This window comes from Streptomyces sp. NRRL F-6676 (assembly GCF_000725625.1).
Taxonomy (GTDB): domain Bacteria; phylum Actinomycetota; class Actinomycetes; order Streptomycetales; family Streptomycetaceae; genus Streptomyces.
In genome coordinates, this window is record NZ_JOHS01000046.1 from 1 (window position 1) to 57,671 (window position 57,671).

The following is a 57,671-nucleotide window of genomic DNA, read 5'->3' on the forward strand; positions in this document are numbered from 1 at the left end:
AGAGTTTGCCGGGTCCGGGTGGGTTGGCGGTGGGGTCGGCGTGGGGGTCGAAGCGTTCGGTGTGGAGGGTGGCGTGGGGTGCGTGGGGGCGGAGGTGGAACCAGGCGCCCTTGGTGACCGGTTCGGTGACGCGGGGTGCGGGTTCCTGGTTCCTGTTGGTGGGTGCGGGGCGGTGGCGGCCGTCGGGCTGGGTGCTGGGGGCGTCGCCGGCATGCCGGGGCGCACTCGACGTCGTGTTGGTGTGCGGGAGCGGGGGCGCGGTGGTGGCGTTGTAGTGGTCCCGGTCGGTGTAGTGGACCTCGATGACCCGGTCGGCGGTGGGTGGGTCGACACGGACCACGCTGCCGGGGCCGGTGCCATCGGGGTTCGGGGACAGTACCTCCACGCTCAGGTCCAGGGTGTCCGCCAATAGGGGCAGGAACATCTCGCCCATGTCGGTGCCCCACGCCGTGTTCCAGTTCCGCACCGTCGCGATCGCCTGCGCGTGCTCCGCGTCGGTGAAGGGCGCGGGGCTGTCGACGTAGCCGGAGGTGAGCACCAGGCGCAGTTGGTCGTCGGACAGGTCGTTCAGCGCGGGCAGCCGTCCGGTGTCCCGCAGATGGGCGAACATGTGCGGGACGCCCGGGTCCGCCGGGCCGGTCACGCCGTCCTCTCGCAGCGCGGCCCGGTAGCGCGGAGACACGTCGTCGAGCTGGTCCGGCGACCTCACCCCGTCGATGCCGTACTGCTGGAGAGCGGCGAGGAGTTGGGGCCGGTTCATCGTCGCCGTCCGCGTGGTGAACGTCCTGAGCATGCTCTGCCGGGCCTGGCCCACCACGGTGTGCGGCAGCGGACGTCCACCGTTGTGTGCGTCGCGGAGCCGGTTCTCGGCGAGCGTGCGGAGGAGGTCCGACGTGATGGAGAGCTGGCGCCGGCCCGGAGTGCTCGGCGAGTCGATCGTCGCCATCGCCTCCTCGATGAGCGCCGCGCGCACGTCGTCCGGCCGGCTCAGCCAGGCGTGGGTGCTCGGTGAGGCGCTGCTCAGTCCGGGCAGCCGGTCGCGGACGCGTGTGGGGTCGGTACCGATGAAGCTGTAGAGCAGGCACCGGCCGTCGCCGGGGGTCAGCACGGTGTGGCCGCGCGGCTCCCGCACCTGGAAGGGCTCCGGTGCGGGGGGAGTGGCCGCGGTGCCGTCCCCGGCGGTCGTCTCCTTGGCCTTCCCCTTGCCGTTGTCCTTGCCCTTGTCCTCGTCCTTGCCGTTGTCCTTGCCCGCGTTCTTTTCCTGGTCGGACGTGTCGTTGTTCTTGTCGGTGTCGTCCTTCTTGTTGGTGTTGTCGTCCTTGCTCTTGTCGTGGGTGTCGTCGGTGTCGCCGTCGCCCGGCGGGTCGGTCTTCGGAGGCCCGGGGGGTGTCGACTCCGGGACGGTGATCTCGGTGCCCGTCACGGAGTGGTCACCGGTGTCCGACCCTTCCGGTGCGACGGAGCTCAGGTCGCTGTCGGAGCCGTCGTCCTGCCCGGGGGCCGGGAAGTTGCCGGTGGAGGGGTTCGCCTCGCGGGGCACCCCGGAGCCCGGCCAGCGCGGGGCGGTGGCGGCCAGCGTCGTGCGCGAGGTGGGCAGGGCCGGGGGCGCGGAGGACAGCACGAGTGCCGTCGCGGGCGACAGGTAGAGCTGCGCGACGTTCCGCCAGGAGTCGGCGTCGTCACGCCGTGTGGTCGCGGCGGTGACGTCGGAGTCGATCTGGTCGAGCTGCTGCTGTGCCCGGTCCTGGGACTCCTGCGCGTCGTCCCGGACCAGGGCCTGGTGGCCGGCCAGCCCGCGTTTGCCGTTGGCGTCCGACCGCAGGTCGTTCGCCGTGGTCCGTACGCCGGGGAGCTGCGCGCGGGCGTCGTTCAGCGCCGGCTCGTCGCGGGTGAGGACGGCCTCGGTGTCCTGGAGGTCCTTGCGGTCCTGCGTCAACTGGCCGCGTACGTCACCGAGTTCGGTGGTGAGCCGCCGTACCTCGTCGGTGGCCGCCTGGATCTGCCGCTCGAGCCCGGGATCGACGGTGGGGGTGGCGTCGGTGTCCGGCGTGGGATCGGTGTCCGACGTGGGGTCGGTGCCGGACGCGGGGTCGGTGCCGGACGCGGCATCCCCGCTCGGCCCCTTCGCCGCCCGATTCTGGAGGTCGGTGAGGTGGTTCCGGGCCGCGTCGAGTTCGCCGCCCAGGCGGATCTCCCGCTGTTCGCCGTTGTCGATGGACGCGGTCAGGGGCGGGATCTTGGCCCGGGCCTCGGTGACGGACGTGGACAGCTCGCCGATGCGCTCCGTCAGGTCCCGCAGGTTCTGCTCGGCCACGTCGGCGGCCCGCTCGGCGTCGGTGGCGGCCTGGTCCGCCTTGTTCGCCGCGTCCTTGGCCGCGTCGAGCCTGTCGGTCGCCCGCGTCAGCGACTCCACCGCGTCCGTCCGCAGGCCGTGCAGCTCGTTGAGGTCGGCGAGCGCCTGCTCGTGGTCGGCCGTGGCCGCGTCGAACCGGTTGGCCACGAAGTCGAAGTCCGCCCACGCCCGGTCGAGGGCGGGATCGCCCGTCGTGGTGCCGGACGGCGTCGCCCCGTCCGTGCCCGGGCTCGTGTTGGCGACGAGCGTGCCGTCGGGGTTGAACGACCAGACGCGCAGCCCCTCCGGACCCCGTGTGACCAGCTCCACCGGGTGCCCGGTCGAGCGCGCCGTGCGGGAGGCGCCGTACAGGGAGAGGGCCAGCCGGGAGCTGTCCGGGTCGGTGCCGGTCGCCACCCAGAACTGGTAGCCGCTGTCCTTGGGGTCGACGCCCCGGGCGAGGGCGGCCGGCAGCTCCCGCAGCGGGGTCGACGCCCACTGGTCCGGGGAGGTGCCGGGCCGGTTGGCGGCCAGCAGCGCCGGCAGGTCGTACACCTGGGCGACCGGCCGGGGCGGGGTGATGCCGTGGCCGAGCGCGTCGCGCTCCTCGATGCGGAGGGTGGCGGTGCCGGTGACGTGCCGTACGCCCTCGGGGCCCGAGACCTCGATGTGCACATCGGCGCGCACCTCGTAACTGTGGGCGCTGCGCCCCTCCTTGGGCACGCTGGTGCTGCCGTTCTTGAGCCAGTCCCGGCGGGTGCCGGACACGGTGCCGCCGAAGTTGCTCGGATCGGCGGGCCGTTGCAGCACCGGCGGGGTGGCGCCGAGGAGGTTGCGGTCGGGGTCGTCGGCGCTCAGCACGAACGGCAGGGACACCCCGGTGGTGGTGTCGCCGCCGGAGAGCGTGCTGCTGTTGTCCAGGGTGATCCGCAGCCGGTCCAGGGTCACGTCACCGCTGTTGGTGACCACCCTGGGCCGGTACAGCGACACCGTCAGGGTGGGCCGTTCGTCCGGTTCACCCTCCAGCGGGAACGCGCCCGGCATCGACGGCATCATGCCGCCGACCTGACGCGGGTTGTCCAGCGACACGGTGCCGGCCTGGAGCATCTCGCCCAGCCGCACCGACGCGTTCTCCTCGGAGGTGGAGGCCGGCCGGGCGCGCCAGCCGCGGCCCGTGGCGGGGTTGGTCTCCTCCAGGGCCGTGTACAGCTGGTCCCAGGCGTCGAACCCGTACACCGGGGTGCTCCCGGTGGGGTGGAACAGCTCCTGCTCGCGCAGCGGGGGCGGCGCGGTGCTGTGCGTACGCCGGGGATCGGACGCGGACACCGAGGGGGCCACCGGCGGACGGGAGGAGTCGCCGGTGGCGGCGTCGGCCGCCTCGCTGCCGGTGAACCGCAGACTCACCCGGGCCGGGACCCGCGCCTGGTCGCCGAGCGCGCCACTCAGCGTGCGGCTGATCCAGCTGCGGGTCCCCGCGTCCGCGTCGTCCCACGCCAGGAAGCCGCGCTGGACGAGCGCGCCCACCACGTTGGGCGGCCAGTCCGTGACGAGGGAGGTGCGGACGGTGGCGGTGAACTCGTACTCCAGATCGTCGAAGTCGGCGGCGCTGTCGGTACGCAGCCAGAACCGGTCCTCGGCGGTGTGGTTCCGTTTGTCGATCTTGCTGGTCGCGGAGACCAGATGGAACGAGGGACCGACCCGGTCGGTGCGCTCGTCGTCGTGGGGCCGGGTGAAGCGGGCCATCGGGTTGAAGGTGTAACGGTGCTGCCGGCCGACCGTGTCCGACGTGGACACGCCCGACGCCGTCTGCGAACCCCACTGCTCCATACCGGACTTGTCGGTGGGCACCGAGGTGCCGCGGATCTTCTGCCGCTCCTCGCGGGTGGAGGTGGGCCGCGCCGAGAGGGTCACCTCGACCAGGGCCGCCCCGCCGAACCGGTGGTGCCGGAAGGCGAACCTGGTCTGTCCGTTGCCGCGCCCGATCAGCGCCCGCTTGCCGGACACGCCGGTGTGGTCGGCGAGCAGGGCGGCGACGCCGGACAGATAGGAGGCGTGGCCGGGCGTGGTGGCGCCCGGCGCGAACCGGTCCACCAGCTGCCGTACCTCGTCGTGGAACCGGTTGCGCTGCTCGACCGGCCTCGGCCCCGTGCTCAGCTCGGTGACCGAGCTGACCGAGGCCAGACCGAGGGTGCCGTCCTGGATGTACCGGCTGGGCAGCGGCGGCTCCTGCTTCTCCTCGGGCTCCTTCTCGGGGGGCAGCCCCTGGACGCCGCCCATCCACCGCCGGTCGCGCCGCAGCTGGTTCTCGGTCATCAGGAACTGCAACCCGTCCGGCACGTCCACCGCGAGGGTCACGTCCCCGTTGGGGCCGACGCCCACGGAGTTGGCGAACACGTTGCGGTTGCCGGAGCGGACGGTGAGGAGATAGGTGACGTCCGCCGTGACCCGGTGCTGGTGTCCGGCCTGGGTGGGCACCCGGTTGGTGACCGTGGTGGACGTGAGTGTCTCGGACTTGTCCGTCTTGCGGTCGTACTGGTAGCGCCCGGACGGGCTGAACCGGGACGGCCGGCCGCGGTCGGGGCCGACGGGCTGCGCCGTGGACGGCGAGCCGTCCACGCCCGGGCTGGGGCTGGTGAAGAACTGCTCGCCGTCGCCGTCGCCGTCCTGCCCCGAAGCCGGACGCGGCAGGTTGTTCTGGGTGAAGGTGCCTCCCACGCCGAACTGGTGACTCTTGCCGAACCCCTTGAGCTGCTGCGCCGAGTCGGCGGAGGAGATGCCCGTCTCCAGGTACTGGTTCAGGCTGTGCGTCAGCCGGGGCGTGTGGGCGATCGCCCGGATCTCGACGGAGACCTGCCGGTCGGAGCCGAGCCCGGGCAGCGTCAGCCCCTCCAGCACATAGGTGCCGCCGAAGAGCTGGTGGCCGCGGGCGGTCAGCGACGCGGGGGAGAGGGAGGTGGCGCGGGACTCGGCGGCCACGGTGGTGGGGTCGGCGGCGGAGTTGCCCGTCAGCGAGGTGGTGAGGAAGGTGGCGAGCCGGTTGAAGGCCCGGGAGACCGGTCCGGGAACGGAGGGAGTGGCGGCGGGCGCCGGGGTGTTCGTGTCCGTCGAGGTGTCCGGGGTGTCCGGGGTGTGCGAGGTGTCGGACGGGCCCGACGTGTCGGACGTGGGCGGAGCCGTCGGTATGTCGCCCGTGACGATCCGGCCGAAGCCGTTCTGTAGCGCCCCGGAGCCGCGCACCACGTCGACCAGGGCGTCGTCCGGTATGCGCACGACGTCCGGCCGGGGCGCGCCGTTCTCGTCCGTCATCCGCAGCCGGTCCAGGTCGAGCTGCGAGACCGGGCGGACGGTGAACGGCCGCTCGGCGGTGGGCTCGTTGGTGGTGTCGGTGGTGGACGCGCCCTCCGTGGCGGGGACCGCGAGGGGCAGGGTCCGCCCGTGCGGCACGGCCAGCCGGACCGTGCCCCGCACCCCGTGGTACTCCGGATCGGGGCCCATCTCCAGATCGTCGGGGGCGTGCGGTACGGGCTCCGGGGCGCCGAACCTGATCCGCGGTTCGGCGCCGGGGCCCTCGTACAGGTCGAGCGTGAGGAGCGCCGGCACCTCGAACACGTGGGTGTCCTGGTCGCCGGTGCTGATGAAGAACTGGTCGTGGCCGACCGTGGTGGCGGTGGTGTTGCCGAGTGTGGTGTGGCCCGTGAACTGGTAGTCGCCGGTGCCGCTCGCGGTCCAGGTGCGTCCCGGCAGCGGGATGGAGGGGCCGCCGCCGAACCCGCCGCCCAGCCCGTAGGTGTTGCCGAGCTGCCCGTTGCCACCGCCCGCGAACTGCGTCACGCCCTCCACCTGGATGCCGGGCAGCACCCTGGCGTGGGTGACCGGCCGCCCCGGGTCCCGGGCGGCGCCCAGGACCAGCCGCACCCGGCGCCGTCCCGTCACCGAGGGGATCTCCAGGAACAGCGAGTGGCCGCCGTCCACCATGGAGTCGGTCGCCGCCCGCAGCCCCAGCTGGGACCGCAGCTCCCGCAGCCGCCGCAGGTTGTTCAACTGCGCCTGCACCAGCGTCTCGTCGGGCAGCATGCTCCGGGGGGTACGGGACGAGGGCGGCAGCAGACCCTGGTCGCGCAGCCAGGTCTCCGCCTCGTCGAACAGCGTGTCCGCGTGGTTCACGCCGAGCGGCGCGGTCGACTGCCCGATCGACTCCAGCGAGTCCAGCTCCCGCGGCAGCCGGCGGACCTCGTCCTTGGCCTTGTCCGGCGCGTGCCCCTCCGCGTCCGCGCGGCTGAGCACCCGCAGATCGAGACCGTGCGTCCAGGTGCCCGGCGCGTAGGTCGCCGTGCTTCCGTCGGGCCGGATCAGTGTGAGCGTGTAGGTGACGTCCGTCTCGGTCAGCAGATGGCCGCGGTTGGTGCGCACCGCGTGCATCGCGGCCGCGAGCGAGCTGGTGCCGAACGCGTTCTGCGCCGCGATGCTGGCGCTGCCCTTTCCGGCGAGACTGCCGCCGACGCTGCCGGTGGCGTCCGGATGGCCCTGCCGGGTGTCATGGGTGAAGGACGGGCCGATGCTGCCGGTGAAGGCGACCCCGCTGTTGAACGCGGTCTTCTGGTCGTTCTTCACCGTGTTGACGAGGTGGCTCTCCAGGTTGATCTTGCCGTCGATGCTCTTGGCGACCCGGTTCCGCGGCGCGACGACCGCGTCCAGCCGCACCATGCCGACGGCCCGGCCGTGCGCGTCGGTGAGCACCGGTGAGTACAGCCCGCCGTCGAGCTGCATGGGCAGCGTGCCGCGCAGCACCGGCTCGGACAGGAAGTCCGCGAGCTGGGAGGAGGCCGTGGCGTCGAGGTCCGTGCGGAACTCGTGCGCGGCGCCCTCGTACAGGCGGCGCGGGTGCAGGACGGAGTCCACGCCGAAGATCGGCAGGGTGCTGGGGTGCGCGGCCTCGGGCAGTGCCTGGGACGGGTTGTCGTGCGCGTCCACCAGATGCTGCGGGAACCAGATGGTGAGCGGGCCGTGCTGGGCCGCCGGGCCCCAGTCGTGCGCCGGGTCCACGGGCGGCGCGACCGTCGATCCGGGGTCGGGAGCGGTGTCGGCGCCGGTGTTCGGGTCGCTTCCGGTGGTGGTGGGCGGCGCCGTCGGAGGTGCCGTCGGGGGCGCGTCCACCCGCACCTGCCAGTCGCCGGTGAAGTCGTAGGCGCGCGAGGGCTCGTTGCTGCGCTGGGCGCTGGTGGTCTGCACGACGTGGGTGACGGTGGTGGAGCCGTCCGCCTGGTTGTGGGTGAGCGTCGCGCCCAGCGACAGGTCCACCGCGCGGACCGGGCCCGCGTGCTCGATCGGCAGCGAACCCGTCCACGGCACCGGAAGGGTCGAGAACGTGCCGGACTGCTGCGCCGAGACGCTCTCCCGGGTGCCCTGGCCGCGCCGCTCCACATGCTTGTCGGGGTCACTCGTGTCAAGAGTGCCCTGCCGTGCGGAGGGCCGCCTCTTGCTCAGCGCCAGCCGTACGTCGACGTCCCGGTCCCTGCCGTCGACGCGCAGGGTGATCCGGTGACCGCCCAGACTGCGCAGATACGGCAGATGCAGCGCCATCCGCTGGGCCGACAGCACGTCCTGGAGCTGCGTCAGCACCGGGTCGCCCTCGGCCGGGTCCGGCCGGTTCAGCGCGGCGATCACCTGGCGGTGCACCGCGTCCACCACGTCCGGCGAGATCGGGTTCACGTACACCAGGCCGACCTGGCCGTCGTGACGCCGTCCGTAGCCGCCGAGGTAGGAGGGGCGCCGGCCGCCGTCCGGCTCCGGTGCGGTCGTGGTGTCGTCGGGCGATGTCACGGTGATGGTCGGTATCACCGGCGTGACGGTGTCCGCGGGCGGGTCCTGCGCAGGGGGCTGCTCGGTGTCCTCCGGCGGGGGCGGCGCCGCGGAGGTCGTGTCGACGGGGGCCGGAGGCGGGGCCGGCGTGGTGTCGGTGACCGTGTCCGTGGTGGTGTTCGGGAGCGGAGCGGGCGGGTTCCCCGTGCCCGGGGCGGGCAGGCTCGACGAGGTGGTGATCGGCTGAGGGACGTCGGCCGGCGTCGGTTCCGTCGTTCCGGTGCCGCCGCCGCGGACCCGGACCGGGAGTCCGAGGTCGTTGCGGAGGCGGTCGGCGAGACCGACTGCCGGGAGTCGGCGAGCACGGGGTGCAGTTCCAGCGGCAGGACCAGCCCGGCCGCCGAGTCCCAGGCCTGCCGCACGGTGCCGGGATCCAGGTCCGGCCGCGACTGGGCGAAGTCGTCGTAGGAGTTCTGCCACAGCCGCTGGGAGGCATGGGACGCGACGGTGTCCAGGCCCTCCGGCCATGGACCCGGCCGGTTCATCAGCACCTTCACCTGGTCCACGGGGTCCAGCCCGCTGTCGGCCAGGGACACCCGGCCGTCGCCCAGCGCGAACTGCGTGTGCAGATCGGGGCCGACGGTCACTCCCGCCGCGGTGACGTCGTCCCGGGTCACCGTGATGTCGGGGCCCAGCTGCGCCGGCAGGCCGTCGGGGAGGTCGTCGGCGGTCACCTGCGAGGCGATCCACTGCCGCTGTGTCGCGTCCCGCTGCACGACGGGGGCGGGCGCGGGGTGCGGGGAGGCGACGACCGGGGCGTACGGGTCGACGCCGAGGTCCCGCAGTCGGTCCACGGTCCCGGCCAGTTGCTGCCCGGCCTGCTCCGCCCGCTGATTCGCCCGGTCGAGTGCGTCGAGGTCGCGGCTGCTTCCCTCGCCGTTCTCCACCCGCGTCCGGATCCGCTCGGCGTCGTTCGCCGCGTCGGTGAACTCCCGTACGGCGTCGGCGTGCCGGTCCCGCGCGTCGGCGACGTCCGTGACGTCGGGGTCGGACGACAGCTCCGGCCCCTTGCCCTTGCCGGTCACACCCTGCGGGGTGTTGGTGTGCGTCGGCGTGCCGTGACTGGTCGTGGCGACGGGGGCGTTGATGCCGGACGTGTCGTCCGTCGCCGTGGTGCTCGGCGTGTCGTCCCTCGTGCTCGACGTGCTCGACGTGCTCGTCGTGTCGTTCGTGCTGGACGTGTCGTCCGTCGTGCTCGTCGTGCCGGTATGGCTCGTCGTGCTCGGTGTATCGCTCGTCGTGCTGGACGTGTCGTCCGTGCTGGACGTGTCGTCCGTGCTCGACGTGGCGTCCGTGTCCGGTGCCGAGTGGTCTGACTGTCCCGGCGCGGGCGTCCGAGTGCCGGTGCCGGTGCCGGTGCCCGTGCCCGTGCTCGTGCCCGGCGTCGGGGACCCGGTGGATCCGGTGGACCCGGTCGACCCCGTCGGCCCGGTGGACGGCGAGGTGTGTGGCAGTGGTGCGCCGGTGGTCGGCAGGGGTGCGCCGGTGGTCGGCAGTGGTGCGCCGGCGGTGTCCTCGGGGCCGGGCGAGCCCTTGGACTGGTCGGTGTCCGGACCCCCGGTGTGCGCGGCCGTCTCGTCGTCGCCGAACAGACTCTCGGTGTCCGTGTCGCTGTCGTTGTCGCCGAGGGGCCTGTCGAAGACGCTGTCGGTGTCGGTCTCGGCGTCGCTGTCGTCGAACAGGCTGTCGTTGTCGACGTCGTCGTCGAAAAGGCCGCTGTCGTCCTGGGTGCCGCCCGGCCCCTGCGAGGTCGTGGACCCGGGCCGTACCCCGCCCCCGGCCGGGACCGTCCCCCCGTGCGGGGCGCCGTTCCCGGGCTGGGAGGCGCCGTTCCCGACGTGCGGCGCGCCGTTCCCGGTGTGGTCGTCCCCGGTGAGGCCCTGGGACGCCTTGGGGCCGGCACCGTTGACGTGCACCCCGTCCAGATGCCCGCCGTCGAGATTCACGTCGCCGAGCTTGACGTCACCGAGGTCGACGTCGTCGAGGTCGACGCCGGACGGGCCGCGACCGGTGCTCCCGTTCTCGTCGAGGTCCAGGTCGTCGAGGCCGCCGGACTGCGTCTTCGGGGAGCCGGTCCCCGGACGGTCCTGGCTGCCGCCGCCCGTGGACGACGTGCCGCCGGGCGGCGGCGTGAGGGAGGGGCCGGGGCCGAGGTCGGGGGAGTCCTTGCCGTCGCCGGGGTTGTCGGACGAGTGGCCGGAGGAGGAGTCGTTGTCCTCCGAGCCCGGGATGTCCGTGCTGCTCGTCGTGTTGACGTTGGGCGGCTTGTTGATGTTGAACTTGCCGCCGAACGCCGCCGCGCCCTGGCCGAGATGGCGTTCGCTCACCGAGCTGAGGCCGCCGCCGAGGAACGTCATCGGCCCCTCGGTGGGGAAGTGGAAGATCGCCGCCGTCGCCTGCTCGCCGAGCGCCTCCGCGCCGCCCTCGGCGAGGAAGTGGTGGATGTCCTCGCCCAGTTCGTGCTTGAACCGGTCGATCGGGGTCGGCTTCGGCTTCGGCACCGGGGTGAAGTCGGGCGTCGGGACGGTGTTGGGTCCCGGACGCGGCTTCGGCTCCGGCGTCGGGTCGGGCTTCGGCTCGGGCGTCGGGTTCGGCTTGGGTTCCGGGCCGGGCTTCGGATTCGGGTGCGGATGGGGCTCGGGCGTCGGGTTGGGCTTCGGCTTCGGGTTGGGCGTGTGGTTGTTGAGGTTGTTGTCGAACTTGTGGTTGAACTTATTGCCGTCGCCGGTCAGGTCCTTGAACAGGTTGCTGTTCGTCAGGTTCTTGAAGTTGTTCTTCAGACCTTTGAGGATGTCGTTCAGGAACCCGTGGAACAGACCGGTGAACGCGCCGAAGACACCGTCCTGGATGATCTGGTTCCAGTCGAACCCGTCCGGCCTGCGGCCCTTGGGCGCGCCCAGCATCATTCCCAGCCGGACGGCGAAGGTCTGGAACGCCTCCTCGAACATCTCCGAGAGGCTGGGCAGCGCGTGGCTGCGCTTGAACAGCCACTGCATCACCGTGAGGATCGCCACCCGGCTGCGCGCCTTCGCCACGGCGGCCTGGCTGGAGGCGGTGCCGCCGGTGAAGATGGACAGCGCCATGATGATGGCGAGTTCCAGCAACAGCGTGATCAGCTCGGCGATGATCTGCCACTTGGCCTCCATGATGTCCATGGAGGACTGCGTGCGGGACTTCTCCAGGTCGTCGAGCTGCTTGGCGAAGTCCTGGAGGTAGTTGACGCCGCCGTCGTCGAGGAACATGTGCATCGCGCGCACATAGTTCGCCCCGACCTTCGGGGGCAGGGACCGGCCCACGCCCCCGGCGGTCGCCCCGATGACGTCCGACAGGTCCCGCATGCGCCGGGCCAGCCGCCCGTACGGTTTGCCGTTGGCGTAGGCCATGTCCTCGTCGGCCTGGAGCATCTTCTCGCCGATCAGCACGAACAGCAGATTGTTCAGCTGCGGCGAGACCTGGATGCTCATCGGTGGAGGACCGGGCCGTCAGCGCTTGCCGCCGTGCGAGCCGCCGTTGTTGGTGTTGATGCGGGAATCATTGATGGCGTCGAGCACGCCGTTCTGCGTGCCCACCACGCTCTTGGTGTTCGCGATCGTGCCGTCGCCCGCGCTCACCAGCGCGTGCACCAGGGCCTCACCGGCCGCGATCGAGCCCTCGCGCTGCTCCTTCTCCTTGGGGATCATCTGCTTGGCGTAGCTGTCGGACTTGCCCGGCCAGCCGGCGGTGGCCGACACGTCGGCGACGAACTCGCCGAACATCTCGTTGGCCATCTGGCTGATCAGCTCGATCTGCCGGGTTCCGGCCATCAGCGCGCTGGGGTTGGCGAAGTACGCGTTCTCCGTCATCGTCCTCAGTCCTCCGGATCCTCGCTGATCTCGTCGCGGAGCCGGCCGGATCCGCGACGCCGGTCACTCTTCGGGCCCTCCAGCACACCGGGCCCGAAGATCTTGTTCCAGTCCACGTCGAAGCCACTGAGCTCGGGTGCCTCGGAGTTCGGTCTGGTGAACGGTTCGAACGTCGCCATGACCTTGCGTGCCATGCGCGCCCGCGCCTCCTGAACCGCCTCCAGCACACTCGCCGCCAGCTGACCCGCGGGCATCGTACGGTACTTGTCGTTCAGAAAGGTCACCGATGTCAGATCGCCCTGTGCGGTGACGGTCACCTCGACCACGCGGTCGGCTGAGCGCACCGTGGCCTCCGCATGGGCGAGCTGGCCCTCGGCCCGGGCCACCGCGGCCTCGGTCGCCTCCAGTTCGGCCATGGCCTTGGCCAGCCGCTGTTCGATCGACTCACTGTCCACCGCGCACCATCCCCCTGTCGCCTTCTCTCTGCATCCTCGACTGCCCCGCGCGGTGACGGACGACCGTGTGCCGTCCGTCACCGCACGGAAGGGGCCCGTCAGCGGCCGAGGACCGCGGGCGCACCGCCCTCGTCCGTGCCCCAGACGTCCTCGTCCTCGGTGAGCCAGGCATCCCGGGCCCGGTCGCCGCTCTCCGTGGAGCGGCCGTTCTGGCCGGCGGCCCCGGGGCCGCCCACCGGGAACGGGGCGCTGGAGGTGGTGGGCCGGGTGTACACGACGTCCTCGTCCTCGTCGACGCCCGCCGCCCTGCCTCCCCGGCCGTGCCGGGTGCCGGCGCCGGTGGGGTCGGTGAGTACGGCCCGGGTGCGTTCGCTGTTGCCGCCCTGGCCACCGCCGCCGCCCATGCCGCCCATGCCCGGCATGCCGCCGCCCATCCCCATCGGGTTCATGGGCGTGCCGTTGCCCGCGGTGGTCTGCGCGTCCTGCGTGGTGCCGAAGCCGGCGTTGAGGGCCACGCCCTCGGAGACGTTGCCGGAACGCAGCGAGCCGCCGCCGTACGGGGTGCTGTCGTAGTCGTCGTAGTCGAGGTCGGAGCCGGAGTTCAGGCCGCCCGAGGAGTTGAGTGAACCACCGCTCGTCCCACCGCCGTTGAGCGAGGTGGGGCCGCCGTCCAGTGAGAGCGAGTCGCCGTTGCCGCCCAGGCCGCTGGTGTCCAGGGAGGAGTTGTTGTTCAGGCCGTCGGTGTTGAACGAGGAGTTGTTGTTCAGGCCGTCGGTGTTGAACGAGGACGTCGACAGACCGTCGCCGTTGATGTCGGTGGTGGTCGAGTGCCCGCTCGGATCGGTGGTGGTGAGTTCCCCGGTGTCGGGGTTGAGCTGCTGGCTGGAGCCGTCGGGGAACTTGGTGGTGAGGGTGCCGTCGTTGTTGAGGGTGGTGGTGGAGCCGTCCGGGTTGGTGAAGCTCTCGCCCGGGTTGAGGTGGCTGGTGGTGGTGTGCCCGGTGGAGTCGGTGACGGTGACATCACCGGTGTCCGGGTTGATGTCCTGCTTCGACCCGTCCGCGAAGTCGGTGTGGAGCGTGCCGTCGGAGTTCAGGTGCGCGCTGTTCCCGTCCGGCGTGGTGAACGACCCGGAGTCCGGCACGAGATGGGTGGTGGTCGAGTGGCCGGACGGATCGGTGGTGGTGAGTTCCCCGGTGTCGGGGTTGAGCTGTTGGCTGGAGCCGTCGGGGAACTTGGTGGTGAGGGTGCCGTCGTTGTTGAGGGTGGTGGTGGAGCCGTCCGGGTTGGTGGTGGCTGGTGGTGGTGTGGCCGCTGGGGTCGGTGACGGTGAGGTCGCCGGTGTCCGGGTTGAACGTCGAGTGCGACCCGTCCGTGAAGTCGGTGCTGAGGCTGCCGTCCCCGTTGAGCTGCGCGGTGGAGCCGTCCGGTGTGGTGAACGAACTCGCGTCCGGAGTGAGGTTCGTGGTCGTCGTGTGGCCGGACGGGTCGGTGGTGATGAGCTGCCCGGTGTCGGGGTTGAGCTGTTGGCTGGAGCCGTCGGGGAACTTGGTGGTGAGGGTGCCGTCGTTGTTGAGGGTGGTGGTGGAGCCGTCCGGGTTGGTCGACCCGTCCGCGAAGTCGGAGCTGAGGGAGCCGTCCCCATTGAGCTGCGCGCTGCCACCGTCGGGCAGGGTGAAGGAGCCGTCGGTCGGATCCAGGGTGCCCTGGGACGCGATGCTTCCGTCGGGGTTGAGCGTGGTGACCTGACCGGTGGTCGGGTCCAGGGTCTGCTGGGAGCCGTCCGGGAAGGTGGTGGTGAGGGTGCCGTCGTCGTTGAGCTTGGTGGTGGAGCCGTCCGGGTTGGTGAAGCTGTCGCCCGGGTTGAGGTGGCTGGTGGTGGTGTTCCCGTTGGGGTCGGTGACGGTGAGGTCACCGGTGTCCGGGTTGAACGACGACGAGGAGCCGTCCGGGAAGTCGGACTTCAGGGTGCCGTCGTCATTGAGCTGAGTGGTCGACCCGGTGGGCGAGTTCAGCTTCTTGTTGCCGGTCTTGTCGTTGTCGTCACCCAGGAGCGAATTGGGGTTGACCGACTTGAACGCCAACCCGTTCAACGGATTGTTCGGATCGGTGACGCCGTTCGGATCGTTCAACGGATTGTTGGGATCGTTGATGTCGAACGCGCCGTTCAGCCCGTTGTTGAGGTCGTCGCTGAACGTCTTGAGGTTGTTGCCGAGGCCGTTGCCGAGGCCGTTGAGGCCGTCGTTGAGACCGTCGCCGAGGTCGTTGAGGTTGGTGTTCAGGTCCTTGTTGAGGTCGTTGAAATTGTTCCCGAGGTCGTTGAAGTTGTTGCCGAGGTCGTTGAGATTCTCGTTGAGATCCTTGTTGAGGTCGTTGAAGTTGTTGCCGAGGTCGTTGAAGTTGTCGTTCAGGTCCTTGTTGAGATCAGTGAAGTTGTCCCCCAGCTTATTGACGTTGTTGCCGAGGTCGTCCAGATACTTGTTGAGCTTGTCGTTGTTCTCCTTGTTCTCGTCCTCGGCGATCTGGTTCTGTTCCTTCGTGTAGACCTCCTGGAGCGTCTCCGTGTTCTTGTTCTTGATCTCCGTCTTGATGGTGTCCAGCGCATTCGCCCAGGCATTCTTCAAATGGCTGAGTGCTGTCATGGACGCCGCCACCACCGTCTTGTCCGCGTGATCCGCCCAGGCGTCCACGGCCGCGTCGGAGATCTTCTCCCAGGTGGTCTTCTGAGTGAGGTCGCCGTACTCGGAGACCTGCTTGAACGCCGCCTCCGTCGAGTACGACGTGGTCGTGGTGGTGCCGCCCCCGTAGTTGCCGTACGTGGTCGTCTTCGACTGCACGTGATTGATGTTGTTCTCGATGACGAACTTACTGACTTTGTCCAACACCTGGACAAGGTGATAGTGGGGGTCGTGCTTGCCGTCCTTGGCCCACTCATCCCATCCCTTCTGCACATCGAGGACCGCCTGCCGCGCGGCGAACATCGCGCCGAGCAGCGCGTCGCTCACGTTCGTCTTCGGGTGGTAGTCGTTGAAGACGTGACCGGCCGAGTAATCACGCCCGCCCAGCTGGCTGATGTACCCGTCGTAATTCGTCTGAAGTTCCTTCAGCAGGTGGTAGAAGAGACTGGCCGCCTTCCCCTTCCACGCGGCCTGGTCCTCACCGAGTGACTTCATCCACGAGGCGATGGTGTCCGCGTGGGAGGTGAAGAAGTTCATCACCCGGTCGAAGGACTGCCCGACGGTGACGAACGAGTTCAGGTCGACGGCGTTGGCGTCGGAGACACTGGCCCCGGCGTACTCGAAATCCTCCGTCGTGAGGTTCGCGATCAGCCTGTCGAGGGCCAGCTTGCTGCCGGAGATGTACTGCGCCATCGGCCCGGAGTCCCACTGGGTGTGCGAGTACGAACCCTCGAACTTACCGCCGCCGCTGATCTGCTTGTCGCCCCAGAGCGTGGCACGGCCGTTCTCATCGACGCCGACACCGATCATGATGATCCGCGCCTTCTTGAAGCTCACGCTGTTGTGCGCCCCGTCGCCGCCGGCGTCGTAGAAGGCGAGGACGTAGTCGTCACCGCCGTCGTGCCGCTGCTTGTAGAGCGCCGAGTAGTCGGCCTCGGTCACCGACCGCATGCCCTCCCCGGAGATCTCCATGCGGAACAGTTGCAGCCCCGAGAAGTCGTCGCTGCTGGCACTGCTGAGGCTCTTGAACAGGGAGGACCTGGACGGGACGGGGTAGCCGGTGAGGTTGATGACCGCTTGGGCGAAGTAGTCGCCCTCGTCGTACGTGGGGGTACCGGTCGTGCTGTCGGCCATGGACGGAGCTCCGCTGCTGAGAGTGGTGGAGGAAGGGCGGTGAGCGGGGTACGCCGGAGGGGCGGGCGGGGGTGCCCGAATCAGGACTCGGTCTTGTCCCCGGTGCCGGTCATGTCGTCGTCGACGGTCCCGAAGATGTCCAGCAGCTTCTCGCCGTCGATGGAGGTGAGACTGTCGCCCTGGGTCTTGAGCAGCGTGGTGATCGTTTCCTCGAGGGCGCTGTCGATGTCCCCGAAGAGCGTCCCCTGGGAGACGAAGATGTTGTCCACGTCGGTGGCCTTCTTCGTGAGCGAGGTCAGCAGGGCGCCTCCGCCGAGCGCGTCCGAGTTGTCACCGCCGCCCATCATGCCGATCCGCAGGATGGACTTCTTCTTGATCGAGTCGTCGCCGTTGTTGGTGATCGTGTTCTTCAGTGACTTGACGCCCGCCGCGTCCTCGCGGATGTTCTTGAGGTCCGTCCTGAACCCGCCGACATCCTGGTTCTTGAAGTTCTTCAGCGCGGTCGAGTCCAGATGTGTCAGGTCTGTCATGAGTGCCTCCGCTGGCGGTGCTCGCCGGCCGACGGGAGCGGCGACGGCGACGGTACGGGGAGATGCCCGCACCGCGCCGGAGGCGCGGGGGCCGGTCCGGCGCGGTGCGGAGGGATGCCGGATCAGCGGCCGATGGTGACCTCGGACCACATCTGGCTGAGCGAGTTCTCGCTGTACTTGTAGCTGGAGGAGATGTCGCTCAGGAGCTGTGCGTGCGAGGTGAGCAGCGTCTCCATGTTCTGCACCGCGCCGTCCCAGGCCGCCTGCTTCTGGCGGTAGGTGTTGGCGTCGTTGCCGTACCAGGTCTTGGACAGCTCGCTGAGTTCGGCCTCAAGGTTGGACAGCGTCTGCGCGATGGCCTTGGTCTGCATGACCATGTCGTCCGCCGCGTTCGACATGTGGTTGTAGCTGACGTAGATGTAACCGTCGCTCAGGTTGTCTGCCACGGTCTGCCTCTTTCACGAGGTGTTACGGGGTTGTGGGTCTTGGTGTGGGGTGCGCCAAGGGGCACGGCCCTGCCTGGCTCAGCCCGCCAGCTGGTCGAAGGCGGACTGGGAGGCGTTGTACGCCTGGTTGATCTGGTCGTTCGAGGAGCCCTGGGTCTTGTTGTGCTCCACCAGGCTCTGGTTCAGCCGGTCGATGACGTCCTCGAGGTTCTTGAGGATGACGTTGCACTGGCCGTCCCACTGGGCGAGCAGCTGGCCGTACTGGCCACCGTCGCTGCCCTGGTAGCCGCTGCCCAGGGTGGAACGGGTGCCGTCGACGTCCTGGCGGATCTTCATGATGCCGCTGAACGCGCTCTCGAGGGCCTGGATGCCGTTCCGGGTTGAACTTTCGCTTGACTGCTGGCCGTCTCCCGCCATCGTCCCACCTTTCGTAAGTCGGGTTAGTGTTCGGGGCACTGCGAGCCTAGGGTGAGCAAAGTTACGCTGACAACCAACTGAGGAAAATCTGGGGTTGCCGTCGAGGTGCCGTCAAGTTCTGTTGCGCGGCGGTTACTTGGCCGCAACCTTCCCATCCGCGGCGGGTCTCCGGGCGCGCTCGTGCCGGTTGCTGCAAAGCGGTCGGAGAGCGGGCACGGGCACCTCCGGAAGCGGTCACGAACTGCTGCCCGCGGTGCCCGAGTTGCCCGCGGAAGGCCCGGTGCCGGCGCCCTTGCCGGTGCCCGCCTCCGTGCCCTTGCCCGCTTCGGCGCCCTTGCCCGCCCCGGTGCCCTCCGCCGGGGCCTTCGCCCTGGCGTCCCCGGCAGCGACGGGTGACGTACCCGCCTTCCCGGAGCCGGCGCCGGGACCGCCCGTGCCGCACTGCGCCGCCGCTCCGCCCGCCGCGGGCCCTGCTGCCGCCGCCGGGGAGACCGCCTCCTCCGCCGCCGCCTTCGTGTCCAGCTCGGGCCCGGTCGGCAGCATCGACAGCAGCGTGGACGGCACCCGCACGGCCGACGCCTCGTTGTAACCCAGTGCCGTGAGTGCCTGGGAGTCCGGGATGCGGTACTTCACCCCGTCGTCGCTCACCAGGAACGTGGTGTCGCCCACCGACGCGCCGGCCGCCCCCAGCACCCGTACCAGCGTGCCGTGGCCCGGACGCATCACCACCCCGTTCACCGGCACGCACGCCGCCGTCAGCGCCGTGGTGTCCGGTTGCGCCACCGGGGACAGCTCCGACTCCGCGAGGCGCACCGACCGCACCCGCACCCGGCCGTCGACCGAGTCGACCTGCGCGCACGCCGCCACCCCGGAGTCCAGCTCCGCCGCGCGCGGCGGACTGTCCGGCAGCCCGGGCACCGAGGGGTCCTTCGCCGACGTGCCCGGCGCCTGATGGGCCCGCAGATCGGAGACGCCGATCGTGGTGACCGCCGGCGGCTGCCCGTCGTAGGCCCTCTTGCGGGTGGCCGGGTCACCGATCAGCAGTGCCGACTGCGTGGCCGTCACCGGGTGCAGCCCGTCCTTCTGCAACACGTACTCCTGCTTGCCGGAGCCCGCCACCACCCGGAACACCTGGCCCACCCGGGTGGGCCGCCCGTCCAGCTCCGGGCCCTGCGAGCCCTGCCCCGCGACCGCCGGGGTGGCCAGCTTCGGGCCGCTCACCAGGGCGTCCAGGAACGCCGCCGACACCGGCCGGGGCTTCACCGCCCCGTAGCCGAGGGACTCCGCCGCGCCCGAGGCGTCGTCCAGCATCAGCCGGCTGCCCTGCCACACCAGATACGTCCGCCTGTCCGGTCCCCGCACCACCAGCGCCGAATCCTCACTCACCGGCTTCGTCTCCACCGGTGCCCCCGCCACCAGCGCCGTCGTCGTGCCCGAGCCCGCCGAGCACACCTCCCACGCCGAGTCCTCCAGGTCGCCGGTGCCCGGCACGGTGTCCGGGGCGCCGGTGATGCCCACCGGCCTGCCCACCGGGGTGCCCTCCAGCGACGCCGAACCGACCGACGTCGTCGACAGGTCGGAGCCGCCGATCAGCATCGCCGACGCGTAGTTGCGCACCGGCCGCAGCCGGCCCCCGGCGTACAGGTAGCGGGCGCCGGTGTCCTTGTTGACGATGAGGGTGTCGCCGCTGCGCCAGGTGTCGTTGCCGCCCGGCCTGAGCAGCCCGAACACCACCGCGCCGCCGCACACCAGCGCGCCGACCACCACCCCGATCAGTGCCCCGCGGGTGGTGCGCCCCAGCGGACTCTCCGGGGCGTCCGGGTCGGCCAGCAGCATGCCCGCGGTCAGCCGCCCCATCATGAACGTGTGCGCCTGCACCTGGTCGCGCTTGGACCGCACGTTGCCTCCTGGCTCGTTCTGGTACGTACTCGCTTACGGGGACCGGACCGGCCGCCCGGGTCAGCCCGTCATGCCGCGCAGATGACCGAACACGCCGAGCAGCCACAGCGTCAGCGGCAGCAGCGCGATCGCCAGCAGCGAGTGCAGCAGCTCCGCCGCCCGCCCCCAGTACGGCACCAGCCGCCGCCCCGGCACCGTCCACAGCGCCACCAGCAGCGCCGCCGCCACCGCCAGCAGCCCCGCCACCAGCAGCGCCCGCCGCGACCCGGACAGCTCCAGACCCCAGCCGAACGTGAGCAGCAGCAGACCCCACGCACCCGGCAGCACCAGCACCAGCCGCTGCGCGGTGTTCACCAGGCCCCGGCCGTGCAGGAGCAGCAGCAGCGACAGCACCAGCGCGCACAGCAGCGCCGGCAGATTCGGTTTGTGGGCCAGCCCCACCAGGCAGCTCGACGCCAGCACACCCGTCGCCCCGTACAGCGCCGTCATCCACTCACTGGCCAGCTCGGTACGGACCGCCACGTCGTCGCCCCGGTAGGGCTCGATGCCCTCCTGCAACTGGCTCGCGTTGGTCGGCAGCGCCGGCATCCGCATCCCCGCGAACCGGAACGACAGCGCCGGCACCAGACCGCCCACCAGCACCGTCAGCGCCGCCACCACACCGGCCGCCGCCGCCGGACGCACGTCGAACACCGTCATCAGCGTGCCGCCCACCGCCGCCGCCAGCGCCACCAGGGCCGACGCCAGGAACAGCGGCGTACGCACCGCCGCGGCCGCGAGGGCCAGCACCGCGCCGCCCGCCCAGGCCGCCGCCGCCCCCAACAGCCGGGCGCCCAGCACCTGGTGGGCCTGCGGCCCGCTGAGCTCACCGCCCGGCACCAGCCAGCCCGCCATCGCCAGCGCCGGGGAGGCCAGCAGGCCCAGCACCGCGCCGGTCGCCGGATCGTCCACCGCCCGGCTCGCCGAGGCCGAACCCGCGAGGAGCAGCAGCCCCGTGGCACACGCCGCCCCCACGCGCAGCGGCACCGAGACACCCCCCGGCCAGGCCAGCAGGACCAGCCCGGACAGCACCGCCAGCGCCACCAGTCCGCGCAGCAGCCGCCGCGCCGCCTCCTCGCTCCAGCCGTGCAGCCGGTCCCGGGTGACCGCCGCGATCCCGTCCACCAGATCGTCGAGCCGCACCTCCGGCAACGCCTCGGTACGCGGCCGCAGATGGAGCGCCTCACCGTCGGTCAGGTCGAGCGAGGCCAGCGTCGCCTCCTCGTCCAGCGGCCGGCCGCCGAGGCGCTGAAGTATCCAGCCGTCGTGCTCGAGGCCGTTCTCCTCGACGTCCTCGCCCGCGTAGCGCAGCACCGTGGGCAGCAGATCGGCGACCGGCACGTCGGACGGCACGGCGAGGTCGATGGTGCGGGCGGGGGCGCGCACGGTCACATGGCACAGTCCGGCCACGGAGGTGTCGGTCATACCGGGACTCACATCTCTCAACGTCGGATACGGGAAGGCAGCAGGACTAGGAACGGGAAGACCGGGGGAGGGATGACATGGACGTACGGAGTTGACGGGGTGCAGACTACTGACACTTCCGATCACCGTCGTCAACGGGGATGGGGGCACAATGGTGTTCACGTCGTGTTACCCCTGAGGGCACGTACTGGTGCACCGCCGTATCGTACGGTCCGGCCGACCGGCCTTCCCCGCGCGCCGCCCGGCGTGCGCTGCCGAGGTGCCGTTCCCGGGCGCGCCCGGCTGCCTTCCCGTGCCGCCGTCGCGTGCGAACGAACCGTTAAGGAGCTCCAGCGTTGAGCGTGGTCCTGTTCCGTCGACCGGCCCGCCGTCGCGGGCCGGTCATGCCCAGCGGCGAGCTGACCCTGCAGGAACCGCCGACCTTGCAGGAGACCGTCCCGGACACCTCCGCGGTGTGGACGTACATGCCGATGGCCATGATGTCGGTCTCGATGATGCTGATGTTCCTGCGCACCGGAGGCCAGGGCAACGGCGTTTTCATGTACATCGCGCTCGGCATGATGGTGCTGGCCGCCGCCGCCATGATGGTCGGTCAGGTGATGCGCAAGGCCGGCGACCGCAAGCAGCGGCTGCGCGGCGAACGCCGTGACTACCTGCGCTACCTCGCCCAGAGCCGGCGCACCGTGCAGCGCGCGGTGGTCGAGCAGCAGCTCGCCCTCGCCTGGCGCCACCCCGACCCCCAGGTGCTGCGCTCCATGGTGCGCACCACCCGGCTGTGGGAACGCCGCCCCAAGGACGAGGACTTCGGCGAGGTCCGGATAGCCGTCGGCGACCAGCAGTTCGCCATGCGGCTCACCCCGATCTCCACCAAACCCGTCGAGGACCTCGAACCGCTCAGCGCGCACGCGCTGCGCCGCTTCATCCGCGCCTACAGCACCGTCCCCGGCCAGCCCATCGCCCTCTACCTGCGCTCCTGGTCACGCGTGCTGATGCGCGGCGACCGGGACGCCGCCCGCGCCATGCTCCGCGCCGCACTGTGCCAACTGACGCTGTTCCACCCGCCGGAGGAGATGTGGATCGCGGTCTGCGCCGACGACGAGGTGCGCGCCGAGTGGGAATGGCTGAAATGGCTCCCCCACAACCAGCACCCGCAGGAGACCGACGGCGCCGGCCCGCTGCGCATGATCGCCACCGCCTTCACCGACCTGGAGGACCAGCTCGGCAGCGAGTTCGCCGAGCGGCCCGCCTTCGACCCGGACGCCGCACCCGGCCGTGACGAGCCGTTCATCGTGGTCATCGTGGACGGCACGAGCGTCCCGGCCGGCCACCGCTTCGACGGCCCCGGCTACCGCAACGCCGTCGTCCTGGACCTCTCCGGCTCCCTCACCTGGCGGCCGGGACGCACCACGCTGCGCCTCGACGTCGCCCCCGACACCGTCTCCCTGGTCCGCACCGACCGCAGCCGCAAGGAGCAGACCACCGTCCTCGGCCGCCCCGACCAGGTCGGACCCCGCGCCGCCGAATCGCTCGCCCGGCTCATCTCCCCCTACCGGATGAGCCTCACCACCGACGCCGTCGAGCCGCTGCTCGCCGACATGGAGCTCACCACCCTCCTCGGCGTCGCCGACCTGCACCGCCTCGAACCCGAGACCCTGTTCCGCAAGCACACCGGCTCCGCCCGGCTGCGGGTCCCGATCGCCGTCGGCCCCGACGGACGCCCCGTCGAACTCGACATCAAGGAGTCCGCACAGGGCGGCATGGGCCCGCACGGCATGCTGATCGGCGCCACCGGCTCCGGCAAGTCCGAGCTGCTGCGCACCCTCGTCCTCGGCCTCGCCCTGACCAACTCCTCCGAGCACCTCAACTTCATCCTCGTCGACTTCAAGGGCGGCGCCACCTTCCTCGGCCTGGACGAACTCCCGCACACCAGCGCCGTCATCACCAACCTCGCCGACGAGGCCGCCCTCGTCGAGCGCATGCAGGACGCCCTGCACGGCGAACTGATCCGCCGCCAGGAACTGCTGCGGTCGGCCGGCAACTACACCTCCGCCCTGGAGTACGAGCGGGCCCGCGCCGCCGGCGCCGCCCTCGACCCGCTGCCCAGCCTCTTCGTCGTCGTCGACGAGTTCAGCGAACTCCTCGCCTCGCACCGCGAGTTCATGGAGCTGTTCGTGATGATCGGCCGCCTCGGCCGGTCGCTCGGCGTGCACCTGCTGCTCGCCTCGCAGCGACTGGACGAGGGCCGTATGCACCAGCTCGAGTCGCACCTGTCGTACCGGATCGGTCTGCGCACCTTCTCCGCGATGGAGTCCCGGGGCGTCCTCGGCGTCCCCGACGCCTACGAACTGCCCTCCCAGCCCGGCAGCGGCTACCTCAAGAGCGGCGTCGAGGCCCTCACCCGGTTCCGCGCCGCCTACGTCTCCGGCCCCTACCGCAGGCGCGGCGGCGCCGTCGCCCAGGCCCGGGTCGCCACCCAGGTGGTGCCCTGGTCCGCCGGGTACGTCGTGCCCCGCGCCCCCGCACCGGCCGCCGTCCAGCCCGAGCCGGAGGAAGAGGAGGAGAGCAGCACCCTGCTGTCGGTGGCCCTGGACCGGCTGCGCGACTCCGGGCCGCCCGCCCACCGGGTGTGGCTGCCGCCGCTCGGCGACCCCTCCCCGCTCGACGAACTCCTCGGCGGCCTCACCGTCGACCCGGTGCGCGGCCTGACCGCGTCCCGCTGGCTGGGCACCGGCAAGCTGCGGGTCCCCGTCGGCCTCGTCGACAAGCCCTTCGACCAGCGCCGCGAGCCGCTCGTGGTGGACCTCGCCACGGCCGGCGGCCACGTCGCCGTCGCGGGCGGCTCGCAGAGCGGCAAGTCGACCGTGCTGCGCAGCCTCATCATGGCCCTCGCGCTCACCCACACCCCCCGCGAAGTCCAGTTCTACTGCCTCGACTTCGGCGGCGGCACGCTCTCCCAGCTCACCGGGCTGCCGCACGTCGCCGGGGTCGCGGCCCGCCTCGACGCCGAGCGGATCAGCCGCACCGTCGCCGAGGTCACCGCCGTCCTGACCGAGCGCGAGAAGTTCTTCCTCGACCAGGGCATCGACTCGATGGCCACCTACCGGCGCCGCCGCGCCGCCGGGGAGTTCCCCGACGAACCGCACGGCGACATCTTCCTGGTGATCGACGGCTGGTCCGAGGTCCGGCAGAACTTCGACCAGTTCATCCCCACCTTCAACCAGATCGCCACCGGCGGCCTCAACTACGGCATCCACCTCGTCGTCGCCACCGCCCGCTGGCTGGAGCTCACCGCCCCGGTCCGGGACCAGGCCGACACCCGGCTCGAACTGCGGCTCGGCGACAACATGGACTCCGTGGTGGACATCCGCAAGGCCTCCGCCGTGCCCCGCATCCCCGGCCGGGGCCTCACCGTCGACGCCAAGCTGCACTTCCTGTCCGCGCTGCCCCGCGGCGACGGCTCCAGCGACCCGGAGACGCTCAGCGAGGGCGTCGCCGACCTCGTGGAGCGGATCGCCGGCGCCTGGCAGGGGCCGCGCGCCCCGCAGGTGCGGATGCTGCCGCACCTGCTGCCCGCCGCCGACCTGCCCGAGCCGGAGCTCGGCGACGGCCTCAAGGTGCCGCTCGGCCAGGACGAGGAGACCCTCGGCACGGTCTGGCACGACTTCTCCCGCACCCCCCACCTGGTCGCCGTCGGCGACACCGAGAGCGGCAAGACCAACCTGCTGCGGGTGATCGCCGACGCGGTCGTCGCCCGCTACCAGCCCAGCGAGGCGCGCATCCTCGTCGTCGACTACCGCCGCGACCTCGTCGACGCGGTGCCCGAGGAGTACCGGCTCGGCCACGCCGTCGCCATGGACGCGCTCAAGCAGCTCGTCGGCGGCTCGGCCAAGGCGCTGCGCACCCGGCTGCCCGGCCCGGAGATCACCCCGGCCCGGATGCGGCTCGCCGACTGGTGGAGCGGGCCCCGGCTGTTCGTCCTCGTCGACGACTACGACATGGTCGGCGGCGGCACGGTCATGGACCACCCGTTCGCCCCGCTCTTCGAACACCTCGCCCTCGGCCACGAACTGGGGCTGCACATGGTGGTCGTCCGCTCCGCGACCGGCGCGGGGCGCGGGCTGAACGACCAGTTGCTGCGGCGGCTCGACGAGGTCAACACACCGGGCATCCTGATGTCCTGCCCGCCGTCGGAGGGCTACGTGTTCGGCAACGTCAAGCCGCGGGTGCTCCCGCCGGGGCGGGCGCTCCGTATCGTCCGACGCAAGCCGGTGCTTATTCAGACGGCCCTGGCCGCGGGGACGGCGGAGTAGTCTCCGCCGGGTTGGCAGAGGGCCGGTCGCGACCTGGGAGGTCGTGGCCGGCCCTTTTGTGACGCGCGGGAGGGGGGTGAGGTGCGGGGTGCGATGGCGGGTGCGGGTTGTCCGTGGCTGGTCGCGCAGTTCCCCGCGCCCCTGAAAAGCAGGGGGCACCCGGGATCCTTCAGGGGCGCGGGGCTGTGTCGATGTGCGGCTCCGCCGCGAGGCGCGACCGGCCACGGACGACCCACACCCGACGACGAACCCTCAGACGTCCGTCTCCGCGCTCCCCGCGGTCTTCGCGGACGTGGGGCGCCAGCCCAGCCGGCGGCCCCGGGGGAGGATCACGCCGAGCCAGACGACGGCGATGATCACGCCGAGTCCGGCCGCCGCCGGCCACATGGCCCGGCGCAGCGGCCCGGCCGCCTTGTCCTCCGGCATCCGCACCGGCGCAGCCGCCGCGGCCTGCCCCCGCAGCCCGCCGTTCTCGGAGGTGAGGACGGACGTCACCGCCGCGTACGGGTCCAACCGCGGCACGTCCGCCGGATACGCGGACGACCGCAACAACTGGGCCGTCTCCTTCGCCGACAGCTCCGGGTGGACGGAGCGCACCAGCGCCGCCGACCCGGCCACGAAACCGGCGGCCAGCGAGGCACCGGAGCCGATGTAGTGGCCGTCCTTGGCCGGACCGATGCCGACGACGCCGTCGCCGGGCGCGGCGAGGTCCGCGCTGTCGGTGGTGTACGAGCCGGTCGGACGCTTGCCGTCGACGTCGACGTCGAGGACGGAGAGCACCCCGTCGGCCGCCGCCGGGTAGAAGTCGCGCGCGGGCAGATCCGTGGAAGAGGGCGTGGACGGCACGTTCGGCACCGCCGCGGCGACCACCAGGACGTCCTTCTTCGCGGCCAGCGCCACCGCCGAGCGCAGCGCGGCGGAGTCGCTCTCGAGCGCCGCCGACACCGTCACCACCTTGGCGCCGCCCTCGACCGCGGCCTCGATACCGGACGCGACCCGCTCGGCGGTGACCGCGCCCCGGCTGTCGGTGCCGCGCACCGCGAGGATGCGGGCGTGCTGGGCGACGCCCGCGAACCGTACGCCGTCCCGCGTCGCGGCGGCCACCAGACCGGCGACGAACGTGCCGTGCCCGACGCAGTCCGTCCCGGCGTCGCCGACCGCCGTCACCCGCCCCTTGAGCGCGGGCGCGGAGGTGGAGACCCCGGTGTCGACGACGCCGACGGTCACCCCGTCGCCCGTCGTCACCTGCCAGGCCCGGTTCAGCTGGAGACCGGCCTGCTCCCACGGCACCGCCGTGGCCTGCCGGCTGGAACCCGCCGTGCACGGGTCGTCGGCGGACACCGTCGAGGGCAGCACCGGCAGCCGCACCGAACTGCCCCCGTCCGCCGCCGCGGGCGCGGCGGCACTGCCGCCCACGACGGCCGTCAGCAGCAGCGCGGCACCGAGGACGCGGGCCCGCCGGGGGGCGCGCGGGGTCCTGCCCGTCATGTGCGGTCCCGTTCCGTTCGTCATGCGCCCGCCGCCCCGCTGGAGGCGGGCGACGCGGACGCCTGGTCGACCAGGTCCTCGGGGAGGAGCAGCCGCAGGTCGTCCAGGCTGGGCGCGGCCAGCCGGCTGAGCCGGCCCGCCTGCCGGGTCATCATCCGTTCCAGCACCTGGCGGGCGGTGCGCGCGTTGCCGAACGACCGGTCCCTGGGCAGCGTGTCGAAGTGCTGCCGCAGCACCGAGCCGAGCCCGGCCCCGCACTCGTACCCCGCCTGCACCGCGTGCTGGCGGACGATGGTGACCAGCTCGTCGGAGGTGTAGTCGGCGAACTCCACCCGGCGCGAGAACCGGGAGGACAGGCCCGGGTTGGAGGAGAGGAACGCCTCCATCTCGCCGGTGTAGCCGGCCACGATGACGACCACCTGGTCGCGGTGGTCCTCCATCAGCTTCAGCAGCGTGTCCACCGCCTCCTGGCCGAAGTCCGACCCGGAGCCGCCGCGCGGGGTGAGGGTGTACGCCTCGTCGATGAACAGCACGCCGCCCAGGGCCCGTTCGAAGACCTCCCGGGTCAGCTGCGCGGTGTGGCCCACGTACCGGCCGACCAGATCGGCGCGCGAGACCTCGACGAGCTGGCCGCGCGGCAGCACGCCCAGCGAGACGAGGAGTTCGCCGTAGAGCCGGGCCACGGTCGTCTTACCGGTGCCGGGCGGGCCGGTGAACACCAGGTGGTGACTGATCCGGGGCACCGGGAGCCCGGCGGCCTCGCGCTGCCGTGCCGTCGAGACCAGGTTGACCAGGTCGGTGACGTCCCGCTTGACCGCCGACAGCCCGACCAGTGCGTCCAGCCTGCTCAGCGCGTCGTCGCCGGCGTCCACGCCGTCCGGTCCCGCGGCGGCCTCCTGCGCCGCCTCCTCGCTGATGTCCTGCGGCAGCAGCAGCGTGAGGTCCTGCTCGGAGACGTCCGACAGCGAGGCCAGCCGCACCGCCTGCCGGTCCACCATCTCCTCGAACACCTGCCGGGCGGCACGGCCGTTGCCGAAGCCGGCGTCCTTCGGCAGCCGGTCGAAGTGCACCGCGAGCGCCTTGCGGGTCTCGTCGGCGAGCACGTACTGGTGGCGCCCGCACATGCTCTCCATGATCTCCACCAGTTCGGGCACCGAGTAGTTCTCGAACTCCACGGTCCGCGAGAACCGGGAGGCCAGTCCCGGGTTGGAGGAGAGGAAGCTGCGCATCTCGTTGGAGTAGCCGGCCACCACGACCACCACGTCGTCGCGGTGGTCCTCCATCAGCTTCAGCAGCGTGTCCACGGCCTCCCGGCCGAAGTCCGCGCCCGAGCCCCGGGAGTCGGAGGTGAGGGTGTACGCCTCGTCGATGAACAGCACGCCGCCCAGAGCCCGTTCGAAGGTCTCCGTGGTCTTGATGGCGGTACCGCCGATGACCTGCGCCACCAGATCGGCGCGCGAGACCTCCACCAGGTGCCCGGAGCGCAGCGCCCCCAGCTCGGCCAGGATCGTGCCGTACAGCCGGGCCACGGTGGTCTTGCCGGTGCCGGGCGGGCCGGCGAAGATCAGGTGCCGGCTCATCGGCGGCGCCGACATGCCGAGCTGGGCGCGGCGCCTGGCCAGCTGGGTGAGGTTGACCAGCGTGCGGACCTGCTCCTTGACGTTGTCCAGGCCGATCAGGCTCTCCAGCGCGGCCATCGGCCCGTCCGGGCGCCCCGGCCCGTCGGACTCCGGTACGGTGCCCGCCGGGTCGGTGCCCTCCGCCTCGCCGAAGCCCCAGGCGTCACGGGACTCGTTGCCGGTGCTGGTGAGGTTCTCCACCGCCAGCCGGCCGCCTGCCTTGGACTGCATCAGGCCGGCGCCCCGGTTCTCCCGCACGGTGCAGTTGACCACCGAGACCGGCGCCTCGGACTCCACCCGGATGCCGTCGCGGGTGGAGCCGGCCGCCTCGCAGCCGTTGAGCGAGGCCCGGCCGCCGTCCCGGATCAGGAAACCGTGCTCGGCGGCGGCCGCCGCCCGGACCCGGGTCGCCGTCAGCTCGCCGCCGTTGTCCACCAGGACACCGCAGCCGCCCGCCGACACCAGCTCGCCGTCCCGGATCGACACCGTGCCCTCCGGGCCGATCTCCAGACCGGCCCCGGCGGGGTTGCTCACCTGGAACCCGGCCAGATAGACGTCACCGCCCGAGGCGACCTGGGCGCCCGCGCCGCCCGGCGTCTCCACCGTGCAGTCCTCCACCCGGCCGCGCCCGCCGTCGCGCACCGACACACCCGTGCCGCCGGCCCCGGTGATCCGGGCCCGCCGCACCAGGGGGTTGGCGCCGCCCTTGACGACCACGCCGGTGCCCTTGACGTCGACGATCTCCACGCGCTCCAGCTCGGCCGCCGAGTCCTCCTCCAGGAGCACGCCGTCCGCCTCGCCGTCCCGCACGGTCAGCGAGGTCAGCGTCGGCGAGGAGGCACCCGACACCCGCAGCGCCGGCACGTGGGCGCCGGTCAGCCAGCAGTCCTCGTACGTGCCGCGCGACCGGTCCGTCACCAGCAGGCCGTGGCTCTGCGTACGCGCGGTGCGGCAGCGGCGCAGCACCGGGTCGGCGCCGTGCGAGACGACGATGCCGGGACCGCTGGTGCCGTTGACCCGCAGCTCCTCCAGCTCCGTGCGGCCGGAGCTGGTCAGGTGCGCGCCGGTCGTGGTGTCGTGGATCACCGTGCGCAGCACCTTCAGCGCGCTGCGCTCCTCCAGGGCCAGCGACGGCTTGTCCGTGGAGGAGACGTCGCAGTCCTCGACCGAGCCCTGGGCGTCGCCGTTGGCCAGGATGCCGTTGCCGCGGGCGTCCCGGATCGTGCAGCCGCGCACGGTGGCCCGGCCGCGCTCGCCGATCACCACACCGCTGGTGCCGAGGTGCTCCAGCGTGCAGGACTCCAGCGAGCTCTCCGTCTGCGAGGTCACCACGACACCCGCGCCGGACCGGCTCGACACCCGGCACTCGCGCATCGCCAGCGAGCCGGAGTTGCGGGCCAGCACCGTCGTCCAGGACATCCCGGACAGATCGCAGCCCTGCATCGCGACCTGGCCCTGCGAGACGTCCACGACGGGCAGTTTCTCGTCCTGGCCCTGCACCACGAGGTCGGTGAGCATCACCGCGTCCGCCCGCAGGGAGATCACGGTGCCCTGGCGCGGCGCCAGCCGGACGCTGCCGCGCGACTGCTCGGCGACGATGGTCACCCGGGTGGTGACGACGAGGTTCTCCTCGTACGTCCCCGGGCGCACACTCAGCACCGCGCCGCCGCGCGCCCTGGCCAGGGCCTCTCCGATCGTCCGGGCGTCCCCGGTGCCCTCCGGACAGACCGTCACTACCTGGCGCACTCCGCTGACCTCCTCGTGTCGGCACCCGTGGGTTGCGGTGGACACCATCATGCCGTCCCCGCACGCGTGTTCCTACTCCGGTCCGGGTTCCGGAACGACCGGGGCGGGTGGGGTACGCGGTGTGGCGCGTGTTTCCGTGCAACGAATTATGGGCCGTGCGCAACGCGCTTACCAGCGCGGAGACTTTCCGACAGTCTTTGGTAACCCCCGCGACATGACGAGCGGTTGGAACATGTGCGTGAATGGAGTCGTTCACACGGACGCATGACGAACTGCGGGACGGATGGCGCGGATGGCAGAACGGACGAAATCGGCCGCCGGGGAGACGGCGGCGGAGACTTCGACGGACGACACCTCGGCGGCAGCCGGGAGCCCGACGGGCGCCCCGGACACCGGCGCGGGCGGCGGGCCGGCGGCCTCCGGCCCGCCGCGGGACCCGCGCACGGCGTGGCCCGCCACCGCGGCGGACGACACCGCCGACGAGGGCGCGGCCTTCGACACCCTCACCGGCGCCGGCTCACGGCCGGACGCCGCGCGGGGCGACGACGGCGGGGAGGGTGAGGCCGGTGCACCGGAGGCCGGGGACACCGACTCCGACGTCGCCCCCTCCGGTGTCCTGGGCCGCGCCGCCGACGGCGCCACCGTCACCCTGGGCCCGGCCGCGGCCCGCCAGAAGGCGACTGCGGGTGCCGAAGGCGGAAAGGGCGAGCCAGGCGAGGGTGCGCCGGGCGGCGCCGAGGCGGATGCCGAGGCACCGGTCGTCGCGGGACCGGGCGCCTTGGGCCGGCCCGCGTCCCCGGCCGCCGGCGGCACGGGCACCGGCGCTCTCGGCGCCTCGGGCCGGGGCGCGGCGGCGGTTGCCGACGGTGCCACGGCCGCCGGGGGCCGCCGGGAGGCGGGTCCGGGTGCCGGCGCGGGCGAGAAGGACGAGCCGGGCGCGGGTGCGCCGGGCGGCGCCGAGGGCGGCGTGCCGGCCACCGGTTCCGGGGCCGCCGCGGGTCGTCGGGAGGCGGGCTCGGGGCTCTTCGGCGGGCGGAAGAGGAAGCGGGAGGCCGCCGCGGCGGCCTCCGCCACGGCGCAGGGCGCCGCTGCCGCGGCCGTCGCCGCCCCGGCCACCGCGGCGGCCGCCGCCGTCGCGGCGAGCCCCGCCACGCCGGAGGCCCCGGCCGCTGCCGCGGCCGAGGGCGCCGAGGCCCGAGGGACCACCGGGGCACTGGGGCGGGGAACTCCCGACGGCCGGGGCGCCGTCGAGCCCGCCGCCGCCTCCGGACGGCCGGACGGCGGTGACGGCCGGGCCGCCGCCGCTGCCGCCCCCGAGGCCGAGGCGCGCGCCGAGGCGCTGGCCGCGAGCGCCCCCGACAACCCCGGCTCCGGCACCGCCGCCGCCGTGCCCACCGGGCGCCCGGGCCGCCCGCTGCTGGCCGGCGCCGCCGTCCTCGGCGCCGTCCTCGTCGCCGTACCCGTGCTGCTGGTCAGCCGGGACCGGGCGCCGGAGAACCACGACAGCGTCGTCGCCGACCAGGCCGGCACCGTCCTCGGCGAGGACGACGCCGAGGGCCAGGCCGCCCCGTACGCCTCCTCCACCGCCTCGCCCTCGGCCAGTCGGTCCCACTCCGACGCGCCGAAGGTGAAGTCGCACCCGGCGGCCCCGGCGCCCCCGGCGCCCGTGTCGAGCCCGGTCTCCTCGCCGACGAGGACGACGTCCTCGAAGACCACCAAGGTCACGACCAAGAAGAAGCAGAGCAAGCCGAAGAAGGCCGCCAAACCGAGCCTCCCGGCGTACATCAGCGTCTCGGCCACCCGGGTGCTCAAGGCCGGCCAGACCCTCGACGCCAAGCGGGCCCGACTGCACATGCAGAAGGACGGCAACCTCGTGGTGTACGACGAGAACAACAAGGCCCGTTGGGCCACCATGACGTTCGGCTCGAACTACCAGGCGGTGTTCCAGGCGGACGGCAACCTCGTCGTCTACACCTCGGCCAACCGGCCCGTCTGGGCCAGCAACACCTACGGTCACAACGGATCCGTCCTCAAGATCCAGGAGGATGGCAACGTCGTGATCTACGACAACGGCCGGGCGATCTGGGCCAGCAACACCCAGCACTGACCGCCGGACACCGGCCGTCCGTACGGACCCCCACGCCGATCGGGCGGCGGCCACCGGGAACTCACCCGGTGCCCGCCGCGACTACTGGACCGGGGGTGGCGCGAAGCCACCCGCGCACCGGACCGATCCAGGAGAGTCGCGATGCGTTCTCGTACGGCGTGGGGCACGGCGGCCGCGGTGACGGGCGGCCTGCTCGTGACGGGCTGCGGCGACGGAGGCGGTGCCGGCGGGGCCCAGGGCGCCGCCGCCACCGTCTCCGGCCGGTTCCCGGTCACCGTCACCGACTGCCGGGGAGCGAGAACCACCTTCTCCCGGCCGCCCGCGAAGATCGTCACGAGCGGGGCCGCGGGGTGAAGGTGCTCAGCAGGTCGGTGATACCGAAGGAGAAGCTCCTCGCCTCCGGCGCCGACCTGTACATCGACACCTTCGCCGCCATGAGGACGAGCGGCATGGGCGACGCCCCACCGACGAGGAATTCCGGGCCGCCGGCATCCAGCACCTCTACCTCAGGTCCACCGCCTGCGCGGGACAGCGCGAGCACGCGGTGACCGACCTGTCCGTCGTCGAGGCCGACATCACCGCGCTCGGCGAGGTCACCGGCGCCCGCGCCAGGGCCGCGGAACTCGTCGACGGGATGAAACTCCTCGCCCTGCTGCGCGGCCGGGGCCGTACGACGCCGGTGTCCCTGCACGACCTCAACGCCGCGGCCCCCGTCCCCGACCGGCTGCACGTTCTGCACGAGGGCCACGTGGTCGCCTCCGGGCCACCGCGCGAGGTGCTGCGCCCAGAGCTGCCGGCGGAGGTGTTCGGCGTCCGGGCGGCCGTCGTCACGCACCCGCTGACCGGCGATCCGCTGATCGCCTTCGACCACCGGCGGCCGGTGGACGGAACGGACGGGCCGCGCAGCCGGAGCGGCGAGGAGAACGCGGCACCGGGACTCCCGCGCCCGGCCGCGACCGGGTCCGCGGGTCGGTGAACCGGGCCCGGGCACCGGGTGTGAGGATGAGGCGAGATGTCTGCCGGCGGGGTACTGCGCGCACTGCGGGCCGCGATGTTCGCGGCCGTGTGCGTCGTGCTCGCCGCCGCCGGTCACGTCCTGATGTCCGGCGCGCCGGTGCCCTGGTGGGCCCTGGCCGCCGCCACCGCGGCGGTCGGCGCCGTCGGCTGGGCCTTCGGGGCCAGGGAGCGCCGCCGGACCACGGTGGCCGGGCTCACCGTGGCCGTCCAGACGGCTCTGCACATCTGCTTCACGACCGCGCAGTCCGCACTCCAGCCGTCGGGGAGCGCGCCGGACGGCACCGCCTCGGTCCGGCAGTGGGCCGCCCAGCTGCTCTGCGGCGGCGAACCCGGCTCCGCGGCGGCGGCCCGGGCGTACGACGTCGCCGTGCACGCCGGACTCGCCCAGCGGGTACCGGGCACGCATGCCGGACACGTACACGGCATGGATGCCATGCCGTCCATGCCGGGGATGCCGGGAATGCCCGGCATGGGCGCCGCCGGTTCGCACGCCATGGCGCACACGACCGGTACGGCCTCCTGGGGCATGCTCGCCGCCCACCTCCTGGCCGCCCTGCTGTGCGGACTGTGGCTCGCGCAGGGCGAGCACGCGGCCTTCGCGCTGGCCCGCGCCTGCGCCGACCGCGCCTTCGTCCCGCTGCGGCTCGTCCTCGCCGTCCTCCTGCCGCCCGAACCGCCGCCCGTACCGCGGCGGTTCCGTGAACGGGCGCACCGACCGCGGCAGCGGCTCCTCGTCCACGCCTTCACCACCCGGGGTCCACCCGGGGCGATCGCTGTCCTCTGACAGCCGGATTCCCCACGCCGTGCGCACGCGCGGCGCGGGCCGTCGTCCGCGCGTCCGCGTGGACGGGATCTCCCACCCGTGCGGGCCGCCCCCTGGCCCCAGCGGCCCTTCGGCGCGGCCGCACGGGACCCGAGTAAGGACCCAGCAACCATGAGCCCTGCCCTGCCCGCGGTGACCGACGAGACGGTCACCGCCTGGGCGCTCGCCGCCGCCGGCGGCGACAGCGAAGCGGTCGACCGCTTCGTGCGCGCCCTCCAGCACGACGTACGCCGCTACGTGGCCCACCTCGCCCACGACCCCCAGGCGGCCGACGACCTCACCCAGGACACGTTCCTGCGGGCCCTGACCGCGCTGCACCGCTTCGAGGGCCGCTCCTCGGCCCGGGTCTGGCTGCTCTCGATCGCCCGCCGGGCCGTCGCCGACAGCCTGCGCCGCGCCGCCGCCCGGCCCCGCAAGGCCGACACCGCCGACTGGCAGCTCGCCGCCGAACGCGCCCAGCCGCTCGGCCTGCCGGGCTTCGAGGAGGGCGTCGCCCTGATGGACCTCCTGGCCGCGCTGCCCGGCGACCGGCGCGAGGCGTTCGTCCTCACCCAGCTGCTCGGCCTGCCGTACGGGGAGGCCGCCGAGGCCAGCGGCTGTCCGGTCGGCACGGTGCGCTCCCGGGTCTCCCGGGCCCGGGGCGCGCTGACCCGGATGCTGGACGACGAGCCCGGCACCGCCGGTCCGGCGGCGCCCGCACCGGGGGCGCTCGTGATGACGTAGGTCACACCGGCCCCGGGGAACCCGGCCGCCCGCCGCCCCGACTCCTGTACCGGTACGGCTTCCTCCGGACGGCGCCGTACGAGGTGTTGGGAGTCGTTCTCGATGGCACGGACCCGCCGACCCGCCCCCGCGGCGGGTCCTTCCCTCCGCCGGGCGCTGCCCCCGCCGGCCCTGTGCGGATTCCTCCTGTTGCTGGTCGTGGCGTTCGCCGCGGCCTACGCGGTGGGAACCGGCGCGGGGCCGGTCGCGCCCGGCATGCACGGCACCCAGGTGACCCGGGACGGCGGCGGGGGAGACGGCGGCACGGACTCCGGCGGGATGGAGATGGGGGACATGGGAGAGGGAGGCGGTCACTGATGGCGGCGGAACCCGTCATCGGACCGGCCGCCGCGGAGGTCGTGACCGACCTGCTCGTCGGCGGGATGACGTGCGGGGCCTGTGTGCAGCGCGTCGAGAAGAAGCTCGGGCGGCTGGACGGGGTCACCGCGGCGGTCAACCTGGCCACCGGCCGGGCCCGGGTACGGCACCCCTCCGGCGTCGGCCCGCGGGAGCTGATCGCCACCGTCGAGCGCGCCGGGTACACGGCCGCGCTCCCCGCACCGCCGGTCCGGCGGAAGCAGGCGGACGGGGAGATCGGAATGGTCGGGGGGGCCGGGGAGGACGGGGCCGGCGCCGGGGAACCGCGGCGGGAACGCGACCGGCTGGTGGTCACGGTGCTGCTCGCCCTGCCGGTCATGGCCCTCTCGATGGTCCCCGCGCTTCAGTTCCGCGACTGGCAGTGGCTGTGCTTCGTGCTCGCCGCGCCCGTCGTCGTCTGGGGCGCCCGGCCGTTCCACGTCCGGGCGGCCCGCGGGCTGCGGCACGCGGCGGCGACCATGGACACGCTCGTCTCCCTCGGCGTCCTGGCCTCCTTCGCCTGGTCCTGCTACGCCCTCTTCCTGGGTGGCGCGGGCGCCCCCGGCATGCGGATGCCGTTCAGCCTCGTACCGTCCACCACCGGTGGCGTCGTCCCGATGTACCTCGAAGTGGCCGTCGGCGTACCGCTGTTCGTGCTCGTCGGCCGGTTCCTGGAGGCGCGTGCGCGGCGGGGGACCGGTGCGGCCCTGCGCTCGCTGGCCCGGCTCGCCGCCAAGGAGGTGTCCGTACGCGAGGACGGGCGCGAACGCCTAATTCCCATCGAGGAGTTGCGCGTCGGGCAGGTCTTCGTCGTACGGCCCGGGGAGCGGCCGGCCACCGACGGGGTCGTCGTGGAGGGCAGCTCCGCGCTCGACCTCTCCCTGGTCACCGGGGAGAGCGAACCGGTGGAGGTGGGTCCCGGCGCCCCGGTGACCGGCGGTGCCGTGAACGCCGGGGGACTGCTCCTGGTGCGGGCCACGGCCGTCGGCGCCGACACCCAACTGGCGCGGATCACCGCTCTGGTGACCGAGGCCCAGGCGGGCAAGGCACGCGCCCAGCGGCTCGCGGACAGGGTCGCCGGGGTCTTCGTCCCGGTCGTCCTCGTCCTCGCCGTCACGGTGCTCGGGTTCTGGCTCGGTGCGGGGGCGGAGCCGCAGGCCGCGCTCACCGCCTGTGTGGCCGTGCTGGTCGTGGCGTGCCCGTGCGCCCTGGGCCTGGCGACCCCGACCGCGCTGATGGCCGCCACCGGCCGGGGCGCCCAGCTCGGTGTCCTGGTCAACGGGCCCCGGGCACTGGAGAGTCTGCGGCACCTGGACGCCGTGGTGCTCGACAAGACCGGCACGCTCACCTCCGGGCACATGAGCGTCGCCCGGGTCACCACGGTGCCGGGCGGACTCGACGAGGAGACGGCAGTACGGCTGGCGGCGGCGGTCGAGCAGGGCTCGGAACACCCGCTGGGCCGTGCGGTGGTGGCGTACGCACGGCGTACCGCGCCCGGGCGCGGACTCCCCGCCGTCGAGGACTTCGAGGCCCTGCCGGGGCGGGGCGTGCGTGGACGGGTGGAGGGCAGACGTGTCGAGGTCGGCGCGCCGGACGACGAACTGCCCGACTCTCTCGCCGGTGCGCTGACGACCACCGGGGCGGGCGGCGCCCGTACCCCGGTCGTGGTCCGCGTCGACGGCACGGTCGCGGCGCTCCTCCAGATCGGCGACGTGCTGCGGCCGGGCAGCTACCGGGCCGTGGAACGGCTGCGGCAGCTCGGGGTGCGTCCGGTTCTCGCCACCGGCGACCGCGTGGAACCGGCCCGCGCCGTCGCCGGGGAGCTGCGTATCGAGGAGGTGCACGCGCGCTGCTCGCCCGAGGGCAAGGCGGCGCTCGTACGGGAGTTGCGGGAGCAGGGGTACCGGGTCGCGGTCGTCGGCGACGGCGTCAACGACGCGGCCGCCCTGGCCGGGGCCGACCTCGGCATCGCCATGGGCACCGGCGCCGATGTGGCGATCGGCGCCGCCGACGTGACGCTCGTCCGCGGTGACATCGAGGCCCTCGCCGACGCCGTACGGCTGGCCCGCGCCACGCTTGGCACCGTCCGCGCCAATCTGCTCTGGGCGTTCGGCTACAACCTGGTGACCGTGCCGCCGGCCATGGTCGGCCTGCTCAACCCCATGCTCGCCGCGGCGGCCATGTCCGTCAGCTCGCTGCTCGTGGTGGGCAACAGCCTGCGGCTGCGCGCCTGGCAGCCGTCACCGGCCGGCCGGCGGCGTACGGCGTCCGCACCGCGCGCCCGGGCGGCGCTGTGACGCCCGGAGCGGCCCCCGCCGCCCGCACCCGGACCGAGACCGGCACCGGCACCGGCACCGGCACCGCCGCCGCCGACGCCGACGCCGTGAAGGAAGCGCCGATGACCCCGCACCCCTGGCGCCCCACCCGCCGGCGCCTGAAGGACACCGTCCTGGCCGGCCTCGCCCCCGTCTGCGCCGCCGTCCTCGCGCTCGGCGGTCTCGCCGCGTGGACCGCCTCGGGCAGGGCCGGCAGCCCCGCCCGGATCGCCGTCGCCGACGCCCGGCTCTACCTCCCCGCGCCGGACGCCGTGGAGACCGCCGCCTTCTTCCGCCTCACCAACTCGGGCGGCGCACCGGACACATTGCTCGCGGTGACGTCGTCCGCCGTCGGCCGGGAGATCACCCTGAGCCGCCATCGGATGACCGCCGGGAACGCGGCCTACCGGCAGCTCACCGGCTCGCTGCCGGTGCCCGCGGGCGGCACGGTCGACATGTCACCCCTCACCAGCGATGTGACCGTGCCCGCCTCGCCGCGCTGGCGTACCGGTGATCTCGTCCCCTTCGTACTGCGCTTCGCGCACAGCGGGCCGGTCGAGACGCTGGCGGTGGTGGTCCGTCCGGGGGCGGCCGAGTGAGGCGGCCGGGCCCGGTACACCGATGGATGTGGCGTACCTCACTCGGTATTTCCCCTATTTGCCTTGTGCCATGGTTCAGCCCGGCGAGGGGGGTTACGCAAGAGGGACGAGATGTCCCCGATTGGGAAGGGGGTGGCCGTCGTGGCCACTCACTCGCAGATCGAACAGCACCCGGACCTTCTCGCACTGCGAGCCCGCTACGCCGAGGTGTCGACCCGGCCGTCCGCGCAGGCCGCCGAGGGACTGAGCCTGCTGACCGGCCTGTACCTGGCGATCTCGCCGTGGGTGGTGGGATTCGACGGCAACCCGCTGGGCGTCAGCAACCTGGTGACCGGTATCGCCCTGGCGATCCTGGCGCTGGGCTTCGGCAGCGCCTATGAGCGGACCTTCGGCATGGGCTGGGTCGCCGCCGCGATCGGCGCCTGGGCGATCATCAGCCCCTGGGTCGTGCAGAACGCGGCGGCCACGACCGGCACGGTCGTCAGCAACGTCATCACCGGCGCTGTCGCGGTCGTGCTGGGTCTGACGACGACGGCGATGGGAGCGGCCAAGGGCCGCGCCTGACCCGGCCGGTCACCGGGACCGGCCCGTCGTCGCCGCCGTGAGCGGCACGGTGTGGGGGCCCGGGCGCACTACGCGCCCGGGCCCCCACACCTGTGTTCAGGACGCCAGGACGACCCCGAAGTGCCGTTCCAGGCTGCCGCGGATCGCGTCGCTGGACAGCGCGCGCCGCAGTTGGCCGCGTTCCGCCTCCGACGGGGGAGAGGTGACGACGTCGGCGAACTCGGCCGTGCCGGAGCGCAGTTCGGCCGCGAGCCCGGCGACGACCTGGTAGGCGTAGGGCAGCGACGCGCGGACGGCCGCCACGACGTCCGCGTCGCGGACCTCGCCCGCCTCGGCCTCGGCGAGCGGCTGCGGGGGGACGTCGGGTGACATGGGGCTGTCCTGTCTGTTCCGTGGCGGGATGTCGAGGAGTCCGTGGCGGGATGTCGAGGGGCAGAGGGACGGTCAGCGGGAGTCCCGCAGCGCGGCCGGTCCGTGCCGGAAGGAGGGGTCGACCTGCGCCGCCAGGTCCGTACCGGTGGCCCGGTCGCCCCAGGCGGCGGCGTTGCGCAGATGGAACTCGACCGCGTGCCGCTGGAAGGTCTCCCAGTCCTTGGGGCGCGCGTCCACCGCGCGGCGCAGTGCGTCGAGAGCGCCCAGCAGGGCCGGCTCGGGGCCGTCGTGCGGGCGGCCCTGCTCCTGGGCGCGGACGTGGGCGGAGTGCGGGCAGTACGCCAGCAAGTCGTCGCCGACGTGACTCTTGAGGAAGAGCAGGTCGTCCTCGCCGGTCACCTTGTTCCCGACGACCCCGACCGGGATGCCGAACTCGGCGGCGTGCTCGCGGTACTGACGCAGTACCGCGACGCTCTTGCGGGTCGGCTCGACGACCAGGAACGTCATGTCGAACCGGGTGAACAGCCCGGAGGCGAAGGCGTCCGCGCCGGCCGTCATGTCGACGACGACGTACTCGCCGGGACCGTCCACGAGGTGGTTGAGGTACAGCTCGACCGCGCCCAGTTTGGAGTGGTAGCACGCCACCCCGAGGTCCTCCTCGGCGAAGGCACCGGTCACCATCAGCGGCACCCCGGCCACCTCGCGGACGTGCCGGGCGTGGATCTCGTCGTCACCGAGCAGCCGCAGCAGCCGGGAGCCGCGACCCGGGGGAGTGGTCTTCAGCATGGTCTCGCGGGAGGCGATCCGCGGGTTGCTCCCGCGCAGGAAGTCCTTGATCTCGCCGGTCCGCGCACTGAGCGGCGGGGCGCCGAAGGACTCCTCCTCGGGCAGGCCGAGGGCGTGGGCCAGATGCTGGTTGATGTCACCGTCGACGGCGAGGACCGGCACGCCGGAGCGGGCCAGCCGGCCGGCGAAGAGGGCGGACAGCGTGGTCTTGCCGCTGCCGCCCTTGCCGACGAACGCGACGCGCACTACGAGCCCCCTCTACTGAAACTGAAAACGGCTTTCATGAGGCCATCGTGGTGAGGCCGCGCTCCGGCTGTCAAATCGGGGTCGCCCGACTGGCGGAAGACCCCAACTGGACGACGACGGCGGCCCGTTGCGTCACCGCGCGGGACGGCCCGCCCGTTCGCGGGCCGCGGCCGCCGCGGCCTTCGCGCTGCCGCGGTACAGCGGGCCGTGACCGGGGGCGACGACCTCCGCGTCCAGCGCCTCCAGGACCGCCAGCGAGTCCAGCGCGCGGGCCCGGTCGGTGTGGAACATGCCCGGCAGCAACTGCGGCCCGCGCACCCGGGAGGTGGGGTGCGCGGTGACGAGCGCGTCGCCGCTGACGAGTATGCCGCTGTCCGGCAGCAGATAGGCGCAGTGCCCGTGGGTGTGCCCGGGGGAGTGCACCGGCACCGGGGCGCCGGGCAGGTCCAGCGGGCCGGCCGCCACCGGGAACGCGCGGGGACCGGTGACGGGGATGTGCGCGGTCCCGCCCGCGCGCAGCGCGCGCACGGCCCACGGCACCACACCGGGCCGCCACGCCCGGGTGAACACCTGGCCCACGCTCACCTGGTGCAGGAAGTCGCGGCGGGCGTGCGGCACTTCCTCCTCGTGCAGCAGCACCGGCGTGCCGTGCGTGGCGCGCAGATGCTCGGCGGAGCCCAGGTGGTCGTTGTGCGCATGGGTGACGAGGACCGCGGCCACCGCCTCCGGGGCCACCCCGACGGCGGCCAGCGAGGCGTACAGCCGCGCGCGGTCCCCGGGGTACCCGGTGTCGATGAGGACGGCGGTGTCCCCGTCCTTGACGATCACCCAGTTGGTGTCGCTGCCCGCGACCGCGTGGACGTGGTCGTCGATCCGGACGATGTCCTCGTCCCGCAGGGCGGATGCCATGGCTGTTCCTCTCGCCGCGGTGATGCCGTGCCGGGCCGCGGTGGCCCGGCAGGACCGTACTGCCGAGCGGCCCGCGCGGGAGCCCCGGGGCGACGGACCGCCACATGTGACACGGTGGGTACCGGAGAAGTGGATCAGAGAACAGGGAGGCACCCCATGTCCAAGCCGCCGCTTCCGGACGCCGCCGTGGCCATGCTGCGCAAGGCCAACCCGGCCGTCGTCACCACGCTGCGCTCCGACGGCCAGCCGGTCTCCACCGCGACCTGGTACCTGTGGGACGAGGGCCGGGTACTGGTCAACATGGACGAGGGCCGCAAGCGCCTCACCCACCTGCGCAACGACCCCCGGGTCACGCTCACCGTGCTCGACGAGTCCGACTGGTACAGCCACGTCACCCTGATCGGCCGCGTCACCGAGATGCGGGACGACGAGGGCCTGACCGACATCGACCGCCTCTCCCGGCACTACCTCGGCCAGCCGTACGCCGACCGCGACCGCGCCCGCGTCAGCGCGTACATCGAGATCGACCGCTGGCACGGCTGGGGCGGCTTCCGCGACGCGGACCAGACGGCGACGTGAGTCCCAGGCGTCCCTGACGGGGCGCCAGGGGGTTGGCCGGGGAGTGTCTTGCCGGGCCGGCGGGGGGCACGTCACGATGACGTGAGCCACCCGGTGCCCTACGCCCGAGGAGACGCCTGTGGACAGCTACGAGCGGCAGCCCGCGGCCACGAGCGTGGTCGAGGACTTCCAAGACACCCCGCTGGACGAGGTGCCCGAGGCCGCCCTGGATGCGGCCCTGGCCAGGACGGCCCCCGGTGAGGAGGAGCCCGTGGCCGCGTTCCAGTCGTCGCTGCTCTGACCCGGCCGTGACCGCGGCGACGGGTTCCTTCCGCCAGTTCGTGCTCAAGGTGCACAGCCGCTGCGACCTGCGCTGCGACCACTGCTACGTCTACCGCCACGCGGACCGCAGCTGGCGCGGGCGGCCGGTGACCATGTCGGAGGAGACGCTCCGGCTGGCCGCCGCCCGGATCGCCGAGCACGCGGCGGAGCACGGCCTGCGCCGGGTCCACGTCGTCCTGCACGGCGGCGAACCGCTGCTCGCCGGACGGGAGCGGCTGCGCGGCTTCGCCCGGACGCTGCGCTCCGCCCTGGACGGCGTCGCCGCCCTCGACCTGCGGATGCAGACCAACGGCCTGCTCCTGGACGACGCGTTCTGCGCGATGCTCGCCGAGGAGTCCATCGTCACCAGCGTCTCCCTCGACGGCGACGAGGCCGCCCACGACCGGCACCGCGTCCGCGCCGACGGCTCCGGCAGCCACGGGGACGTGGTGCGTGCCGTGCGCCGCCTCAACGCCCCCGCCCACCGCAGGGCCTTCGGCGGACTGCTCTGCACGGTCGACATCGAGAACGACCCGGTGGCCGTCTACCGCGCCCTGGCCGCCCTTGACCCGCCCGCGATCGACTTCCTGCTGCCGCACGCCACCTGGGACCGTCCGCCACCCCGCCCGCGCGGCGCCACCGGCCCCGCCGACTCCACCGGGGCCACCGAGTATGCGGACTGGCTGATCGCCGTCCACGAGCGGTGGGCCGCCGACGGCAGACCCGTGCCCATCCGGATGTTCGAGTCGATCAGCCGGCTCGCCGACGGCGGCACCAGCCTCACCGAGGCGCTCGGGACGGACGACTCCGACCTGCTGGTGCTGGAGACCGACGGCGCCGTCGAACAGGCGGACTGGCTGAAGACCGCCTACCCGGGCGCCCCGGAGACCGGACTGCACCTGGCCACCCACCGTCTGACGGAGGCCGCCGCCCACCCGGGCATCAAGGCCCGCCGCACCGGCGTCGACGGCCTGAGCGCCGCTTGCAGGTCCTGCCGCGTGGTGTCGGTCTGCGGCGGCGGCCTGTACGGGCACCGCTTCCGCACCGCCAACGGCTTCGACAACCCCAGTGTGTACTGCGCCGGCCTCCTCAAGCTCATCGACCATGTGCGCGCCGCCGAACGGAGGCCCACCGGCATGGACCCCGCCCCGGCCGCGAAGGCCGACGCCGGCACCCCAGGGAAGCGGCACCACCTGCCCTGGCCCCGCTTCGACGCCCTGGCCGAGGGCCGGGGCACCGCCGCCGACGTACGCGAACTGGCCGCCGCGCAGCGCAGTCTGCGCACCCAGGCGCTGGCCGCGGGACTGCGGACCGCCCGGCGGCGGCCCGACGCCTCGGCGGCCGGCTGGGAGGCCGTCAACGCGCTGCCCGCCGAGGTCCGCCGGCCGCTGCTCGCCGACCCCCATCTGCGGGGCTGGGCAATGGCCCACGCCGGTGTGCGGCGGCCGGCCGGCGGCCGCCCCGCCGAGGCCGCGCTCGCCGCCACCGCACGCGCCGGAGGACGGCTCGCCCTCCCCGTGCCGCCGCGCCACGGGCCGGACGGCACCGGCATCCACCTCCCCGGCCTCGGCCGGCTGCTGCTGCCCGACGACCCCGCGCCGGACACGCCGAGGACGGTGACCGTCGAGACGGCGGACGGCCGGATCGCCGTCGCCGGACACGTCCTCGGGCGGGACCCGCTGCCGGGCGGCATGCGCTGGCAGCCGCTGCGCCGCCTCACCGCCGACGGCCTCCAGGTCGTCCTCGACGATCTCGAGCCCGCCCGCGACTGCTACGGCGAGGCCGGCACCGCCCACCCGCGCCTGACGCACCGTCAGTTCGAGCGGTGGCAGGAACGGTTCGCCGATGCCTGGCGGCTGATCCGCGACGCGTATCCGGCGTACGCCCCGGGGATCGCCGCCGGCCTCACCACGCTGACCCCGCTGGTCCCCCGGCCGGAGGAGGACGTCAGCGCCACCTCGTGGGGGACCTTCGGCGCGATCGGCCTCGCGCTGCCCCGGACCGCCGACGACCTGGCGCTGCTGCTGATCCACGAGTTCCAGCACGCCGTCCTGTGGGCGCTGTACGACATGTACGACCTCCTCGACCCGGCCGACACCAGCCGCGTCCCCGTCCCCTGGCGCACCGGACCGCGGCCCCTGCCCCTGGCCCTGCAAGGCGCCTACGCCCACCTGGCCGTGGCCGACGTGTGGCGCCTGCGGGCCCGGCGTGCGCGGGCCGGGGCCGGCCCTGACACGGCCGCGGCCCGGCACGCGCGGGCCACGGCGGCCACCTGGCGGAACGGGGTGCTGGAGGTCACCGGCAGGCTGCTGGACACCGGCGCCCTCCTCCCCGAAGGACTGCGCCTGGTCCGCCGGCTGCGTGCGGCGGCGACCGCACTCGCACCGTGATCCCGCTCCCCGCGGCACCCCCGGCCCCGGGCGCACGTGCGCCGCCCGCGCGCCCCCTCGCACAAGCGGAATGCGTCAACCCCTGGCCCCCGGCGGGGATTTCGCGCTCCAATGGTGGATTCAGGGACCGGCCGCACGGTCCGCGTCCGTGCGTGCGGCGACCACCGGGGGACGAGGGGCACGCCATGACTGATCCGGCTCCCGAGCCGGCCGGGACGGCCGGCGCGCCGGACCCGTACGTCTTCTTCCTCAGCTACGCCCGGGTGCCCTCCACGGAGGACGGGGCGAAGGCGGAGAACCCGGACGAGGACCTGGTCGCCTTCCATCGCCAACTGTGCGGCCACATCATGCAGTTGACCGACCACGACGGGGAGCGTCCGCCGGGCTTCCTGGACCGCAGGATGGGCGTGGGCGCCGACTGGGAACGGCGGCTGAAGGAGACGCTCACCGACTGCCAGGTCTTCGTCCCCGTCTACACCAAGCGCTACTTCACCCGTGAGTGGTGCGGCCGGGAGTGGGACGCCTTCGTCCGCCGCCAGGAGGAGCACTCCCGCAGCCGCCCGTACACCGGCAACGCCATCGTCCCCGTCCTCTGGGTCGACCCCCGCCCCCTGACCCTGCCCCGCGTCGCCCGGCGCGTGCAGTACGCGCACCCCGACCTCGGCCAGGAGTACCTCAAGTCGGGGCTGTACGGGCTGCGCGCGAAGGGCTACCACGCCAAGTACCACACGGCGGTGTGGGGCATCGCGCAGACGATCGTCAAGGTGGCCGAGCAGACCCGGCTGGCGCCCTGCGACATCGAACTGTTCAAGGAACTCAGGAACGTCTTCGAGGAGGAACAGTAGGATGCCGCTCTTCTTCCTCAGCTACTCGCACGTCCCCGTGCACCGCGCGGGCCGCGCCCCCGACTTCGACCGGCTCGTCTTCCGCTTCTTCGACGAGCTGTGCGCACGGCTCGCCGCCGCCGGCGGACCGCAGGGGGAGACCGCCGGTTTCGTCGAGCGGCCCGGGGCACCGGCCGGCCAGGCGCTGCGGGCCCTCGCCGAGTGCCGTGTCTTCGTCCCCCTCTACGCCAAGCGGTACTTCACCGACCCCAAGTGCGGCCGGCACTGGACCGCGGTCACCACCCGCCCGGCCGCGAGCCCCCCGGCCGTCGTACCAGTGCTGTGGACGCCGTACCCGCCTGCCGCGCTGCCCCGCGCCGCCCAGTACGACCTGCCCGCGATGCCCGAGGGCGGCGGCGAGGCGGCGGAGGCGTACGCCGCCACAGGACTGCACCAGATGCTCCAGCTCGGCGAGGAACTGGGCGACGCGCGGGCCGCCGAACAGGCCGGCCGGATCACCGCCTGGCTGGCCCGGCGCATCCTGCACGCCGCCGCCACCGTCCCCGCACCGGACGCGGACGGGACCCTGCCGGACCGGGCGGTACCGTCCCGACTGGCCGACCTCGACAACGCGTTCGCCGCCCCGCTGCCCGCCCCGCCGCCGCTGCGCGTCACCGTCCTCGCGCCCACCGAGGACCGGCTCCCCATCGGCCGCGACGAGTCGCGCTACGGCCCGGCCCCGGAGGACTGGCGGCCCTACGGGCCCACGCTCGGCCCGCTCGCCGACCAGGTGCGGGCGCTGGCCCGCAACCTCGGCTTCGCCCCCGACCTGGTGGCCTTCGACAAACTCCGCGCCGAACTGCGCAGCGCGGCCGTCCCGGACGCACCCTGGGTGCTGATCGTCGACCCGTGGGCCCTGGAGGACCCCCGAATCGCCGCCCAGGCACAGGAGTTCGACACCGCCCGGCAGCCCTGGACGGCCGTGCTCAGCGTGCTGCCCGAGGACGACCCGCAGACCAAGGAGCGGTCCGAGCGGCTCGACCGGCTGCTGCACACATGCTTCCCGCGTTTCCTGCGCGAGGGCCGCACGGGGGAGCAGAATGCGGTCCGGGGGCTGCCCGACGCGGACGTGTTCGCGCTGTGGTTCAGCGAACTCGCCGAGTCCGCCAAGATGCGGTACTTGCGATACATTCACTCGCACTTGTCCACCGGGAGCAGCGGCACCGGGGACCGCACGGAGGGCAGGCCATGACCGGCGACGAGGGCAGGATCATCACGTTCTACTCGTACAAGGGCGGTACGGGACGGACGATGGCACTCGCCAACACCGCCTGGATCCTGGCCTCCGCCGGACACCGCGTGCTCGCCGTCGACTGGGATCTCGACGCCCCCGGGCTCGACCGCTTCTTCCACCCCTTCCTGGACGAGGAGAAACTGCGCATCACGCCCGGCGTGCTCGAACTCGTCTCCCGCTTCAGCGAGTCCCTGGTCCAGGTGCGGCACACCGCCGCCGCGCACGGACCCGGCCACGACCCGGTCGAGGCCGTCGCCGTGCCCGACGCCGCCCGGTACGGCGAGATGCTCCCCCTCGACAGTTGCGTGCTGCCGGTCTCCTGGCACTTCCCCGACGGCGGCTGGCTCGACTACCTCCCGGCCGGCACCAAGAACAAGGGCTATCTGACCGCCTTCTCGCAGTTCGACTGGAAGCCGTTCATGGACGGCCCGCTCGCCACCCGCTTCCTGGAACGCCTCAAGCGCGAGTTCGGCGACCGGTACGACTACGTCCTCATCGACAGCCGCACGGGCCTCAACGACATCTCCGACATCTGCACCGTCAACCTGCCGCACACCCTCGTCACCTGTTTCACGCCGAGCAGCCAGAGCATCGACGGCGCGGTCGCCGTCGCCGAACGCATCGAGGAGATGCACCGCGACCGCCGCATCCGCATCCTGCCCGTCCCCATGCGCGTGGAGAACGCCGAGGCCGACCGGCTGGAGGCGGCCCGCGGCCAGTTCCAGTACCGCTTCGACCGCATCCTGCGCCGCCACCTCGCCCCCGGCACCGAACCCGACGACTACTGGGGCAGGGTGGAGATCCCCTACCGCCCCATCTACTCCTACGAGGAGACCCTCGCCCCCTTCCGCGAGGCACCCGGCGACCCCAAGAGCCTGCTCGCCGCCTACGAGAGACTCGCCGAGGTCCTCTCCGACGGCCAGGTGCGCCGGATGGCCCGGATCGAGGAGACCCTGCGCCGAAGCACCCTGGAGCGCTACACCCGGCACCGGCCGCCCCGCGTCTCCGACGTGTACGTCAGCTTCGTGCCGCAGGACCGCAGTTGGGCGCTGTGGGCGGGGGCGGTCCTGGAGGAGGCCGGCTTCAAGGTCCACCTCGCCCAGGAGGGCACCGCCGAGGGCGGCCGGCACCGGCAGGAGATCGAACGCGTCGTCGAGTCCGCCCCGCACACCCTCGTCGTCCTCTCCGAGGCCTATCTGCGCTCCTCCCGCTTCCGCACCACCTGGGAGGCGGTCTACGCGGCCGGCGGCCTGGCGGAGGACCGGCGTCTGGTCTCCATGAGCGTCGAACGGCTGCCGCTCGGCAGCCCGTTCACCGACCGGCTCGCCGACCTCACCCGCTGCGACACCGGGGAGGCCGCCCGCGACGCCCTGCTGGCCTGTTTCGGCCGCACCTTCGCCCCGGCGCCCCGCGAGCACTACACCGGCGGCGAACGCCGGACGCCCCGCTACCCCGGCGCCGAACCCCCGGTCTGGTCCGTCCCGCTGCGCACCGCCTCCTTCACCGGCCGCACCGCGCTACTGGAGCAGATCCGCGAACGGCTGTGCGACGGCGACGGCAGGGCACTGCTCCTCAAGGGCCTCGGCGGAGTCGGCAAGACGCTGCTCGCCCGCGAGTTCGCGCACCGCTACAAGAGCGACTACGACATCGCCTGGCACATCCAGGCCGAACAGCGCAACCTCGCCGTCGAGCAGTTCGCGGCCATGGCCGGACCGCTGGGCGTGACCGAGCGGAAGAACCCCACCGACACCGCCAAGGCCGTCCGCGAGGCCCTCGACCGCGGGGAACCGTACGGCAGCTGGCTGCTGATCCTGGACAACGCGGTCGAGGCGGGCAACCTGCCCGACTTCATGGTCACCGGCCGCAGCGGACACGTCCTGATCACCAGTCAGCGCTCCGAGGGCTGGGGCCGCTACGCCGACACCCTGGAGGTCGGCGTGTTCGAACGAGAGGAGAGCATCGCCCATCTGCGCGGCCGGCTCCCCGACTGCGGCCGGGCCGACGCCGACCAGATCGCCGAGGTGCTCGGCGACCTCCCGATCGCGGTGGAACAGGCCGCCGCCGGCATCGAGCAGTCCAAGGTCAGCGCCCGCGCCTACATCCGCGAACTCCAGTCCCCGGCCACCGGCGCCGCCCGCACCCGCGGCTCCGGCGACGACAAGGTCGGCGACGTCACCCGGGTCAGCGGCGCCACCTGGGAGTTCGCCCTCGGACAATTGCGCCGCAAGTTCCCGCAGGCCGTCCAACTGCTCCAGATCTGCGCCTACTTCGGCCCCGAGCCGATCTCCATGGACCTGCTGGAGGGCGCCGAGGTCTCCCGCGCGCTCGGCGACTCCCGCACCGTCGCCCGCGCCTACCAGGAACTCAGCCGCTTCTCCCTGGTCACCGTCGACCGCAAGATCTGGGGCGTCCAGGTGCACCGGCTGGTGCAGCGCGCCATGCGGGACAGCATGACCGAACAGGAGCGGCAGGCCGCACGGGACGTCGTCTACCGCACGCTCATCGCGGCCCGGCCCAGCAAGGACGACCCCGAGGACCCCAACACCTGGGAGAGCTACCGCGTCATCTGGTCCCACCTCGGCACCCCCTGGGCGCTGAGCGCCCCCGAGGGCGGCATCCGGGAACTCCTCGTCGACCGGGTGCGCCAGCTGCGCCGCCGGGGCGAACTGGCCCAGGCCATGGAACTCAGCGTCCGCTGCGTGACCACCTGGACGGAGAGCGGCCCGGCCGACGACCGCTGGACGCTGCACATGCGCTTCCAGATCGCCAACATCCTGCGCGCCCAGGGCCGTTACGAGGAGTCGCTGGCCCTGGACGAGGAGGTCCGCGAACGCCAGCTCGCCACCCTGCGCGACCCCGACGACCAGCATGTGCTGATGACCACCAGCAGCATCGCCGCCGACCTGCGCGGCCTCGGCCGGCTCACCGAGGCGCTCGACCACGACCGCCGGACCCACCAGCGCTACCTGGAGATCTACGGCGAGGACCACCCCCGCACCCTCGGCGCCGCCAACAACCTCGCCGTCTCCCTGCGGCTGTCCGGCGAGTACTACCAGGCCCGCGCCCTGGACACCAGGACCCTGGAACTGCGCGAGGAGATCCTCCTGCACGACCACCCGCTGACCATCGAGTCCGCCGTGAACCTCGGACGCGACCTGCGGGACTGCGGCGACTACGCGGCCTCCGCCGCGCTGCTGCGGCGCGCCTACGACCGCTGCTTGCAGAACCCCCGGCTCACCCCGGGCTCACCGACCGTGCTGAACACCGCCAAGGGCCTGGCCGGGGCGCTGCGCCGGACGGGCAGGCCGGCCGAGGCGCAGGAACTCCTGGAACACGTCCTCAAGCACGGGCAGGACGGCGAGAAGGGCGCCTCCCCGGAGCGGCTGCTCGTGGAGATGAGCCTGGCGGGCGACCTGGCCGCGCAGGGCCGCAGGGACGAGGGGCTGCGGCTGATCCGCCGGGTCCTCGGCGACCTCCGGGACAGCCTCGGCGAGGACCACCCCCAGACGGTGGCGTGCTCGGCCAACTACGCGGTCATGCTGCTCGGCGACATCGGCACCGGCCCGGACCCCGCGACCGCCGGCGGCACCGGGACACCCGAGGAGGCGGCGCGGGCCCGGACACTGCTGCAACGGGCCCTCGAGGGGTTCACCGCGCTCAACGGCGAGCACCACCCCTACACCCTGGTCTGCCGGGTCGACCTCGCCGCGGCCGACGCCGCCCTCGGCGACCTGGAGGAGGCCCGCACGGGCTGCCAGGAGGCGTACGACCTGCTGCGCGAGGCCCTGGAGCCCACCCACCCCTCCACGCTCACCTGCGCCGCCGACCTGGGCCTGATCCTGGGCCTGCTCGGCCGGCCGCAGGAGGCGCGGAGCACCCTCCAGGCCGCACTCACCGCCCTGGCCAAGCGGCTGGGCGAGGACCATCCGCGGGTGCGGTCGCTGCGGGAGGAGCGGATCACCTGCCTGGAACTGGAGCCGTCGCCGATCTGACCTGGGGCCTGTCGTCCGGATCGGCCCGCAGACGCTGAAACGGCACCGTCGGTCCCCCGCGACCTGATCCGAACGAGGGGCCCTAGCCCGCCCGGTCCCGCACCCAGGCGAAGACCTGGGGCATGGCCGGCAGCGCCGCGAAGTGCGCGACGGAGGGTTGCAGCACCGCCCGGGCGGACGGGAGATGCCGTTCGAGGTAGCGGAAGTGGGACAGCGGCGCGAAGACGTCGTGCTCGCCGTGCCAGAGCAGCACCGGCAGGGAGGGGTCGATCTCCGCCAGCTTGAACTCCCACGGTGTACGGAAGGCGACCAGGTCGTCCACCCAGCCCAGCGGTGCCCGCGGATCCATCCGCGTGGGCTCCGCGCCGGGGGAGCGGGCGTGCCCCACCGCCGACAGATAGTTGACCAGCAGCATCCGCCGCACCCCGGCGTCGGAGACGACGACCCGGTCCACCGCGGGCAGCTCCTCGTCCAGGGAGCGCAGCAGCGAGGCCGGATCGCTCCGGATGGCCTCGGCGTTGCGCGCGAGCAGGGCGCCCAGCTCCGCCACGTCGGGCGCGCACCGGTCCAGGAGCCGATAGGTGGCGACGTTCGACGGCGACATGTCCTCGAACCAGTCCAGCTCCGCGCCGTCGGCGTCCGGCGGGGCGGTCGAGACCAGTGCGGCGACGCTCGCCACCCGCCCCCCGGGGTTGATCGCGGCCAGCGCGAGGGCGTGCGGCCCCCCGCCCGACCTGCCCACCACCGAGTAGTGCGCCAGCCGGAGCTCCCGCGCGATCGCATCGACGTCCGTGGCGGCGTCGGCGACCGTCCGTCCCGGGTCCCGGCCGGAGTCGCCGTAGCCGGGCCGGTCGTAGGCGATCAGCCGGACGCCGAGCTTGTGCAGGTCGAACGTGCGGGGCCGGGGGCCGAGCCGGCTGCCGGGGGTTCCGTGCAGCAGGAAGACGGGGTGCGCGTCCTCGTCGCCCCATGTCTGGTAGACGAGGGTCCGGGTCCGCCCCGGGCCGTCCGGCTCACGGACCGGCACCTCGACACTTCCGACCACCCGATGTCCTCCCGTCGCCAGCGGCGGTGTACTGGAGCGGGACCCTCCCAGGATTCTGCACGGGCGACCCCCGCGTAAGGGGCGGTTCAGCCGTTCTGACACGGCGAACCGCGCCCACGCTAGTGCACGCCACGGTGCCCCTGTGGGCGGATCGCCCAGTGCGGAGGGGGGTGCGCATGTGTTCGGCGGGTGCGGCCGAGCGGGTGGTTGTGCGCGCCCACACGGCGGAGCCGCACATCGGCACCGCGCCGTTCCCCGAAGGGCGCGGGGAACCGCGCGGCAAGCCACGTCACACGCCGCACCCGCCGGCGCACCTCACCCACCCGGGTTCCCGGGCGCCCGTCTCACTCCTTTGCACGGTGCAATCCCGGGTACCCGTACCGCCGTGACACCCCCAAACCCCGCGGGAGCGAACATGGCCGATGTCCCGGTGCCCCAGCTCGAGGCCGCCCTCCGCGCCGAAGCGGACGCCGAGGTCCGCTTCGACGCCGGCAGCCGCGGCGCATACGCCACCGACGGTTCGAACTACCGTCAGGTCCCCCTCGGCGTCGTCGTCCCCCGCACCGTCGAGGCCGGCGCCCGCGTCATCGAGATCTGCGCCCGCTTCGGCGCCCCCGTCCTCTCCCGCGGCGGCGGCACCAGCCTGGCCGGCCAGTCCACCAACACCGCCGTCGTCGTCGACTGGACGAAGTACTGCCACGCCCTCGTCTCCGTCGACCCCGAGGCCCGCACCTGCGTCGTCGAACCCGGCATCGTCCTGGACGAACTCAACCGCCAACTCGCGGGTCACGAGCTCCAGTTCGGGCCGAAGCCGTCCACGCACAGCCACTGCGCGCTGGGCGGCATGATCGGCAACAACTCCTGCGGCGCCTCCGCGCAGGCGTACGGCAAGACCGTCGACAACGTGCGCCGGCTCGAAGTCCTCACCTACGACGGCGTCCGGATGTGGGTCGGCCCCACCTCCACGGAGGAGCGCGCCGCGATCGCCGCCGCCGGGGGCCGCCGTGCCGAGATCTACGACGGCCTGGACCGCCTCGTCACCGAGTACCTCGCCGACATCCGCACCGGCTACCCGCGGATCCCACGCCGCGTCTCCGGCTACAACCTCGACTCGCTGCTCCCCGAGAACGGCTTCGACGTGGCCCGCGCCCTCGTCGGCAGCGAGGGCACCCTCGTGACCGTGCTGCGCGCCGAACTCGACCTGGTGCCGGTGCCCAAGTACCAGTCGCTGCTCGTCCTCGGCTACGACGACATCTGCCACGCCGCCGACGACGTCACCCACCTCCTCGAACACTGCTCACCCACCCAGCTGGAGGCGCTCGACGACCGCATGGCTCAGCTGATGCGCGAGGAGCACGCCCACGAGGAGTCCCTGGACGCCCTGCCCGAGGGCGACAGCTGGCTGCTGGTGCAGTTCGCCGGCGACAGCCAGGACGACGTGGACGAACAGGCGCACGCCCTGCTGCGGGCCATCGGCCGCGACGACAAGGACCCCCGGGTCGCCTTCTCCGACGACCCGGAGCGCGAGCAGCGGATGCTCAAGGCCCGCGAGGCCGGCCTCGGCGTCACCGCCCGCCCGCCGGACGACCGGGAGACCTGGGAGGGCTGGGAGGACTCGGCCGTCCCGCCCGAACGGCTCGGCGACTATCTGCGCGACCTGAAGAAGCTGTTCGAGGAGTTCGACTACGACCACCCGTCCGTGTACGGGCACTTCGGGCAGGGCTGTGTGCACACCCGGATCCCGTTCGGGCTGAAGACCGCCGAGGGCGTCGCCGTCTTCCGGCGGTTCCTGGAGCGCGCCGCCGACCTCGTCGCCTCCTACGGCGGCTCGCTGTCCGGCGAGCACGGCGACGGCCAGTCCCGCGGCGAACTGCTCACCCGGATGTTCGGCGAGCGGCTGGTGGGCGCCTTCGGCGAACTCAAGGCGCTGTTCGACCCGGACGACCGGATGAACCCCGGCAAGGTCGTCCACCCCAACCCCGTCGACGGCCAGCTGCGCCTCGGCGCCTCCTGGACGCCGATGGTCCCCGAGACCCACTTCGGCTATCCGCAGGACGAGCACTCCTTCACCCGAGCGGTGATGCGCTGCGTCGGCATCGGCAACTGTCGCAGCCACGAGGGCGGCGTGATGTGCCCCTCCTACCGGGCCACCAAGGAGGAGGAGCACTCCACCCGCGGCCGCTCCCGGCTGCTGTTCGAGATGCTCGACGGGCACGCCGACTCCGCCGTCAAGGACGGCTGGCGCTCCACCGAGGTCAAGGACGCCCTCGACCTGTGCCTCGCCTGCAAGGGCTGCAAGTCGGACTGTCCCACCGGGGTCGACATGGCCACCTACAAGGCCGAGTTCCTCGCCCACCACTACGACGGCCGCCTCCGCCCGCCCGCGCACTACTCCATGGGCTGGCTGCCGCTGTGGGCCCGGCTCTCCCGGATCGCGCCCTCGCTGGTCAACACCGCGCTCCAGGCGCCCGTACTGGCCCGGGCGGGCAAATGGGTGGCCGGGGTGGCCAGGGAGCGGCAGGCGCCGGTCTTCGCCGAGCAGTCGTTCGTCCAGTGGTGGCGGGAGCAGGGGTCCGCCGACGGCGGCGTCGCCGGCGCGCCGGATCCGGCCGATCCCCGGACAGTGGTGCTGTGGCCCGACACCTTCAGCACCTACTTCCACCCGGCGATCGCGATCTCCGCCGTACGGGTCCTGCGGGACGCCGGTTTCCGAGTCGCCGTCCCGGACAAACCCGTCTGCTGCGGACTGACCTGGATCTCCACCGGCCAGCTCACCGTCGCCAAGAAGGTGCTGCGCCGCACCCTGGACACCCTGAAGCCGTATCTGGAGGCCGGCACCCCGGTCATCGGACTGGAGCCGTCCTGCACGGCCGTCTTCCGGTCCGACGCGCCCGAGCTGATGCCCGCCGACCAGGACGTCCAGCGGCTCGCCGGGCAGGTGCGCACCTTCGCCGAGCAGCTCGTCCACCACGCCCCCGAGGGCTGGGAGCCGCCGCGGCTGTCCCGGCGGGCGACCGTGCAGACGCACTGCCACCATCACGCGATCATGAAGTTCGACGCCGACCGCGAGCTGATGCGCCGCGCCCATCTGGACGCCGACGTCCTCGACGAGGGCTGCTGCGGACTGGCCGGCAACTTCGGTTTCGAACGCGGTCACCACGAGGTCTCCATGGCCGTCGCCGAACAGGGCGTGCTGCCCGCGGTCCGCGAGGCCGCCCCCGACAGCGTGCTGCTCGCCGACGGCTTCAGCTGCCGCACCCAGATCGAACAGGGCGACACCGGGCGGCGTGCGCTGCACCTGGCGGAGGCGCTCGCGCTCGGCCTGGACGAGGCCCATCTGCCCGGCGAGCACCCCGAACGCCTGGCCGCCCGCCCGGCCGGACCCTCCCGCACGGCCCGCTGGGCGGCCACCGCGGCCGCCGCGGGCGCCGCCGCCGTCACCGCGACGGCCGCGGCGGCGGCGGGCCGCGGCACCGTACGCCGGCTCACGCGCCGGGGCTGACGCACGCCGCCGCGCGGGCGGCGCACGCCCGTGCGCGCGTGACAGCCCCCGGCAGCGGGGTAGCCGGGAGCCGAGCGGCACCTCCCGGAGCCCCGTCCCCCCCCCACACACACAGCAACCCCCACGGAAAGGTCCCGAACATGGCGTCGAAGAAGGTCTCCGACTACGTCCTCGAGCGGCTGCGCGAGTGGGAGGTCGAACACGTCTTCGCCTACCCGGGCGACGGCATCAACGGCCTCCTCGCCGCCTGGGGCCGCGCCGACAACCACCCCCAGTTCGTACAGGCCCGGCACGAGGAGATGGCCGCCTTCGAGGCGGTCGGCTACGCCAAGTTCTCCGGCAGGGTCGGCGTCTGCGCCGCCACCTCCGGGCCCGGCGCGATCCACCTGCTCAACGGCCTGTACGACGCCAAGCTCGACCACGTGCCCGTCGTCGCGATCGTCGGCCAGACCAACCGCAGCGCGATGGGCGGCTCCTACCAGCAGGAGGTCGACCTGGTCAGCCTCTACAAGGACGTCGCCTCCGACTTCTGCGAGATGGTCACCGTCCCCGAGCAGCTGCCCAACGTGCTCGACCGCGCGATGCGCACCGCCATGGCCCGCCGCTCCGTCACCGCCGTCATCATCCCCGCCGACGTGCAGGAGCTGGACTACTCGCCGCCGGAGCACGCCTTCAAGATGGTGCCCTCCAGCCTGGGCATGGCCCACTACGCGCCGGTGCCCGCCGAGGCCGACATCGAGCGCGCCGCCGAGGTGCTCAACGCGGGCAGCAAGGTCGCCGTCCTGGTCGGCCAGGGCGCCCGCGGGGCCCGCCAGGAGGTCATGGAGGTCGCCGAGCGGCTCGGCGCCGGCGTCGCCAAGGCGCTGCTCGGCAAGGACGTCCTCGACGACGACCTGCCCTACGTCACCGGGTCCATCGGACTGCTCGGCACCCGGCCGTCGTACGAGCTGATGAGGGAGTGCGACACCCTCCTCGTCATCGGCTCCAGCTTCCCCTACACCCAGTTCATGCCCGAGTTCGGGCAGGCGCGGGCCGTGCAGATCGACATCGACCCGCACATGGTCGGCCTGCGCTACCCCTTCGAGGTCAACCTCGTCGGCGACGCCCGCGAGACCCTGCGCCGGCTGCTGCCGCGTCTGGAGGCCGCCGAGGACAACGCCTGGCGCAAGAAGGTCGAGAAGGACACCGCCCGCTGGTGGGAGGTGATGCAGCGGCGCGCCGCCGTGGACGCCGAACCGATCAACCCCGAGTACGTCGCCCACGCCCTGAACGAGCTGCTGCCCGAGGACGTCATCCTGGCCGCCGACTCCGGCTCCGCCGCCAACTGGTACGCCCGCCACCTGCGGCTGCGCGGCCAGATGCGCGGCTCGCTCTCCGGCACCCTGGCCACCATGGGCCCCGGCGTCCCGTACGTCATCGGCGCCAAGTTCGCCCACGGCGGCCGGCCCGCGATCGCCCTGGTCGGGGACGGGGCCATGCAGATGAACGGCATGGCCGAGCTGATCACCGTCGCCAAGTACTGGGAGCAGTGGGAGGACCCGCGGCTGATCGTCGCCGTCCTCAACAACCAGGACCTCAACCAGGTCACCTGGGAGATGCGGGCCATGTCCGGCGCCCCGCAGTTCCTGCCCTCGCAGTCCATCCCGGACGTCGCCTACGCCGACTTCGCCCGCTCGGTGGGGCTGAACGGCACGCGGGTGGAGAAGCCCGGCGACGTCCAGGCCGCCTGGCAGGCCGCGCTCGCCTCCGACCGGCCGTTCGTGCTCGACTTCGTCACCGACCCGGCCGTCCCGCCGATCCCGCCGCACGCCTCCCTCGACCAGATCGAGGCCGCCGCCACGTCCATCCTCAAGGGCGACAGCGACCGCGCGGGCATGGTCCGGCAGGGCTTCAAGGCCAAGGTGCAGGAGATGCTGCCCGGCGGCCGCGGCCGCGCGGACCGGCCCGGCGCGGAGGACGGCAAGTGACCCACCCGCACCACCACCGGACCCGCCGGACCCGCCGGACGGGAGGCCGGAGAGCATGAGCACCACGGGCACCCGTCCGTCCGGTCCGGACAGCGCGGACACCCCCGGCAACCCGTTCCCGCCGCACGCCCTGCACGACTACGCGCTGCTGGCCGACGGCGAACGGGGCGCGCTGATCGGACCGGACGGCGCCATCGGCTGGCTGTGCGCCCCCAGCTGGCACGACGACGCCCTCTTCGCCAACCTCATCGGCGGCCGGGGCGTCTACGCCGTCACCCCGCGCGACACGTACGTCTTCGGCGGGTACTACGAGGAGGGCACCCTCATCTGGCGCAGCCGCTGGGTGACCGTCGACGGCATCATCGAGTGCCGCGAGGCGCTGGCCTTCCCCGGCGACCCCGACCGGCTGATCCTGCTCCGCCAACTCCGGGCCGTCGACAACCCGGCCCGGGTCACCCTCGCCCTCGACCCGCACGCCGATTACGGCCGCGCCCCCCTCGACCCGCCCCGGCAGCCCGCGCCCGGGGTGTGGGAGCTGCGCACCGGCGGCCTCCACCTGCGCTGGCAGGGGCCCGCGTCCGCCGTGCCCGGCGCGCAGGGGCTCACCGCCGACGTGGAACTGGCCGAGGGCGAGCGGCTCGACCTCGTCCTGGAGTGCTCCGGCTCCCCGCTGCCGCGCGCACTCCCGCGCGCCGAGGAGCTGT

The 57,671-nt window shown here is 73.0% G+C and carries 33 protein-coding genes and 3 pseudogenes (1 of these 36 running past the window's edge); 19 read left to right on the forward strand and 17 right to left on the reverse strand.

Annotated features, from left to right (window positions below; translation table 11 throughout):
• From IO29_RS24245 to eccD, 10 genes and pseudogenes are all read right to left on the reverse strand, one after another.
• A pseudogene (locus IO29_RS24245) lies at window positions 1–8,170 on the reverse strand (hypothetical protein); the annotation flags it as partial.
• A complete protein-coding gene (locus IO29_RS38620; protein WP_051848699.1) occupies window positions 8,167–11,655 on the reverse strand; it encodes a WXG100-like domain-containing protein in 3,489 nt (1,162 codons plus the stop codon). The gene IO29_RS38620 and the pseudogene IO29_RS24245, both read right to left, overlap by 4 nt.
• An 18-nt stretch (window positions 11,656–11,673) precedes the next feature.
• Window positions 11,674–12,033: a hypothetical protein gene (locus IO29_RS24250; protein ID WP_030381576.1), complete on the reverse strand. Its 360-nt coding sequence runs from the start codon at window positions 12,031–12,033 to the stop codon at window positions 11,674–11,676.
• Between the two features lie 5 nt (window positions 12,034–12,038).
• Window positions 12,039–12,488: a YbaB/EbfC family nucleoid-associated protein gene (locus tag IO29_RS24255; protein ID WP_030381577.1), complete on the reverse strand. Its 450-nt coding sequence runs from the start codon at window positions 12,486–12,488 to the stop codon at window positions 12,039–12,041.
• Between the two features lie 1,020 nt (window positions 12,489–13,508).
• Complete coding sequence (locus tag IO29_RS39040) at window positions 13,509–16,298, reverse strand: AAWKG family protein (protein ID WP_051848702.1); 2,790 nt, start codon at window positions 16,296–16,298, stop codon at window positions 13,509–13,511.
• A gap of 80 nt (window positions 16,299–16,378) precedes the next feature.
• Window positions 16,379–16,828: a type VII secretion system-associated protein gene (locus IO29_RS24270; RefSeq protein ID WP_030381578.1), complete on the reverse strand. Its 450-nt coding sequence runs from the start codon at window positions 16,826–16,828 to the stop codon at window positions 16,379–16,381.
• A 122-nt stretch (window positions 16,829–16,950) separates the two neighbouring features.
• Window positions 16,951–17,274: a WXG100 family type VII secretion target gene (locus IO29_RS24275; RefSeq protein WP_030381579.1), complete on the reverse strand. Its 324-nt coding sequence runs from the start codon at window positions 17,272–17,274 to the stop codon at window positions 16,951–16,953.
• A gap of 78 nt (window positions 17,275–17,352) precedes the next feature.
• Window positions 17,353–17,691 carry a hypothetical protein gene (locus IO29_RS24280; protein ID WP_030381580.1) on the reverse strand — a complete coding sequence of 113 codons (339 nt, stop codon included), beginning with the start codon at window positions 17,689–17,691 and terminating at the stop codon, window positions 17,353–17,355.
• A 234-nt stretch (window positions 17,692–17,925) separates the two neighbouring features.
• On the reverse strand, window positions 17,926–19,590 hold the full coding sequence (eccB, locus tag IO29_RS24285; protein ID WP_030381581.1) for a type VII secretion protein EccB: 1,665 nt from the start codon (window positions 19,588–19,590) through the stop codon (window positions 17,926–17,928).
• A gap of 60 nt (window positions 19,591–19,650) precedes the next feature.
• Window positions 19,651–21,054 carry a type VII secretion integral membrane protein EccD gene (eccD, locus tag IO29_RS24290; protein ID WP_030381582.1) on the reverse strand — a complete coding sequence of 468 codons (1,404 nt, stop codon included), beginning with the start codon at window positions 21,052–21,054 and terminating at the stop codon, window positions 19,651–19,653.
• A gap of 383 nt (window positions 21,055–21,437) precedes the next feature.
• Between eccD and IO29_RS24295 the strand changes: the two genes are divergently transcribed.
• Window positions 21,438–25,364: a type VII secretion protein EccC gene (locus IO29_RS24295; RefSeq protein WP_030381583.1), complete on the forward strand. Its 3,927-nt coding sequence runs from the start codon at window positions 21,438–21,440 to the stop codon at window positions 25,362–25,364.
• Between the two features lie 252 nt (window positions 25,365–25,616).
• Here IO29_RS24295 and IO29_RS24300 read toward each other — a convergent pair whose 3' ends face one another.
• The gene (locus tag IO29_RS24300; RefSeq protein ID WP_030381584.1) at window positions 25,617–26,852 is read right to left on the reverse strand and encodes a S8 family serine peptidase; all 1,236 of its coding nucleotides are present in this window, start codon (window positions 26,850–26,852) and stop codon (window positions 25,617–25,619) included.
• A gap of 20 nt (window positions 26,853–26,872) precedes the next feature.
• Window positions 26,873–30,217 (reverse strand): right-handed parallel beta-helix repeat-containing protein, encoded by a 3,345-nt coding sequence (locus tag IO29_RS24305; RefSeq protein WP_030381585.1) that lies wholly within the window; start codon window positions 30,215–30,217, stop codon window positions 26,873–26,875.
• 292 nt (window positions 30,218–30,509) lie between these two features.
• Here IO29_RS24305 and IO29_RS39045 point away from each other — a divergent pair, with 292 nt between their 5' ends.
• Window positions 30,510–32,324: a hypothetical protein gene (locus IO29_RS39045; RefSeq protein WP_199806941.1), complete on the forward strand. Its 1,815-nt coding sequence runs from the start codon at window positions 30,510–30,512 to the stop codon at window positions 32,322–32,324.
• Window positions 32,325–32,465: 141 nt separating this feature from the next.
• Window positions 32,466–32,678 (forward strand): hypothetical protein, encoded by a 213-nt coding sequence (locus tag IO29_RS39050; protein WP_051707874.1) that lies wholly within the window; start codon window positions 32,466–32,468, stop codon window positions 32,676–32,678.
• Here the strand turns inward: IO29_RS39050 and IO29_RS39055 are convergent.
• Window positions 32,656–32,823 carry a hypothetical protein gene (locus IO29_RS39055; RefSeq protein WP_199806942.1) on the reverse strand — a complete coding sequence of 56 codons (168 nt, stop codon included), beginning with the start codon at window positions 32,821–32,823 and terminating at the stop codon, window positions 32,656–32,658. The two genes, IO29_RS39050 and IO29_RS39055, sit on opposite strands and share 23 nt — an antisense overlap.
• A gap of 135 nt (window positions 32,824–32,958) precedes the next feature.
• On the opposite strand from IO29_RS39055, the pseudogene IO29_RS39060 reads away from it, so the two are divergent.
• From IO29_RS39060 to IO29_RS24350, 7 genes and pseudogenes are all read left to right on the forward strand, one after another.
• A pseudogene (locus IO29_RS39060) lies at window positions 32,959–33,300 on the forward strand (ABC transporter ATP-binding protein); the annotation flags it as partial.
• Between the two features lie 36 nt (window positions 33,301–33,336).
• Window positions 33,337–34,125: a hypothetical protein gene (locus IO29_RS24325; RefSeq protein WP_030381587.1), complete on the forward strand. Its 789-nt coding sequence runs from the start codon at window positions 33,337–33,339 to the stop codon at window positions 34,123–34,125.
• Between the two features lie 150 nt (window positions 34,126–34,275).
• Window positions 34,276–34,887 (forward strand): sigma-70 family RNA polymerase sigma factor, encoded by a 612-nt coding sequence (locus IO29_RS24330; RefSeq protein ID WP_033226333.1) that lies wholly within the window; start codon window positions 34,276–34,278, stop codon window positions 34,885–34,887.
• 102 nt (window positions 34,888–34,989) lie between these two features.
• Window positions 34,990–35,244: a hypothetical protein gene (locus IO29_RS24335; protein ID WP_030381589.1), complete on the forward strand. Its 255-nt coding sequence runs from the start codon at window positions 34,990–34,992 to the stop codon at window positions 35,242–35,244.
• The gene (locus tag IO29_RS24340; protein WP_030381590.1) at window positions 35,244–37,580 is read left to right on the forward strand and encodes a heavy metal translocating P-type ATPase; all 2,337 of its coding nucleotides are present in this window, start codon (window positions 35,244–35,246) and stop codon (window positions 37,578–37,580) included. The genes IO29_RS24335 and IO29_RS24340 overlap by 1 nt, the downstream gene beginning before the upstream one ends.
• 101 nt (window positions 37,581–37,681) lie before the next feature.
• Window positions 37,682–38,197 (forward strand): copper chaperone PCu(A)C, encoded by a 516-nt coding sequence (locus IO29_RS24345; RefSeq protein ID WP_030381591.1) that lies wholly within the window; start codon window positions 37,682–37,684, stop codon window positions 38,195–38,197.
• Between the two features lie 141 nt (window positions 38,198–38,338).
• On the forward strand, window positions 38,339–38,761 hold the full coding sequence (locus IO29_RS24350) for an SPW repeat protein (protein ID WP_033226338.1): 423 nt from the start codon (window positions 38,339–38,341) through the stop codon (window positions 38,759–38,761).
• Between the two features lie 102 nt (window positions 38,762–38,863).
• On the opposite strand, the pseudogene IO29_RS24355 reads toward IO29_RS24350, so the two are convergent.
• From IO29_RS24355 to IO29_RS24365, 3 genes and pseudogenes are all read right to left on the reverse strand, one after another.
• Window positions 38,864–39,133 (reverse strand): annotated as a pseudogene (locus tag IO29_RS24355) (SCO5389 family protein); the annotation flags it as partial.
• 72 nt (window positions 39,134–39,205) lie between these two features.
• On the reverse strand, window positions 39,206–40,165 hold the full coding sequence (locus tag IO29_RS24360) for an ATP-binding protein (protein WP_030381594.1): 960 nt from the start codon (window positions 40,163–40,165) through the stop codon (window positions 39,206–39,208).
• 132 nt (window positions 40,166–40,297) lie between these two features.
• Window positions 40,298–41,074 (reverse strand): MBL fold metallo-hydrolase, encoded by a 777-nt coding sequence (locus IO29_RS24365; protein WP_030381595.1) that lies wholly within the window; start codon window positions 41,072–41,074, stop codon window positions 40,298–40,300.
• A 156-nt stretch (window positions 41,075–41,230) separates the two neighbouring features.
• Between IO29_RS24365 and IO29_RS24370 the strand changes: the two genes are divergently transcribed.
• The 6 genes from IO29_RS24370 to fxsT all read left to right on the forward strand — a co-directional run bounded on the left by IO29_RS24370 (window position 41,231) and on the right by fxsT (window position 50,453).
• A complete protein-coding gene (locus tag IO29_RS24370) occupies window positions 41,231–41,653 on the forward strand; it encodes a PPOX class F420-dependent oxidoreductase (RefSeq protein WP_030381596.1) in 423 nt (140 codons plus the stop codon).
• Window positions 41,654–41,771: 118 nt separating this feature from the next.
• The gene (fxsA, locus tag IO29_RS36035; RefSeq protein ID WP_063738112.1) at window positions 41,772–41,933 is read left to right on the forward strand and encodes an FxSxx-COOH cyclophane-containing RiPP peptide; all 162 of its coding nucleotides are present in this window, start codon (window positions 41,772–41,774) and stop codon (window positions 41,931–41,933) included.
• Between the two features lie 7 nt (window positions 41,934–41,940).
• Window positions 41,941–44,343 (forward strand): FxsB family cyclophane-forming radical SAM/SPASM peptide maturase, encoded by a 2,403-nt coding sequence (locus IO29_RS24375; protein WP_030381597.1) that lies wholly within the window; start codon window positions 41,941–41,943, stop codon window positions 44,341–44,343.
• 185 nt (window positions 44,344–44,528) lie between these two features.
• Window positions 44,529–45,188: a TIR-like protein FxsC gene (locus IO29_RS24380; RefSeq protein ID WP_030381598.1), complete on the forward strand. Its 660-nt coding sequence runs from the start codon at window positions 44,529–44,531 to the stop codon at window positions 45,186–45,188.
• A gap of 1 nt (window position 45,189) precedes the next feature.
• On the forward strand, window positions 45,190–46,419 hold the full coding sequence (fsxC, locus tag IO29_RS24385; protein WP_030381599.1) for an FxsC protein: 1,230 nt from the start codon (window positions 45,190–45,192) through the stop codon (window positions 46,417–46,419).
• Complete coding sequence (gene fxsT, locus IO29_RS24390; protein ID WP_030381600.1) at window positions 46,416–50,453, forward strand: FxSxx-COOH system tetratricopeptide repeat protein; 4,038 nt, start codon at window positions 46,416–46,418, stop codon at window positions 50,451–50,453. The genes fsxC and fxsT overlap by 4 nt, the downstream gene beginning before the upstream one ends.
• A gap of 82 nt (window positions 50,454–50,535) precedes the next feature.
• Here the strand turns inward: fxsT and IO29_RS24395 are convergent, their stop codons facing one another.
• Entirely contained in the window at window positions 50,536–51,498 is a 963-nt protein-coding gene (locus tag IO29_RS24395; RefSeq protein WP_030381601.1) for an alpha/beta fold hydrolase, read from the reverse strand.
• Between the two features lie 415 nt (window positions 51,499–51,913).
• Here IO29_RS24395 and IO29_RS24400 point away from each other — a divergent pair, with 415 nt between their 5' ends.
• From IO29_RS24400 to IO29_RS24410, 3 genes are all read left to right on the forward strand, one after another.
• A complete protein-coding gene (locus tag IO29_RS24400; protein ID WP_030381602.1) occupies window positions 51,914–55,000 on the forward strand; it encodes an FAD-binding and (Fe-S)-binding domain-containing protein in 3,087 nt (1,028 codons plus the stop codon).
• A gap of 140 nt (window positions 55,001–55,140) precedes the next feature.
• On the forward strand, window positions 55,141–56,967 hold the full coding sequence (locus IO29_RS24405; RefSeq protein ID WP_030381603.1) for a thiamine pyrophosphate-requiring protein: 1,827 nt from the start codon (window positions 55,141–55,143) through the stop codon (window positions 56,965–56,967).
• A gap of 55 nt (window positions 56,968–57,022) precedes the next feature.
• Window positions 57,023–57,671, forward strand: the start of a protein-coding gene (locus IO29_RS24410) for a glycoside hydrolase family 15 protein (protein WP_030381604.1). It continues 1,142 nt past the right edge of the window; only the first 649 of its 1,791 coding nucleotides appear in the window; its start codon is at window positions 57,023–57,025; its stop codon lies off the right edge, out of view.

What these genes read in the sequence shown, in the direction of transcription:
- IO29_RS38620 (WP_051848699.1), bottom strand. Translation starts at nt 11,655, where the DNA reads ATGAGCATCCAGGTCTCGCCGCAGCTGAACAATCTGCTGTTCGTGCTG.
- IO29_RS24250 (WP_030381576.1), bottom strand. Translation starts at nt 12,033, where the DNA reads ATGACGGAGAACGCGTACTTCGCCAACCCCAGCGCGCTGATGGCCGGA.
- IO29_RS39040 (WP_051848702.1), bottom strand. Translation starts at nt 16,298, where the DNA reads ATGGCCGACAGCACGACCGGTACCCCCACGTACGACGAGGGCGACTAC.
- IO29_RS24270 (WP_030381578.1), bottom strand. Translation starts at nt 16,828, where the DNA reads ATGACAGACCTGACACATCTGGACTCGACCGCGCTGAAGAACTTCAAG.
- IO29_RS24280 (WP_030381580.1), bottom strand. Translation starts at nt 17,691, where the DNA reads ATGGCGGGAGACGGCCAGCAGTCAAGCGAAAGTTCAACCCGGAACGGC.
- eccD (WP_030381582.1), bottom strand. Translation starts at nt 21,054, where the DNA reads ATGACCGACACCTCCGTGGCCGGACTGTGCCATGTGACCGTGCGCGCC.
- IO29_RS24295 (WP_030381583.1), top strand. Translation starts at nt 21,438, where the DNA reads ATGCCCAGCGGCGAGCTGACCCTGCAGGAACCGCCGACCTTGCAGGAG.
- IO29_RS24300 (WP_030381584.1), bottom strand. Translation starts at nt 26,852, where the DNA reads ATGACGGGCAGGACCCCGCGCGCCCCCCGGCGGGCCCGCGTCCTCGGT.
- IO29_RS39045 (WP_199806941.1), top strand. Translation starts at nt 30,510, where the DNA reads ATGGCAGAACGGACGAAATCGGCCGCCGGGGAGACGGCGGCGGAGACT.
- IO29_RS39050 (WP_051707874.1), top strand. Translation starts at nt 32,466, where the DNA reads ATGCGTTCTCGTACGGCGTGGGGCACGGCGGCCGCGGTGACGGGCGGC.
- IO29_RS24325 (WP_030381587.1), top strand. Translation starts at nt 33,337, where the DNA reads ATGTCTGCCGGCGGGGTACTGCGCGCACTGCGGGCCGCGATGTTCGCG.
- IO29_RS24330 (WP_033226333.1), top strand. Translation starts at nt 34,276, where the DNA reads ATGAGCCCTGCCCTGCCCGCGGTGACCGACGAGACGGTCACCGCCTGG.
- IO29_RS24335 (WP_030381589.1), top strand. Translation starts at nt 34,990, where the DNA reads ATGGCACGGACCCGCCGACCCGCCCCCGCGGCGGGTCCTTCCCTCCGC.
- IO29_RS24340 (WP_030381590.1), top strand. Translation starts at nt 35,244, where the DNA reads ATGGCGGCGGAACCCGTCATCGGACCGGCCGCCGCGGAGGTCGTGACC.
- IO29_RS24345 (WP_030381591.1), top strand. Translation starts at nt 37,682, where the DNA reads ATGACCCCGCACCCCTGGCGCCCCACCCGCCGGCGCCTGAAGGACACC.
- IO29_RS24365 (WP_030381595.1), bottom strand. Translation starts at nt 41,074, where the DNA reads ATGGCATCCGCCCTGCGGGACGAGGACATCGTCCGGATCGACGACCAC.
- IO29_RS24370 (WP_030381596.1), top strand. Translation starts at nt 41,231, where the DNA reads ATGTCCAAGCCGCCGCTTCCGGACGCCGCCGTGGCCATGCTGCGCAAG.
- IO29_RS24380 (WP_030381598.1), top strand. Translation starts at nt 44,529, where the DNA reads ATGACTGATCCGGCTCCCGAGCCGGCCGGGACGGCCGGCGCGCCGGAC.
- fsxC (WP_030381599.1), top strand. Translation starts at nt 45,190, where the DNA reads ATGCCGCTCTTCTTCCTCAGCTACTCGCACGTCCCCGTGCACCGCGCG.
- fxsT (WP_030381600.1), top strand. Translation starts at nt 46,416, where the DNA reads ATGACCGGCGACGAGGGCAGGATCATCACGTTCTACTCGTACAAGGGC.
- IO29_RS24400 (WP_030381602.1), top strand. Translation starts at nt 51,914, where the DNA reads ATGGCCGATGTCCCGGTGCCCCAGCTCGAGGCCGCCCTCCGCGCCGAA.
- IO29_RS24405 (WP_030381603.1), top strand. Translation starts at nt 55,141, where the DNA reads ATGGCGTCGAAGAAGGTCTCCGACTACGTCCTCGAGCGGCTGCGCGAG.